Source organism: Amycolatopsis sp., assembly GCF_025464955.1.
In the GTDB taxonomy this organism is placed as follows: Bacteria; Actinomycetota; Actinomycetes; order Mycobacteriales; family Pseudonocardiaceae; genus Amycolatopsis.
Genome location: NZ_JAODNM010000072.1, coordinates 1 through 57180, shown reverse-complemented (window position 1 = coordinate 57180; position 57180 = coordinate 1). Strand labels below are relative to the sequence as shown.

The 57180-nt window shown below is 69.2% G+C and carries 53 protein-coding genes and 1 pseudogene; 34 read left to right on the top strand and 20 right to left on the bottom strand.

The genetic code is table 11. From position 1 onward, the window contains the following. Positions 1 to 245: 245 nt before the first annotated feature. The 4 genes from msrB to JWQ81_RS16220 all read right to left on the bottom strand — a co-directional run bounded on the left by msrB (position 246) and on the right by JWQ81_RS16220 (position 3643). The gene (gene msrB, locus JWQ81_RS16235) at positions 246 to 668 is read right to left on the bottom strand and encodes a peptide-methionine (R)-S-oxide reductase MsrB (protein WP_297542398.1); all 423 of its coding nucleotides are present in this window, start codon (positions 666 to 668) and stop codon (positions 246 to 248) included. A 90-nt stretch (positions 669 to 758) separates the two neighbouring features. Next, positions 759 to 1064, bottom strand: coding sequence for a hypothetical protein (locus JWQ81_RS16230; protein ID WP_297542266.1), 306 nt, complete (start codon positions 1062 to 1064; stop codon positions 759 to 761). Between the two features lie 63 nt (positions 1065 to 1127). Then, positions 1128 to 2903 carry a serine/threonine-protein kinase gene (locus JWQ81_RS16225; RefSeq protein WP_297542265.1) on the bottom strand — a complete coding sequence of 592 codons (1776 nt, stop codon included), beginning with the start codon at positions 2901 to 2903 and terminating at the stop codon, positions 1128 to 1130. A 65-nt stretch (positions 2904 to 2968) separates the two neighbouring features. Beyond that, positions 2969 to 3643 (bottom strand): TVP38/TMEM64 family protein, encoded by a 675-nt coding sequence (locus tag JWQ81_RS16220; RefSeq protein WP_297542264.1) that lies wholly within the window; start codon positions 3641 to 3643, stop codon positions 2969 to 2971. A gap of 78 nt (positions 3644 to 3721) precedes the next feature. Between JWQ81_RS16220 and ligD the strand changes: the two genes are divergently transcribed. The 4 genes from ligD (at position 3722) to JWQ81_RS16200 (ending at position 6982) form a co-directional block, all read left to right on the top strand. Continuing rightward, positions 3722 to 4741, top strand: coding sequence for a non-homologous end-joining DNA ligase (gene ligD, locus JWQ81_RS16215; protein ID WP_297542263.1), 1020 nt, complete (start codon positions 3722 to 3724; stop codon positions 4739 to 4741). Between the two features lie 150 nt (positions 4742 to 4891). Then, positions 4892 to 5284, top strand: coding sequence for a DUF6221 family protein (locus JWQ81_RS16210; RefSeq protein ID WP_297542262.1), 393 nt, complete (start codon positions 4892 to 4894; stop codon positions 5282 to 5284). A 51-nt stretch (positions 5285 to 5335) separates the two neighbouring features. Continuing rightward, positions 5336 to 6346: an MsnO8 family LLM class oxidoreductase gene (locus tag JWQ81_RS16205; protein ID WP_297542396.1), complete on the top strand. Its 1011-nt coding sequence runs from the start codon at positions 5336 to 5338 to the stop codon at positions 6344 to 6346. Positions 6347 to 6457: 111 nt separating this feature from the next. Continuing rightward, positions 6458 to 6982 (top strand): hypothetical protein, encoded by a 525-nt coding sequence (locus JWQ81_RS16200; RefSeq protein ID WP_297542261.1) that lies wholly within the window; start codon positions 6458 to 6460, stop codon positions 6980 to 6982. 91 nt (positions 6983 to 7073) lie between these two features. Here JWQ81_RS16200 and JWQ81_RS16195 read toward each other — a convergent pair whose 3' ends face one another. Together JWQ81_RS16195 and JWQ81_RS16190 are read right to left on the bottom strand one after the other, a co-directional pair. Continuing rightward, positions 7074 to 7646, bottom strand: coding sequence for a TetR/AcrR family transcriptional regulator (locus tag JWQ81_RS16195; protein WP_297542260.1), 573 nt, complete (start codon positions 7644 to 7646; stop codon positions 7074 to 7076). Positions 7647 to 7696: 50 nt separating this feature from the next. Continuing rightward, entirely contained in the window at positions 7697 to 9265 is a 1569-nt protein-coding gene (locus JWQ81_RS16190) for a helix-turn-helix domain-containing protein (RefSeq protein ID WP_297542259.1), read from the bottom strand. A gap of 121 nt (positions 9266 to 9386) precedes the next feature. Between JWQ81_RS16190 and pruA the strand changes: the two genes are divergently transcribed. Further along, positions 9387 to 11015: an L-glutamate gamma-semialdehyde dehydrogenase gene (pruA, locus tag JWQ81_RS16185; protein WP_297542258.1), complete on the top strand. Its 1629-nt coding sequence runs from the start codon at positions 9387 to 9389 to the stop codon at positions 11013 to 11015. 32 nt (positions 11016 to 11047) lie between these two features. Next, entirely contained in the window at positions 11048 to 11977 is a 930-nt protein-coding gene (locus JWQ81_RS16180) for a proline dehydrogenase family protein (protein WP_297542257.1), read from the top strand. Positions 11978 to 12370: 393 nt separating this feature from the next. Here JWQ81_RS16180 and JWQ81_RS16175 read toward each other — a convergent pair whose 3' ends face one another. Next, positions 12371 to 12736, bottom strand: coding sequence for a thioredoxin family protein (locus JWQ81_RS16175; RefSeq protein ID WP_297542256.1), 366 nt, complete (start codon positions 12734 to 12736; stop codon positions 12371 to 12373). Positions 12737 to 12825: 89 nt separating this feature from the next. Here JWQ81_RS16175 and JWQ81_RS16170 point away from each other — a divergent pair, with 89 nt between their 5' ends. Beyond that, complete coding sequence (locus JWQ81_RS16170) at positions 12826 to 13068, top strand: DUF2630 family protein (RefSeq protein ID WP_297542255.1); 243 nt, start codon at positions 12826 to 12828, stop codon at positions 13066 to 13068. Between the two features lie 79 nt (positions 13069 to 13147). Here JWQ81_RS16170 and JWQ81_RS16165 read toward each other — a convergent pair whose 3' ends face one another. The 10 genes from JWQ81_RS16165 to JWQ81_RS16120 all read right to left on the bottom strand — a co-directional run bounded on the left by JWQ81_RS16165 (position 13148) and on the right by JWQ81_RS16120 (position 20039). Next, positions 13148 to 14746, bottom strand: coding sequence for an alpha/beta fold hydrolase (locus JWQ81_RS16165; RefSeq protein WP_297542253.1), 1599 nt, complete (start codon positions 14744 to 14746; stop codon positions 13148 to 13150). Between the two features lie 67 nt (positions 14747 to 14813). Then, positions 14814 to 15893 (bottom strand): ATP-dependent DNA ligase, encoded by a 1080-nt coding sequence (locus tag JWQ81_RS16160; RefSeq protein ID WP_297542251.1) that lies wholly within the window; start codon positions 15891 to 15893, stop codon positions 14814 to 14816. Between the two features lie 11 nt (positions 15894 to 15904). Next, positions 15905 to 16507: an alkaline shock response membrane anchor protein AmaP gene (locus tag JWQ81_RS16155; protein ID WP_297542249.1), complete on the bottom strand. Its 603-nt coding sequence runs from the start codon at positions 16505 to 16507 to the stop codon at positions 15905 to 15907. Beyond that, positions 16504 to 17049 carry a DUF6286 domain-containing protein gene (locus JWQ81_RS16150; RefSeq protein WP_297542247.1) on the bottom strand — a complete coding sequence of 182 codons (546 nt, stop codon included), beginning with the start codon at positions 17047 to 17049 and terminating at the stop codon, positions 16504 to 16506. Before JWQ81_RS16150 ends, JWQ81_RS16155 begins: the two co-directional genes overlap by 4 nt. 9 nt (positions 17050 to 17058) lie before the next feature. After that, positions 17059 to 17421 carry an Asp23/Gls24 family envelope stress response protein gene (locus JWQ81_RS16145; RefSeq protein WP_297542245.1) on the bottom strand — a complete coding sequence of 121 codons (363 nt, stop codon included), beginning with the start codon at positions 17419 to 17421 and terminating at the stop codon, positions 17059 to 17061. Further along, positions 17418 to 17600, bottom strand: a complete 183-nt coding sequence (locus JWQ81_RS16140; RefSeq protein WP_297542243.1) for a hypothetical protein — start codon at positions 17598 to 17600, stop codon at positions 17418 to 17420. The genes JWQ81_RS16145 and JWQ81_RS16140 overlap by 4 nt, the downstream gene beginning before the upstream one ends. Positions 17601 to 17658: 58 nt before the next feature. Beyond that, positions 17659 to 18096, bottom strand: coding sequence for an Asp23/Gls24 family envelope stress response protein (locus JWQ81_RS16135; RefSeq protein WP_297542241.1), 438 nt, complete (start codon positions 18094 to 18096; stop codon positions 17659 to 17661). Positions 18097 to 18238: 142 nt separating this feature from the next. Next, positions 18239 to 18688: a hypothetical protein gene (locus tag JWQ81_RS16130; RefSeq protein WP_297542239.1), complete on the bottom strand. Its 450-nt coding sequence runs from the start codon at positions 18686 to 18688 to the stop codon at positions 18239 to 18241. Next, complete coding sequence (locus JWQ81_RS16125) at positions 18685 to 19275, bottom strand: sigma-70 family RNA polymerase sigma factor (protein WP_297542237.1); 591 nt, start codon at positions 19273 to 19275, stop codon at positions 18685 to 18687. The genes JWQ81_RS16130 and JWQ81_RS16125 overlap by 4 nt, the downstream gene beginning before the upstream one ends. Beyond that, positions 19275 to 20039 carry a pyrimidine reductase family protein gene (locus JWQ81_RS16120; RefSeq protein WP_297542394.1) on the bottom strand — a complete coding sequence of 255 codons (765 nt, stop codon included), beginning with the start codon at positions 20037 to 20039 and terminating at the stop codon, positions 19275 to 19277. The genes JWQ81_RS16125 and JWQ81_RS16120 overlap by 1 nt, the downstream gene beginning before the upstream one ends. Positions 20040 to 20137: 98 nt before the next feature. On the opposite strand from JWQ81_RS16120, the gene zapE reads away from it, so the two are divergent. Next, entirely contained in the window at positions 20138 to 21166 is a 1029-nt protein-coding gene (gene zapE / locus JWQ81_RS16115) for a cell division protein ZapE (RefSeq protein WP_297542235.1), read from the top strand. On the opposite strand, the gene JWQ81_RS16110 is transcribed toward zapE, so the two are convergent. Then, positions 21117 to 21713 (bottom strand): phosphatase PAP2 family protein, encoded by a 597-nt coding sequence (locus tag JWQ81_RS16110; RefSeq protein ID WP_297542233.1) that lies wholly within the window; start codon positions 21711 to 21713, stop codon positions 21117 to 21119. The two genes, zapE and JWQ81_RS16110, sit on opposite strands and share 50 nt — an antisense overlap. A gap of 92 nt (positions 21714 to 21805) precedes the next feature. Here JWQ81_RS16110 and JWQ81_RS16105 point away from each other — a divergent pair, with 92 nt between their 5' ends. Together JWQ81_RS16105 and JWQ81_RS16100 are read left to right on the top strand one after the other, a co-directional pair. Continuing rightward, positions 21806 to 23428, top strand: coding sequence for an ATP-binding cassette domain-containing protein (locus JWQ81_RS16105; protein WP_297542231.1), 1623 nt, complete (start codon positions 21806 to 21808; stop codon positions 23426 to 23428). Then, positions 23425 to 24303 carry an FAD-dependent oxidoreductase gene (locus JWQ81_RS16100; RefSeq protein ID WP_297542229.1) on the top strand — a complete coding sequence of 293 codons (879 nt, stop codon included), beginning with the start codon at positions 23425 to 23427 and terminating at the stop codon, positions 24301 to 24303. Before JWQ81_RS16105 ends, JWQ81_RS16100 begins: the two co-directional genes overlap by 4 nt. Positions 24304 to 24811: 508 nt before the next feature. Here JWQ81_RS16100 and rocD read toward each other — a convergent pair. Beyond that, positions 24812 to 26032: an ornithine--oxo-acid transaminase gene (gene rocD / locus JWQ81_RS16095; RefSeq protein ID WP_297542227.1), complete on the bottom strand. Its 1221-nt coding sequence runs from the start codon at positions 26030 to 26032 to the stop codon at positions 24812 to 24814. 153 nt (positions 26033 to 26185) lie between these two features. Here rocD and JWQ81_RS16090 point away from each other — a divergent pair, with 153 nt between their 5' ends. The 15 genes from JWQ81_RS16090 to JWQ81_RS16020 all read left to right on the top strand — a co-directional run bounded on the left by JWQ81_RS16090 (position 26186) and on the right by JWQ81_RS16020 (position 47370). Next, a complete protein-coding gene (locus tag JWQ81_RS16090) occupies positions 26186 to 26515 on the top strand; it encodes a metalloregulator ArsR/SmtB family transcription factor (RefSeq protein WP_297542225.1) in 330 nt (109 codons plus the stop codon). Then, positions 26512 to 26985, top strand: a complete 474-nt coding sequence (locus tag JWQ81_RS16085; RefSeq protein WP_297542222.1) for an SRPBCC family protein — start codon at positions 26512 to 26514, stop codon at positions 26983 to 26985. Before JWQ81_RS16090 ends, JWQ81_RS16085 begins: the two co-directional genes overlap by 4 nt. 39 nt (positions 26986 to 27024) lie before the next feature. Next, complete coding sequence (locus JWQ81_RS16080; RefSeq protein WP_297542220.1) at positions 27025 to 27894, top strand: PPK2 family polyphosphate kinase; 870 nt, start codon at positions 27025 to 27027, stop codon at positions 27892 to 27894. Positions 27895 to 27915: 21 nt separating this feature from the next. Continuing rightward, a complete protein-coding gene (locus JWQ81_RS16075; RefSeq protein WP_297542218.1) occupies positions 27916 to 30015 on the top strand; it encodes a S9 family peptidase in 2100 nt (699 codons plus the stop codon). Next, positions 30012 to 30965, top strand: coding sequence for an LLM class F420-dependent oxidoreductase (locus JWQ81_RS16070; protein ID WP_297542216.1), 954 nt, complete (start codon positions 30012 to 30014; stop codon positions 30963 to 30965). Before JWQ81_RS16075 ends, JWQ81_RS16070 begins: the two co-directional genes overlap by 4 nt. Before the next feature lie 537 nt (positions 30966 to 31502). Continuing rightward, entirely contained in the window at positions 31503 to 32939 is a 1437-nt protein-coding gene (locus tag JWQ81_RS16065; RefSeq protein ID WP_297542214.1) for a pyridoxal-dependent decarboxylase, read from the top strand. Then, positions 32936 to 34240, top strand: coding sequence for a SidA/IucD/PvdA family monooxygenase (locus JWQ81_RS16060; RefSeq protein ID WP_297542212.1), 1305 nt, complete (start codon positions 32936 to 32938; stop codon positions 34238 to 34240). The genes JWQ81_RS16065 and JWQ81_RS16060 overlap by 4 nt, the downstream gene beginning before the upstream one ends. A 71-nt stretch (positions 34241 to 34311) precedes the next feature. Beyond that, positions 34312 to 36036, top strand: a complete 1725-nt coding sequence (locus JWQ81_RS16055) for an IucA/IucC family protein (protein ID WP_297542392.1) — start codon at positions 34312 to 34314, stop codon at positions 36034 to 36036. A 56-nt stretch (positions 36037 to 36092) separates the two neighbouring features. Further along, a complete protein-coding gene (locus tag JWQ81_RS16050; RefSeq protein ID WP_297542390.1) occupies positions 36093 to 37391 on the top strand; it encodes a glutamine synthetase in 1299 nt (432 codons plus the stop codon). 55 nt (positions 37392 to 37446) lie between these two features. After that, positions 37447 to 38859, top strand: a complete 1413-nt coding sequence (gene sthA / locus JWQ81_RS16045; RefSeq protein WP_297542209.1) for a Si-specific NAD(P)(+) transhydrogenase — start codon at positions 37447 to 37449, stop codon at positions 38857 to 38859. Positions 38860 to 39062: 203 nt separating this feature from the next. Beyond that, positions 39063 to 41048, top strand: a complete 1986-nt coding sequence (locus tag JWQ81_RS16040; protein WP_297542207.1) for an intein-containing Rv2578c family radical SAM protein — start codon at positions 39063 to 39065, stop codon at positions 41046 to 41048. A 125-nt stretch (positions 41049 to 41173) separates the two neighbouring features. Further along, entirely contained in the window at positions 41174 to 42967 is a 1794-nt protein-coding gene (aspS, locus tag JWQ81_RS16035; RefSeq protein WP_297542205.1) for an aspartate--tRNA ligase, read from the top strand. Between the two features lie 317 nt (positions 42968 to 43284). Further along, on the top strand, positions 43285 to 44466 hold the full coding sequence (locus tag JWQ81_RS16030) for a phosphotransferase (RefSeq protein WP_297542203.1): 1182 nt from the start codon (positions 43285 to 43287) through the stop codon (positions 44464 to 44466). A 103-nt stretch (positions 44467 to 44569) separates the two neighbouring features. After that, a complete protein-coding gene (locus JWQ81_RS16025) occupies positions 44570 to 45424 on the top strand; it encodes an SGNH/GDSL hydrolase family protein (RefSeq protein WP_297542201.1) in 855 nt (284 codons plus the stop codon). 212 nt (positions 45425 to 45636) lie between these two features. Then, positions 45637 to 47370, top strand: a complete 1734-nt coding sequence (locus tag JWQ81_RS16020; RefSeq protein WP_297542199.1) for a hypothetical protein — start codon at positions 45637 to 45639, stop codon at positions 47368 to 47370. Positions 47371 to 47699: 329 nt separating this feature from the next. On the opposite strand, the gene JWQ81_RS16015 is transcribed toward JWQ81_RS16020, so the two are convergent. Then, entirely contained in the window at positions 47700 to 48455 is a 756-nt protein-coding gene (locus JWQ81_RS16015; protein WP_297542197.1) for a metallophosphoesterase family protein, read from the bottom strand. A gap of 74 nt (positions 48456 to 48529) precedes the next feature. Between JWQ81_RS16015 and JWQ81_RS16010 the strand changes: the two genes are divergently transcribed. The 9 genes and pseudogenes from JWQ81_RS16010 to JWQ81_RS15970 form a co-directional block, all read left to right on the top strand. Continuing rightward, complete coding sequence (locus tag JWQ81_RS16010; RefSeq protein ID WP_297542194.1) at positions 48530 to 49897, top strand: replication-associated recombination protein A; 1368 nt, start codon at positions 48530 to 48532, stop codon at positions 49895 to 49897. A gap of 16 nt (positions 49898 to 49913) precedes the next feature. Beyond that, a pseudogene (locus tag JWQ81_RS16005) lies at positions 49914 to 50798 on the top strand (NAD(P)-dependent oxidoreductase); the annotation flags it as partial. A 97-nt stretch (positions 50799 to 50895) separates the two neighbouring features. Continuing rightward, the gene (locus JWQ81_RS16000) at positions 50896 to 51306 is read left to right on the top strand and encodes a DUF948 domain-containing protein (protein ID WP_297542192.1); all 411 of its coding nucleotides are present in this window, start codon (positions 50896 to 50898) and stop codon (positions 51304 to 51306) included. After that, positions 51306 to 51608, top strand: a complete 303-nt coding sequence (locus JWQ81_RS15995) for a hypothetical protein (RefSeq protein ID WP_297542388.1) — start codon at positions 51306 to 51308, stop codon at positions 51606 to 51608. Before JWQ81_RS16000 ends, JWQ81_RS15995 begins: the two co-directional genes overlap by 1 nt. Positions 51609 to 51726: 118 nt before the next feature. Then, positions 51727 to 54438: an alanine--tRNA ligase gene (gene alaS, locus JWQ81_RS15990; protein ID WP_297542190.1), complete on the top strand. Its 2712-nt coding sequence runs from the start codon at positions 51727 to 51729 to the stop codon at positions 54436 to 54438. 5 nt (positions 54439 to 54443) lie between these two features. Further along, positions 54444 to 54950, top strand: a complete 507-nt coding sequence (gene ruvX / locus JWQ81_RS15985) for a Holliday junction resolvase RuvX (protein WP_297542188.1) — start codon at positions 54444 to 54446, stop codon at positions 54948 to 54950. Beyond that, positions 54943 to 56187 (top strand): endolytic transglycosylase MltG, encoded by a 1245-nt coding sequence (locus tag JWQ81_RS15980; RefSeq protein WP_297542386.1) that lies wholly within the window; start codon positions 54943 to 54945, stop codon positions 56185 to 56187. Before ruvX ends, JWQ81_RS15980 begins: the two co-directional genes overlap by 8 nt. After that, positions 56162 to 56980 carry a shikimate dehydrogenase gene (locus JWQ81_RS15975; RefSeq protein ID WP_297542186.1) on the top strand — a complete coding sequence of 273 codons (819 nt, stop codon included), beginning with the start codon at positions 56162 to 56164 and terminating at the stop codon, positions 56978 to 56980. The genes JWQ81_RS15980 and JWQ81_RS15975 overlap by 26 nt, the downstream gene beginning before the upstream one ends. A gap of 16 nt (positions 56981 to 56996) precedes the next feature. Further along, positions 56997 to 57180, top strand: a 184-nt coding sequence (locus JWQ81_RS15970; protein WP_297542184.1) for a prepilin peptidase, incomplete at its 3' end; no start/stop codon positions are given.

The window sequence follows — 57180 nt, the reverse complement described above, 5'->3', positions numbered from 1 at the left end:
AAGGTCGTGCTGCCGGTCGGGGCCATCGTAAACGCTGGGCAGTGCCCGAGCCGGGCTCTGTTTCGCCAGCATGCCCGGGCTGGTCATCACGCCAATCCAGAGCGGCACCCACCAGGCGTACTGCGCCCAGTGCACTAGCTGCCCGAATGGTCCCAGGGATCGCTCATTTGCCTCGCCCCTGCCCCCACGACGTGTGCTTTGTCGACGTTAACGCCGGGGAGCGGGGCCAGGTGGCTTTCGACAGGTTACGGCTTGGGCACCATCTTCAGTGAGATGGAGTTGATGCAGTAGCGCTGGTCGGTGGGGGTGTTGTAACCCTCGCCCTCGAAGACGTGGCCGAGGTGGCTGTGGCAGGACGCGCACAGGACCTCGACGCGCTTCATCCCCATCTCGCGGTCTTCGCGCAGGATGACGGCCTTGGTGTCTGCCGGGTCGAAGAAGGACGGCCAGCCGCAGTGACTTTCGAACTTCGTGTCGCTGCGGAACAGCTCCGCCCCGCATGCGCGGCACTCGTAGACGCCGGTCTCGGTGGTGTCGGTGTACTCACCGACGAACGGACGTTCGGTGCCGGCCTGACGGAGCACCGCGTACTCCTCGGGCCCCAATTGCTCCCGCCACTCCTGCTCGGATTTCACTACACGAGGGGTGGCGCCGACGACGGGTTTCATGCCTTTCACGCGTTTCACGGTACGCCTGCCGGAGCCCCCTCCGCCCGGTCTGCGGGCGTGAACGCGCCCACTGTCCGCAGTCGGTAAGAACTACCAGCCGAGCCAGGTGATGGCCTGCCCGACAATGTCCCAAGCGGCGACCAGGACGCCGAAGATGATCAGGATCACCAGCGCGACCGACGCCCACCAGCGCAGCCCGCCGAGGCGGTTGCTGGACTCGGCGAAATCGGCAACGCCGCTGATGGAGGCCTCGATGGTGAAGTTGGGACCGCAGCGTTCGATCCGGTCCAGGTGCTCGGCGAAGGCTCGTGCTTCGGGGTCGAACGGATCCAGCCCGACGAGGTCCTCGTGGAAGCGAGGATGTGGGCCCGACCCGGTTGGTCCGATATCGGCCATGCCCCACGGTAGGCCACGAACCCCGGTCCGCGCACCTGTCGCCACGTAACCGGCGTGTCAAAGTTACGACGTCGGGAGGCCGTCTACCTTCGTGTTCGCGTCGATCTTCAGGCCGTCGGCCGTACTGACCACGCGGAACGATCGACGACCGAGCGAACCCATGTCCACGTACATGTCAACCGAGCCGTCGGCGTTCAGTCCCTTGTCGGCGCGTGCGGTCTTGGCCGGGATGTCCTTCTGAAACTGGCTCCAGTACTGGGCGAACGCGGTCTGGTTGCCGAAGACTTCCTGTGCCGCGGGCGTCAGCATGGTCCACGCCAGGTCCGACCCCTTTTCGCCGAAGTACTTGAGCACGAAATTCCCGGCGGGTGTGTACCCGACAGAGCCACCGGTGTTCGGAGTCTGTCCGAGCGCTGAGGCGGCAGGGCTCGACGGCGTCTGTGCGCCGGAGCTGCTCTGCTGAGACGAGTTCGACTGCGAGCCGCTGGGCGACGAGCCGGTGGACGTCTTCTTGTTGTCAGTGCCGGAGCTGAGGATCAGGAACACCACGACGGCGACCACCACGACACCGGCGCCGATGGACGCGTACAGCGCCATCTTGCGCTTCGAGTCCGGCGGTCTGTTTCCCGAGTTCGGGGACCTTGGCGCCGCGGCGGGCCGGCGGGGCGCGGCGGGGCGCTGCTGGATGGGGATCGGTCCCGAGCGTGGCTGCTGCTGGGCAGGCGGACGTGCCTGGGTGGGCATGTACGCTGCGGTCGGCGGCGGGTTCACCGGGCGCGGCGGGGTCATCGGTGGAGCAGCGGGGGCCTGCTGGACGGCGGCAGGCTCGACGCGCTGCCATGGCGGCCTGGAGCCGCCGGGTGTCCGGATTCCCGCGGGCTCGGCGAGCGGGGTTACGGGCTGTCGGCCCGCGCCGTTGCCGGTGCTGAACAGCGCCGGTGAGACCTCCGTGCCGGGCGGAGTGGGCTCCTGCGCAGCCAGCGCGGCGAGCCTGTCGCGCGCCTCGGCCATGGTGGGCCGCTCTTCGGGGTTCGTGCGCAGCAGGTGCATCAACAGCGCCGTGGCCGCGCCGGACTGCTTCGGCGGGTTGATGTTGCCGTTCGCCGCCGCGTAGAGCAGGGCCAGCTGGTTGGAGCTGTTTCCATACGGGGTCTCGCCCTCCAGCGCCTGGTACAGCGTGGCGCCGAGCGCGAAGACGTCCGAGCTGGGCACCGGGTCCGAGCCCCTGGCCAGTTCGGGCGCCAGGTAGGCCGGGGTGCCGCCGATCAGGCCGGTCTGGGTGAGCGCCATGTCGCCTGCGGCGCGGGAGATGCCGAAGTCGGTGATCTTCACCGTGCCGTGGTCGTCGAGCAGGATGTTCCCGGGCTTGACGTCGCGGTGCACGATCCCGGCGCGGTGCGCGGCCACCAGCGCCGACGCGACCTGCTCGCCGATCCGGGCGACCTGCGACAGCGGCAGCGTCTGCTCTTCGCCCAGCAGGGCGGACAGACTGCGGCCGGGCAGGTATTCCATCACCAGGCAGGGGTCGCCGCCGTGCTCGGCGATGTCGAACACGACGATCGCGTTGGGATGCTGCAGGCGAGCTGCGTTCTTCGCCTCGCGCATGGCGCGCTGGCGCATGTTGTCGCGCTCGGCCTCGGACAATCCTGGCTGGGCGAGGATCTGTTTGACCGCGACAGAGCGTTCGAGACGCACATCGATGGCGCGCCAGACCACGCCCATGGCACCGCTGCCGATGTGTTCGACCAGGCGGTAGTGCCCTGCGATCAGCTGACCGGTGTCGATAGCGCCTGCTCCTGACGAAATATCCCGCGATGGTGGCTTTCGCGATGGTGGCATCAACTGTGCGCAACCTTGCCCGGCGCACCCGATCGAGTGTAGCGGGGCGGCGTTCCGCCGCAGCGTCAGCCAGCGGGTGTCGAGTCGGCCAATTCCGGTTCGGCCGGTGCGGGCACCCTGGTGCGTAGCACTTTGACCAGGCCGACCGCGCCAACGAGGGCAAAGACCCCATAACAGGCCAACAGCGCCGGTGGCGTGTCGCCGGTGAGGGCGTCGCCGAGGATGACCACCGCGACCGTCCCGGGCAGGCTGCCGAGGGCCGTCCCCAGGAGATACGGCCCCAGTCGGACCGAGGAGATCCCGCAGCAGTAGCTCAGCGGGGCGAACGGGACCACCGGGATCAGCCGCAGCGAGGTGATCGCCAGCACACCACCGCCGGACAGCCGGTCGTTGACCGCCCGGACCGACTTTCGGTGCAGATGCCGTGACACCAGGTCACGGCCGAGGAGCCGGGCGAGGCCGAACGCGAGGCCGGACGCGATCGTAGTGGCGACGATCGCGACCACGATGCCGACGAAGTTGCCCAGCAGCAGCCCGGCGGCGAGGTTGAACACCGTGCGTGGGATCGGGATCACGGTCAGCAGCGAGTACGCCACCAGGAGCAGCAGCGCCGTGCTCACGCCGTGACCGCCGGCCCAGGTGCGCAGTTCGGCCGGGCTGGGCACGGGCAGCACGAACGCAGCCGTGACGAGCACGGCGAGCAGCGCGAGCGCCACGATGAGTTTCAGTCGGCCGGACATGCTCCCCACGGTAGGGCAGGGCCCGAACCCGGTGAAATGGCCCGGCAGAATGTCGGTGTCCCCGGTTACCGTGTCGCCATGCCCAAGAACGGCGATCCGATCGAGTACCAAGTTGGCCGGCGGTCGGTCCGGGTGTCGAGCCCGGACAAGGTGTACTTCCCCGAGCGCGGCATCACCAAGCGCCAGGTCGTGGAGTACTACATCGCCGTCGGCGAGCCGCTGCTGCGCGCGATCGGGGAGCGCCCGACAACGTTGAAGCGCTTCGTCGACGGCGTCACCGGCGATCCGTTCTACGCGAAGCGGGTGCCCAAGGGCGCGCCCGAGTGGGTGGACAAGGTGGAGATCACCTTCCCGTCCGGCCGCAAGGCCGAGGAGGTCTGCCCGACCGAGCCCGCGGTGTTCGCCTGGGCGGCGAACCTGGGCACGCTCGATTTCCACCCGTGGCCGGTGCGCCGCCCGGACGTCGACCACCCCGACGAGCTCCGGATCGACGTCGACCCGCCGGACGCGGCCGGCTTCTCCGACGCGGTCGCCGTGGCGGACACCGTGCGCGAGGTGCTCGATACGGCTGGGCTGGTCGGCTACCCGAAGACCTCGGGCGGCCGCGGGGTGCACGTCCTCGTGCGGATCCGGCCGGAATGGGACTTCGTCGAAGTACGGCACGCGGTCATCGCGCTCGGCCGCGAGGTGGAGCGCCGCATCCCCGAGCGCGCGACCATCGCGTGGTGGAAGGAGGAGCGCGCCGGACGCGTCTTCCTCGACTACAACCAGGCCGCGCGGGATCGCACGGTCGCGTCGAGCTGGTCGGTCCGCGGCACCGCCCGCGCGACCGTGTCCACCCCGCTCACCTGGGCGCAGCTGGGCGAGGTTCACCCGGACGACTTCGACGTGCTGACCGTGCCGGACTGGCTGGCCGAGCACGGCGACCAGCACGCGGCCATCAACGAGCAGTCGTTCGGGCTCGAGACACTGCTGGAGTGGTACGCCCGAGATGAGCGTGACCACGGTCTCGGCGAGATGCCGTATCCGCCCGACTATCCCAAAATGCCCGGCGAGCCGAAGCGCGTCCAGCCGAGCAAGGCCCGCGCGGACACCTAGTAGCCGACCGGTCACGGGGTGGGCCGAACGGGCTAATCCGCAGGTCAGCCAGGTGGAGATCGTGATCGTCCCAGCGTAACGTCCGACGTTCTCCCGACGACATGGGAACGCGGAAGGCCAGGGGAGGCCAGCTGAGGAGGCACGTCGACAGTGGTAGACCTGGTGTCGTTCTTGACCGCGCGGGTCGCGGAACGCCAGGCCGTGATCATGAACGCGGTCCGGAAGAGCAGAACCGGCGAACGAGTCGATCGTGGCGAGGCCAAAGTCGCCATCGAGCAGCGGATTCGCGGGATGGCGGACGTCGAGCTCGATGTCGTCACCCAGATGATTTCCGAAGTCGAGTCGGTCCGCAGGATCATGGGCGCCCATCGCACCTCGGTGACCGATCGGGTGCCCGGGTTCCCGATGCACGGCGGCGAATACTGGTGTGAGACCTGCCACGTGCCCGGCGACGAAGCCGGTTCGAACTGGTGCCCGACAATGCGGCTGCTCGCGCTGCCGTATGCCGACCACCCGGCCTACGACCAGAAGTGGCGTCCCTAGCCGCGGGAATTGTGGGCCGTGGGTGGCGTTTAACCGAGTGTGAACTCCCCGTTGCGACTGTCCGTATTGGACCGTTCACCGGCCCGCCAGGGCGGCGACCACGCCACTGCGCTGCGCGACACCGTCCGTTTTGCCGCCGACGTCGAAGCGCTGGGGTATCACCGGTTCTGGGTTTCGGAGCACCACAGCGTGCCCGGGATCTCGGGGTCCGCGCCGACCGTCCTGGCTGCCGCTGTGGCGTCGGCGACGTCGACGATCCGGGTAGGCACCGGTGGTGTCATGCTGCCGAACCATCAGCCGCTGGTCGTCGCCGAGCAGTTCGGCGTGCTGGAGTCGCTGTTCCCCGGGCGGATCGATATGGGGCTCGGTCGATCGGTGGGCTTCACCGAGGGAGTCCGGCGAGCGTTGGGCCACGGCAAGGACGCGGCCGCCGGGTTCGGCGAGCAGGTGACCGAGCTGCTCGGCTACTTCACCGGCAAGCAGGAGTCGTTTCCCGGGGTCCACGCGATCCCCGCCGAGGGGCTGCGGGTGCCGGTTTTCCTGCTGGCCACCGGATCGGGCGCGGACCAGGCCGCCGAACTCGGCCTGCCGCTGGTGATCGCGGCCGTCCGAGGGGAGCAGACGATGCTCGACGCGATCGGCCGGTACCGGGACAGCTTCAGGCCGTCGGCGCTGTCCCCGTCGCCGTATGTGGTGGTGTCCAGCGCGGTTGCGGTCGCGGACAGCTCCGAACGAGCGTGGCGGATGTTGTTGTCCGAGGCGTGGTCCACGACGTATTCGCGCACGCATGGTGTGTTCCCGCCATTGTTGCCTCCCGCCGCCGTACTTGCCCAGCCGATGACAGACCGCGAGCGCAGGCTGCTCGACAGCTCGCTCGCCGGACAGATCTACGGCACGGAGGCGGAGGTGTCCGACGCGCTCCGCGGGCTCGTCGAGCGCACTTGCGCTGACGAGGTACTGGTGACAACCAGCGTTCACGATCCGGCTGAGCGGTTGGATTCTTACCAACGTCTCGCCCGGGTCGCGGACATCGGATTAACAACAAAAACCGTTACCGGGTAACGATTCGGCCCACCCGGTCGCCATGGGTGTGATCTACGAGAAAACACGGGTGCGAAATCGGCGTGAAGCCGCATACTTGCGTCTCCTTTCCGATTTCCTGATGGGGGACCGATGACCGACACCGCAGACGACAGACCGAGAAGCACCCAGCCTTCCAACGGTGGGCCTTCGACGTCGCAGCAACCGGAATGGCCGGCTGCGCCACAGCCGGTTGCTTATGTCGGCGAAGGCACGCCGTACAGCCCCGAGCCGACGACGGAGCAGTGGCCCGTTTCGGCGCCACCCGCCAAGTCGAAGAAGACCGGGCTCGTCGTCGTGTCGATTCTCGCGGTGCTCTTCCTGGGGGCGGCCGGTGCGTTCGGTGGGCTCTACCTTTCGGAGAAGTCCGACCACAACGCCGTGAGCGCTCAACTGGTCGACAAGGACAAAACGTTGGCGGACAAGGACAAAGCGCTGAGTGACGCCGCTCAGAAGGCGGACACGGCCGTGAAAGCCCAGCAGGCTGCCGAAAGCAAAGCCCTCGGCTACCAGGCGTGCCACGACACCGCCGTGGCTCTGCTCCATGCGGCTGTCGGCGGGGCCGGCGACGCCGCAGCCGGTTCCCTAGGAGTGCAGCTGTTCACAGCCTGCTCCTAGCGTCCCGACTCAAGGCGGTCGCACTTTTGCGCTTTGTGGGGTCATTGCGCGTGCAATAGCCAGCGTGCGCAACGAGGCTGCCGAGTTCATCTCAGCTGACCAGCAGGTCCACCAGCATGGCGAGGCGCTTCTCCTGGTCGCCCGGGCTGAGCCGGCCGTCGCGGTTGAGCGTGATCAGGCCGTGTAGCGCGCTCCAGCAGACTTCGGTGAAGGTCCCGGAGTTGCGGTTACCGGCATGTGGCGCGAGCGCGCTTTCGATTTCGCCGAAGCCCGCTTTCAGCGACTCGGGCGCGTCCGGCTGTGAGAACGGCAGTTCGGTGGAGAGGGTGAACATCGCGAGGTAGAGGGCCGGGTTGGCTTCGGCGAACGCGACGTACGCCCGGACGATGGCCGCGAAGGCGTCACGCGGTTTCTTCGCCTTGCCGCGGCTGGTGCCCATGGCCTCGGCGAGTTCGGTGAAACCCTCGATCGCGACCGCCGTGATGATGGCGTTCCGGTTCGCGAAATGGCCGTACAGCACGGGTTGGCTGTAGTCGATCAGCTCGGCCAGCCGCCGGGTCGTCACGGCGTCCCAGCCCTCGGCCTCGGCCAGTTCGCGCGCGGACTTCACGATCAGCTGATGGCGGTCGGCCCGCTCGCGCTCGCGGCGCTCCTGAATGGACACGCCGCCACGCTAGCACCGCTAGAACTCCGAGCAACATTCGCGCAGCACGGTCAAAGGCGGAGCTGGAGTTGGGTGAGGAGGCGTTGGGCGGGGTCGTCCAGGTCGATGCCGGAGACCTCGCCGGCGCGGCGGACGCGGTAGCGCAGGGTGTTGGGGTGGATGGTCAACTTCGCCGACGCGCGGCGGACGTCGCCGAAGGCATCGAGATACGCCTGGAGCGAGGGTACGAGGATGCCGCCGTGGGCAACGTCGTGCGCGACGAGCTCGGTGAGCCGGGGATCGCGGATCCGCGGCTCACCGGTGAGGAACGCGAGGATCTCCGACAGCAGGACCTCGGCGCGGACGTCGGCCAGCGAGGCGACGTCGGCGTGCCAATGCCCACGCGCCATCGTCTCGAGCACCCTGTCCGCGTCAGCGCGTGACGCCGCGCTCTCCGACAGCCGCGTCACGACCCCGCCGATCGCCGCGCGCACCCCGACGTCGAGATGCTGTCGTGCCGTACTCACGATTTCCTTCGCCAGCGCCAAAACCGTGGCTTCGGCGCGTTCGGGGAGGTCGGGCAACAGCGCGTACACCCGGCCGCCGATGACGCTCACCAGCGCGCTGCGGCGATACGCGGCCGTGTGCACCGAAATCAGGTTCACCAGCTCCGCCCGGTGCAGCTGACGCCCGGCGTCCGTGCCCTCGCGCTCCAGCGAGAACGCGACGACCAGTGCCCTTCGCGCCGGATCCGCACCGATCTCCCCGGCGACGGACTCGCTGTCCAGCCTCCCGTCAAGCAGGCTGATCAGTAGATCCTCGCGCAGTCGCAGTTCCGGGCTCGGCAATGTCCGATGCCGCACGAGCTGCGGCGCGAGCGCGCGGCTGGCCCCCAGCAGCGCGACTTCCGCCTGTTCGGTGAGCGGCTGTGAACCTTCCTGGACCCAGATGGTGCCCAAGGGCTGCGAGCCGGCGTGGATTCCGGCCGCGATCCGCCGCCGGATCCCGAGATCGGGCCGCTCGTCGATGCGGACGATCCCTTCGCCCGCGCGAAGCCGCTGGTAGACACCCCATTCGCGCAGCATCGCGAGATACCGCTCCGGCCCTTCACGGCCGAGGATCGACAGCCTCCGCAGCTCGTCGACCTCGTCCCCGGCCCGTGAATACGCCAGTACGCGGCTCGCGGTGTCCTCGATGCTGACGAGGCCGCCGGTGAGGGTCGCGATGGTCTGCGCGAACGAGAACAGGTCGCCCAGCACCTCACCGGTCTCCGCCTCGCCACCCAGCCTCGCCGCGTCCACGACGCCTCTGGCCAGTGCTTCGACCTGCTCCCATCGGGCTTCTTCGCCGACGGCGAGTAGCGCGATCCCGACGTCCGACGCGACGTCCGCGAGCCCCTTCGCGCCCTTGACCGCCACCACCGAGGCTCCGCCGCGTCCGGCTGCCCGGATCGCCGGGGCCGCCGCCCGGCCGCGCGCGCCGATGACCAGTACCAGGTCGCCCGGATGTGCCTCGGGCGGGTCTTCCGGATCGACGATGACCACGTCGTCGACCGTCACCCCGAGCCCGTTCGGCGCGGCCAGCACCTCGACCAGGGGATCGCCCAAGGTGCCGAGGATGTGCCTGAGCGTGGTCGCCATCGAGATTCATCCGATCGTACAAGTGTGAGGTCCCGATTCTAGCCGTTCGGACAAAATAAAGTCGCCCTCGCAGGCATACCGTTCGGCGCAGGAACGTCGGTGAGATCGTGGAGGAGCCGTAGTGGACGCAGTGACCCAGACCCCCGCCCCCCGGAACGAGACGGTGCTGACCTACGCACCCGGCAGCGCTGAGCGCGCTGAGCTCGAGGGCGCGCTCAAGCAGCTGGGCAATGCGGACCCGATCGACCTGACCGCGACCATCGGCGGTGAGCAGCGGATCGGCGGCGGCGAGAAGATCGACGTCGTCCAGCCGCACAACCACAGCGCGGTGCTCGGCACGATCCACAACGCCACGGCGCAGGACGCCACCGACGCCATCGCCGCGGCCCACGACGCCGCCCCGGCGTGGCGCGGGCTGTCCTACGACGACCGCGCGGCCGTGCTGCTGCGCGCCGCCGACCTGTTGACCGGCCCCTGGCGCGCGCGGATCAACGCCGCGACCATGCTTGGCCAGTCCAAGACGGCCACCCAGGCCGAGATCGACGCGGCCTGCGAGCTGGCCGACTTCTGGCGCTTCAATGTCGAGTTCGGCCACCGGCTGCTGGCCGAGCAGCCCGCCAGCTCCCCGGGCATCTGGAACCGCATGGAGCAGCGGCCGCTGGAAGGCTTCGTCTACGCGATCACGCCGTTCAACTTCACCGCGATCGCCGCGAACCTGCCGACCGCGCCCGCGCTGATGGGCAACGTCGTGCTGTGGAAGCCCTCGCCGACGCAGAGCTTCGCCGCGCACCTGACCATGCGCCTGCTCGAAGAGGCCGGCATGCCGCCGGGTGTGATCAACCTGCTGCCCGGCGACGGCAAGGCCGTGTCCGACGTCGCACTGGCGCACCGCGACCTCGCGGGTATCCACTTCACCGGGTCGACCGCCACGTTCCAGCACCTGTGGGGCACCGTCGGCGCGAACATCTCCGGCTACCGCAGCTACCCGCGGATCGTCGGCGAGACCGGCGGCAAGGACTTCGTGCTCGCCCACCCGTCGGCCGACATCGACATCCTGCGTACCGCGCTCGTCCGCGGTTCGTTCGAGTACCAGGGCCAGAAGTGCTCGGCCGCTTCCCGCGCGTACGTCCCGCGTTCGCTCTGGGGCAAGCTGAAGGACGACCTGATCGCCGAGACCGAGGCGCTGACTGTCGGCGACGTCACCGACCTCGGCAACTTCGCGGGCGCGGTCATCGACCGGCGCGCGTTCGACAAGCACGCCGACGTCCTCAAGCGCGCCGCGGCGGACCCCGAGCTCGACGTCATCGCCGGCGGAACCGCGGACGACTCGGTCGGGTACTTCGTGCGGCCGACCGTCATCGTCTCGGACAACCCGAAGCACGACGTGTTCCGCACCGAGTTCTTCGGCCCGATCCTCGCGCTGCACGTCTACGAGGACGCGGACTACGACAACGTCCTCAAGCTCGTCGACGAGACCGCGGACTACGCGCTCACCGGAGCGGTCATCGCGAACGACCGCACGGCCGTCGCGAAGACGATGGAAGCCCTGCGCTTCGCCGCCGGCAACTTCTACGTCAACGACAAGCCGACCGGCGCGGTCGTCGGCCAGCAGCCGTTCGGCGGGGCTCGCGCGTCGGGCACCAACGACAAGGCCGGCTCGATCTTCAACCTGCTCCGCTGGACGAGCCCGCGCTCGATCAAGGAGACGTTCGTGCCGCCGACCAGCGTCCGCTACCCCCACCAGGGCTGAGTCCCAGACCCTTCGGAACCGAGGAGTTCGCCATGCTGCGTTCGCCGTTGCTCGCCGCTGCCCGCTCGAAGCGGATGCGGTCGCTGATCGAGACCGTGCCCGCGACGAGGTCGGTGGTGGGCCGGTTCGTCGCCGGGTCGCAGCCCGAGGACGCGGTGCGGGTCGTCCGTGAGTTGACTTCGACCGGGCTGCGGATCAGCCTGGACCACCTGGGCGAGGACACCACCGACGCCGCGCAGGCGGCGAAGACCGTCGATGCCTACAAGGTGATGCTGGCCGCGTTGGCGGCGGACGGCGTCGCCGAGGGCGCGGACGTTTCGGTGAAGCTCTCGGCCGTGGGGCAGTCGCTCCCGGTCGACGGCCAGAAGATCGCGCTCGAGAACGCCCGGAAGATCTGCGTGGCGGCGGCCGCGGTCGGGGCCACGGTCACGCTCGACATGGAGGATCACACCACCACCGACTCGACCCTCGGGATCCTGCGCGAGCTGCGTGTCGACTTCCCCTGGGTGGGCGCGGTGCTGCAGGCCTACCTGCGACGTACCGAACAGGACTGCCGGGACCTCTCGGGCGAGGGTTCCCGGGTGCGTCTGTGCAAGGGCGCCTACTCCGAACCGGCTTCCGTCGCGTTCGGAGAGAAGGCGGACGTGGACAAGTCGTACGTCCGTTGCTTGACGATCCTCATGCGCGGCAAGGGCTACCCGATGGTCGCCACGCATGACCCGCGGATGATCGCGATCGCCGAGAAGCTGGTGCTGGACACCGAGCGCGCGCCGGGCGACCACGAGTTCCAGATGCTGTACGGCATCAGGCCCGACGAGCAGAGCCGCATCGCCCGCGGCGGCGAGTCGATGCGGGTCTACGTCCCCTACGGCGACGAGTGGTACGGGTACTTCATGCGCCGCCTCGCCGAGCGCCCGGCCAACCTGACGTTCTTCCTCCGCGGCCTGGTGACCAAGAGCTAGCGCCGCCAGGTTCCGTAGCGCAGCTGCCGTGGGGCTGATGGGGCAGCGGGTGCTGCTGTGGCGTTGCGGCCCGCGCGCGAGCGACCTCGGGGGACGTTGAGTACAAATCATTTGTATCGGGGGACGTTTCGTACACAACGGCACCCGACCCGCCAACCCCAGCAGTCACACCGACACCACCAGCCCCACCAGCCATACGGACCTGGGCCTCCGATCCAGTCCACGTGGACAGGCCGCGCCCCAGTCCCCGCTGCCGTCGACCGCAGCCCGACACGACGTCCCGGCCTCGCGCCGCCGTACGCCGAAGACCCCTCGGGGCCACCCTTGTGGCGTTCAACGCCAACTCGCCGGCCGCCATCAGGATGGCTCCGACGGGTCCGTAACGCTGCCGGGTCAGGACTCGGCGGGCGGGACGGACTTGGCGCGGACCTCGTCCATGTCGAGGTCGCGAGCCTGCTGGAGCAGGTCTTCCAGCGTCGACTCGGGGATGGCGCCGGGGTTCGCGTAGACCAGCACCTTCTCGCGGATGACCGCGAGCGTCGGGATCGACCGGACCTCGAACGCGGCCGCGAGCTGCTGCTGGGCCTCGGTGTCCACCGTCGCGAACACGATGTCCTCGTGCTTGTTCGCCGCGCGCTCGTAGACCGGGGCGAACTGGCGGCACGGGCCGCACCAGCTCGCCCAGAAGTCGATCACGACGAAGTCGTTCGCGGAGACGACCTCGTCGAAGTTTTCCACGGTCAGCTCAACAGTGCTCATACTCCGGGACAACAAACCGGGGGCTCGCGCACATTCCCGCCGCAGCGCGTAGCGTCGTGCGCGGAGCGGGGACGACCAGGAGGAAGAAGATGGCCGACGGCGAGATTCTCAGCCGCATCGACGAGCTGATTGCCCAGGAGCACGAACTGCGTTCCAAGGTGACCGGTGTAGGACTGACCGTGGACGAGCAAGGCCGTCTCGGCGAGCTCGAACAGCGCCTCGACCAGTGCTGGGACCTGCTGCGTCAGCGCCGCGCCCGCACCGAGTTCCACGAGGACCCGAACGCGGCCGAGGCCCGGACCGTCAACCAGGTCGAGTCTTACCGCCAGTAGCGCGCCACAGCAAGTGGCTCAGGGGACCCCTGGCACGAACCATTCGTACCAGGGGTCCCCTGAGTCGAATGAAGCCGGCTCAAGCCGGGCAGAGGGTGCCGTCTCGGGGGACGGTGCCGTCGACGAGGAACGAGCTGATGGCGTCGGTCGCGCAGGTCGAGTTGCCGAAAGCCCCGTGACCGGCGCCCTGCCAGCTGATCTGCACCGCGCTCGGCATCTGGTCGGCGGCCTTCGACGTGCCGTCGCCGGGGGTCACCGGGTCGACGACCGTGCTCGCGACGAGGATCGGCGGCGCGCCGGGCGCACCGGCCGCCGGCAACGGCTCCGAGCGTCCCTGCCACGGCAGGCACCACGCGAGCTGACGCGCGGTGAAGTCGCCGAACAGCGGGTACTTCTGCCGCAGCGTCTGGATGACCTTGGTGATCTGGTCGGCGGGCATGCGCGTCGCGGAGTCGTTGCACTTGGTGGCAATCGTCGCGTCGAGCCGGGACGGGTTGAGCCGCGTCTCCTGGCTCAGCGGGTCGGAGAACACCTCGAGCTTGGTGAAGTCACCGGCCACCGCGGCGCTGATCGCGTCCGCCAGTTCCGGCCAGCGGGCGCGTTGCGCGAGCCCGGCGCTGATCGCGGACAGCGTCAGTCCGGGACCGGCCGAACTACCGTCCTGCGTGATCAACGGGGTCGCGCGGACCTTCGTGACCAGCGCGCCGATCGCGGTGCCCGCGTCCGCGCCGAGTGCGCACCCGCGCTGCGCGCAGTCCTGGCCGAACGCCGTCACCGTCGCCTGCAGACCGGCCGCGACGCTGTCGAGGACCGCAGCGGCGTCCGTGCTCGGGTCGGGCACGCCGTCGAGCGCGAACCGGCCGACCTGGCCCGGGTACCGGACGGCGTATTCGCTGAGCACTTTCGAGCCGTCACCGTGCCCGAACGCGTTGAGCTTGGTCATCCCCAGCTGCTGGCGCACCTGGTCGAGGTCGGCAGCGGTCCGCCAGCTGTCGAGCGCGGTGGTGGCGGTGTCGAGGTCGATCGCGCACTGCTGGCCGGCACGGCGCGCGGCCTGCAGGATGCCGTCGAGGTCGCCGGACGCCGGGTCCTGGTCCAGCAGGTCCTGGCGGACGCCGGCGGGCACACACATCATGGGCATCGACTGCCCGGTGCCGCGGCGGTCGACGCCGATCAGCGAGAACTTCTGCAGCAGCGCCGGCGGCGCGACCGCGGCGAGGCGGGCGGCGTACAGCGTGCCGGGGTCGCCGGCGATGTCGTTGACCACCACCAGCGGGATCGGGCCGGTCCCGACCTTGAGCACGGCGATCCGGGCCAGGCCGCGGTTCGGCAGGTCCGGGGAGTCCAGCGTGCTGTTGACCTTGCCGCACGAGAACGCCAGGTTGTCCGGCACACCCGGCTGGCCGAGCCTGTCGCGCGTGTCCTGCGTGCAGTCGCTCCACCTGATGCTCGGCGACTGCGGCGGGGTCAGCGCGGGGAGCGGGACAGCCGGCGGCGGGGGCGGCGCCTGACTCGACTGGTGGGCTCCAGTGCCGTCGTTGACGATCACCTCGGGCCGCGTCGACGGTCCGGCCGTGCAGCCCGCGAGAGCGGCCGCCGCGAGGGTGGTGGCCAGCGCGAGCCGCGTGCTCCGGCTGAGATGCGCTCTGGGGCTGCTGGCGAAACCACGGCGGCGCACGGGCGGGTCCTCACTCACTTCCTGGGGCAGTCCGAGTGAGCCTCGCACGTCTGGTGTGGGGGTCGCGTTAGCGGGTACGCCGGACTTCGCCGCGGAACACGGCATCGAGGTCGTACCGGGCCGGCTCCTCCAATTGACCGTAGTCGCAGGAGGACGGTTCACGGTCCGGGCGCCACCGGCTGAACTGCGCGGTGTGCCTGAACCTCGATGGCTGACCGCCTTCGGTGTGCTCATAGCCGACCTCGACGACGCGCTCGGGCCGCAGCGGGACCCAAGGATGCTCGCCCGCCCGCCACCTCGTGATCCCGCCGGGCAGACGCTGGCCTTCGATGGTCGCGTCGCCGAGCCATGGGTGCTCCCCGTCGGTGATCAGCGGCGCGAGTTCCTCGGCGAGTTCACGCCGCCGGGCGACGGAGAACGAGCCGACCACGCCGACGTGGTGCAGGATCCCGGCGTCGTCGTACAGCCCGAGCAGGAACGACCCGACCGCTTCGCCGGGCTCGCCGTCGACGTGCCAGCGCAGTCCGGCGAGCACGCAGTCCGCGGTCCGGGAGTGCTTGTATTTGAACATCGTGCGCTTGCCGGGGGAGTACGCGGCGTCGAGCGGTTTGCCGATGACGCCGTCGAGCCCAGCACCTTCGAAGAGTTCGAACCACTTCCTGGCCAGTTGAGGATCCGTGGTCGCCGGGGTCAGGTGCACGCCCTCGACGGCGAGTTTCTCCAAGCGGCCGCGGCGTTCCGAGGTCGGTTCATCCACAAAGGACTCATCGCCGAGTGCCAGCAGGTCGAACGCGACATAGGCCGCGGGTGTCTGCTCGGCGAGCAGCTTCACGCGGCTTTCGGCCGGATGAATGCGCTCGGTCAGCGCGTCGAAGTCCAGCCGTCCGTCGCGGGCGACGACGAGTTCGCCGTCGAGCACGACCTTGTCCGGCAACGTCGCCCCGAGCCGCTCGAGCACCTCCGGGAAGTACCGGTTGAGCGGTTTGCCGGAACGGGACTGCAACGTCAGCTCGTCGCTGTCGCGGAAGACCAGGCAGCGGAAGCCGTCCCACTTCGGCTCGAACAGCAACCCGCCCGAGTCGGGGATCGCCTTCGCGGGACGCGCGAGCATCGGCTTGATCGGCGGCTTCAGCGGCATGGCCGACATTCTGCCTCAGATCAGACGACGCGGCTGCGGGTTCCGGTGTCCAGTTCGAGGTGCACGGCGGTCGGCAGGACGTCGATGCCGAGTGACTCGCGCGCCCTGGCCAGGACCCGCGTGTCGAGCTCCTCCCACACCTTCTTGACGTCCGTGCCGGCGAACAGCCACAGCGTGAGCCGAAGCGCCGGGTTGTCGACGTCGCCGACCGCGCGGGCGCGTGCCCGGCTGACCCCCTCGACGGTCTCCGCGTCGACCTGCACGGCGCCCGCGATCGCCGCGGCGGTGACCGTCAGCGCGGTATCGGGCGTCCGGTCGAGCTCCAGGTCGGGGCGTCCCTCCGGCCGCAGTGACCGGAAGAACCACCACAGCCCGCCGACCAGCAGCACGACTCCGACGGCGAGGCCGAGGCACTGGGTCAGCGTGGGATGCCGCCAGAGCCAGGTGAGCGCCATCGGGTCAAGCACGGATCGCTGCGCCCGGTACCGGCCGAACAGGCCGAAGCTGACACCGAACACCACCGCGCAGACGAGCACCGCGAGCAGGCCGACCGAGAACGTCAACGCCCGCTCGGTGCCATAGGACCGGCCGAGTGCCTTGGCAGAGGTGGAGCGGCGGCTCATCCGCGGTCCTTCGGGGAGTCGACGACGACGGAGACTTTCGGCTGCCTGACCAGCGGTACTTCGCTGAGCAACTCCGTGACCACGGCGCTGAGACGCGGACGTAACTCGCCTTCGCTCTCCAGACGGCTTGTCGCGCGTACTCGGACCCGCTTCGCGCTGGCTGTGACCGACGCGCTCGTGACGTTGTCCTGCGAGCGGACGGCCTGCCCGACCATCCTGGCCAGCGAACGCGGCGACGTCGTGACGCTGACTTCGTCCGCCGGGTCCGTCAGCCGCACGGCCCGGCTGCCCGCGACGGCGGCGAGGACCACCAGGACCAGCCCGGCGGCGGCGGCGATCCCCGCGATCAGGCGGACCGCGAACGAGTCCCAGCCGACCGCGCCGAGCTGATCGCGCCACGCCGGCCACGGCACCACCAGCCCGGACTCCCTGGCTTGGGCCGGCCGCGCCCAGTACCAGCCGACTTCGAGCACGAGCAGGGCACCGGCGGCCGCCGCGGCCAAGGCGAGCAGCGTCGAAAGCAGACGGACGAACAAGCGCACTGTGTTCCCCTATCGCACGCGTGGTGGCACATCGGGCACGAGCGCGGACACCGTCACCGCGAGCGAGCGGACGGTGTACGAAGTGATGTGCTCGACCTCTTCGGTGACCGCCGCGCGCACCGTCCCGACGACCTCGCGCACCGGCGCCGGGTAGTGCAGCGCGACGTCGAGACGCAGGTCGACATCGTTGTCGCGGCCAGAAACCCGCGCGCTGGCGCCCTGGCTGCCGACCGCGACCCCGGCGACGCGGCGCTCGACCTTCGCGGTGCCCGCGATCTGGTCCGCGGCTCGCTGGGCCACCTTGCGCACGACGGCATGGTCGATACTGAGCGTGCCGCGCTCCTCGGGCTCGGGCAGTGCCGGCGTGCTCACCGGTCGCTGTCCTTGCCGCGGCCGAACAAGTCGCTCAGGTCGAGCTGCCCGTCGACCACCCGGCCGACTACCAGCCCGATCACCCCGACCGCGAGGGTGACCAGGAAAGCGGTGAAGCCCTGTGTCGCGGCCAAGCCGAGAATGAGCCCGCCGAGTACGCCGGTCTGCGTTGCGTTCATCGTCTCTCCTCGGATAAGTCCAGTGCCTGCCGGGTTTTCTCCACGACTGCCACGGTGATCACTCGACGCGGGAGTTTTCGAGCTCGCCGTCGTCGTCGGGCAGATGGACATCGTTGACCGCGATGTTCACCTCGATCACCTCGAGCCCGGTGATCTGCTCGACGATCGCGATCACGTTGCGCCGCACGGCCCGCGCGACATCCACGATGCGCGCGCCGTACTCGACCACCAGATCGAGATCCACCGCGGCCTGCTTTTCGCCGACCTCCACCGAGACCCCGGAGGTGGTGACCGTGCCGGAGCCGGGGATGCGTTCCTTGATCGCGCCGAACGCGCGCGACACCCCGCCGCCGAGGGTGTAGACGCCAGAGACCTCCCGCGCGGCCAGCCCGGCGACCTTCTGCACCACCATCGAGGAGATGGTCGTCCTGCCGGCCGTCGTCTCCTCGTTCAGCGCCGCGATCGAATCGGGCCGGCTCGTGCTCGGCTGCGTCATGGGGCGTACTCCTCCGTAGCGCTGGGCGGACTCTGGGTGGCGACGCTGGTTGGCCACGCTGTCCGGCAACTCTGCCAGGGTCTCACTGGTCACGATGCCGCCCCTCGGTCCGGCGTTGCGCACTATCGCCCGATCGGGTGTATCAGCCGGGGTGGACATCGACGACGTGCACGTGGACCGGCGGGGCCGGCTCGCCGAGTTGCTTGGTCAGCGCGGCCCGAAGGCGCGTGCTCAGCAGGGCGGCCGCCTTGTCGGCGACGACGCCGTAGCCGACCGTGATCAGCACCTGCAGGCCGATGTCCTCGAGCGCGACGGCGGACAGATGTACGCCGCCGATTTCCCGGCCGAGGTCCGCGCCGAGGCGGCGTGCCAGCAGCACCACGACCCGCTCGTCGACGCGCACCCGGTCGCCGTCCACCTCGAATTCAAGGGGTTTCGCTGACGTCGTCCCGCGGACGCCGCCGATCGACCGCAGCACGCGCGCGATGAGACCGGGCGGGGTGGGCACGGTGGCGCGGGCCGCGGCGCGGACCAAGTCCCATTGCGGGTCCTGCCGCGGATCGCCGGCGGGCCCGTCGTCCCTCGTGCTCATCGCTGCTCCCTGAGTTTCGCGAGCAACGCCACCCTGGCCCGGTGCAGTCGCGAGCGCAAGGCGGGCACGCTGACCTCGAGCACCTCGGCGACCTCCTCGTAGCTGAGGCCTTCCAGCTCCCGCAGCACCAGCGGGACCCGCTGGGGGAGGTCGAGTTCGGCGATGGCGGCGAGTACGGCGTCGATCTGCTCAGCCCGCACCACCTGGCCTTCGGGGTTCGAGCGCGAGTCGGCGAGGACCCCGGAGCCGAGGAGTGGGCCGTCGCCGCGTTGCTCGGCGTGCAAGGCCGCGTCCAGTGACACGGTGGGACGGCGGCGCCGGACACTGGCGAGCGCGCTGTTGGTGACGACGCGGTACAGCCAGGTGGACACCGCGGACTCATGGCGGAACAACGGCAGGGCACGCCACGCCGAGATCCACGCTTCCTGTACGACGTCCTCCGCTTCCGCCGCGGACCCGGTGATCCGCAGCGCGACCCGGTACATCCTGGGCGTGTGCGCCCGGACCAGCGTGTCGAACGCGCCGTGATCGCCCTGGACCGCGCTGGCGACGAGTTTCTCGTCAGCTTTCTCGTCGGCCGCGTCCATCAGCCTGTGCTCCGGCGGTACCGCAGCATCGAGAAACCCTCCTCGTGCAGCATCGAAGCGAGTTCCAGCTTTCGCGCGGCACTCGGCAGCTCGCCGCCGGCGATCCGGCCGGCGCCGGCGCCGGCAAGCAGCGGCGCGATGGTCAGGCACAGCTGGTCGACGAGGTCCTCGGCGATCAACTGGCCGAACAGGCTGGGGCCGCCCTCGCAGTCGATCCGGTGCAGCCCGCGGCGTGCCAGCTCAGCCAGCGCGGCCCGCAGGTCCACCTTCTCATCGCCGACGATGAGCACTTCGGCGCCGGCGTCGGCGAGCTTCGCGCGGCGTTCGGCGGGTGCGGCCTCGGTGGTGATGATGATCGGCGGGACGGCGGTGTCGGTCAGCAGGCTCGAATCCGGCGCGATCGACGCGCTGCCGGTCACCACCGCGATCGGCGAGACGGGCGCGAGGTTGTGGCGCGCGCGCCGCTCGGCCCGTTCGCCACTGGAGCGGGCGCCGCGGTAGTCCTCGGCGATGGCGGTGCCCGCGCCGACCAGGACGACGTCGGCGAGGTCGCGGCCCATCAGGAAAATGCGCTTGTCGGCCGGGTGGGACAGGCCGTCGGACACCCCGTCGATGGCGACCGCGCCGTCGACGGAACAGGTGAAGTTGACCTGGACCCAAGAACCGGTGAGGGTCTCTGGATAGCCGTAGATCCGTTCGAGGTCGGCGTCGCTCACGGTTTCGGCGCTGCCGCCTGCTGGTGGTGTTGGCCACAGACTCTGCACACGCACTATCCCAGCACGCAGCCAAACCGCCCCCGACCGGGGGATAGGCGTTGCCCGGTGGTGGTCGTCGCAGGTGACTCCCCGTCTACGCTCGGCCCATGCCCGCACAGCTCATCGATCGGTTCCCCGAAATCGGCGCCGAGGAACTGATCGCGGCCCTCGTGCCGCCGCCGCGGTTCGACGCCGTGCGGTTCTCGACCTACGTTCCGGACCCGGACGAGCCGAGCCAGGCCGCCGCCGTCACGGACTGCTCGGCGTTCGTCGAACGGGTCGCGGTCAAGCCCGCGAAGAAGTCGAAGCTGCGCTCGCTGTTCGGCGGCGAGCAGGTCCAAACCGGACCGATGGGGCTGTACCTCGACGGCGGATTCGGTGTCGGCAAGACCCACCTGCTCGCGTCGACGTGGCACGGCGTGCCGTCGCCCAAGGCGTATGGGACGTTCGTTGAACTGACCAACCTCGTTGGTGCGCTGGGATTCCGCGAAGCGGTCGCGCGGCTTTCGGAGCACCGGTTCGTGGCGATCGACGAGTTCGAGCTGGACGACCCCGGCGACACGACACTGGTGGCCCGGCTGCTGGGCGAGCTGATGGCCGCCGGTGTTTTCGTCGCCGCGACGTCGAACACCTTGCCGGACAAGCTGGGCGAGGGCCGGTTCGCCGCCGACGACTTCCTGCGGGAGATCCAGACGCTGTCGAGCCGATTCTCGGTCGTCCGGGTGGACGGTCCCGACTTCCGGCACCGCGGCCTGCCGGACGCGCCCGAGCCGGTCGGCGACGACGAGCTAGAGGCATCCGCCGAAGCCCATCCCGGTTCGACGCTCGACGACTTCGACGCGCTGTGCGAGCATCTCGCGAAGCTGCATCCTTCGCGGTACGGCCGGATGATCGAGGGCGTGTCGATGGTGCACCTGCGCCACGTGCGGCCGGCCGGCGACCAGAACGTCGGGCTGCGGCTCGTCGCGCTGGCCGACCGGCTCTACGACAGCGCCATCCCGGTCGTCGTTTCGGGGTCGCCGCTGCCGGAGCTGTTCACCGAGGAGATGGTGAACGGCGGCTACCGGAAGAAGTACCTGCGCGCTGTCAGCCGGTTGACCGCGCTGGCCCGAGACGCGGCCACAACGACGCCATAGCCAGCACGACCGTCACGCCGAAGAGCGTGCCGCCGACGATGTCGGTGAAGTAGTGGTAGCTCAGCCCGATCATGCCGACACAGGCGCAGACGAGCCCCAGCGTGCCGACACCGAGAACGGTCCTGGTCGCCGTTCCCGCCGGAACGAGCAGTGCCAGCATCGTCAGCGTCGATACCAGGCTCACCGTGTGGCCGCTCGGGTAGACCAGAACACCTTGGTAGTGGCGGTCGAACAGCGGTTTGAGCACCCAGGAGTTGAGCCCGATCGCGACCGGCGGGCCGAGTAGGGCAAAGGCGGCGTCACGGCATCGACGGAGACGTAGGCAGATCGCGGCCGTGACCAGGATCACCGGGATCCACAAATACGGCTGGGTGGCCAGGACGAGCCAATAGAGGACCGTGGAGTGGCTGCCGAGGCGGCTGTCGATCGCCGACTTTACGGCCGCGTCGACTCGGCCGGGTGTGCTTTCACCGGCGTAGACGAGCCCCAACGCGAGCGTCAGCAGCGCGCAGACCGCCGATCCGACCGCGAGCCTCCGCTCGACCAAAACCCCTCCTGAAGCCTCGTCCGCGCAGCCTACGGCAGGCGTTCGGGGAAACCCGGTCGCCGTCGCGGGTGGGGATCGGACACTATGACCGGGTGGGATTCCTCGAAGCCAGCGCACTGGCATACCGCCTCAACGACGGCAGAGACCTGTTCTCGGACGTCTCGTTCCGGGTTTCGGCGGGCGACGTCGTGGCGCTCGTCGGCGACAACGGCGCGGGGAAGACAACGCTGCTGCGCATCCTCTCCGGTGAGCTCCCGGCGCTTGCGGGTTCGTTCCAGATCCAGGGCGGGCTCGCGGTGATGCCGCAGTTCGTCGGTTCGGTGCGGGACGGCCGGAGCGTGCGCGACCTGCTGCTCGACGTCGCGCCCGCCGCGTTGCGTGCCGCCGCCGTGGAACTGGACGCGGCCGAACTCTCGCTGATGGACGTCGACGACGAGCCCACGCAGTTCCGCTACGCCGACGCGCTCACCGCGTGGGGTGAGGCAGGCGGGTACGACGCCGAAGTGCTCTGGGACACCGTGACCGTCGCGGCTCTCGGCGTCCCGTACGACCGGGCGAGGTTCCGCGATGTCGGCACGCTGTCCGGCGGTGAGCAGAAGCGGCTCGTGCTCGAAGTACTCCTGCGGGGGACCGAGCAGGTACTCGTGCTCGATGAGCCGGACAACTACCTCGACGTGCCGGGCAAGCGCTGGCTCGAGGACAAGCTCGCTGAGACCGGTAAGGCCGTGCTGCTGGTCAGTCACGATCGCGAGCTGCTTGCCGCCGCGGCGACGCACATCGTGTCGCTCGAAGGCAAGACGTGCTGGGTGCACGGCGGCGGGTTCGGCAACTGGCATGAAGCCCGCCTCGCACGGGCGGACCGGATGGCCGAGCTGCGTCGGCGCTGGGACGAGAAGCACGAGCAGCTCAAGGAGCTTGTCGCGTCGCTGCAACGCGCGGCGAGCATGAGCCACGAACTGGCGTCGAGGTATCGGGCCTCGCAGACCCGGTTGCGGAAGTTCGAGGAGGAAGGCGCGCCACCGACCCCCGCGAGGGAGCAGAAGGTCGACCCGCGACTGCGCGGCGGCCGGACCGCGATCCGGGCCGTGACGTGCGAGTCCCTTGAGCTGACCGGGCTGATGAAGCCGTTCGGCCTGGAGCTGTTCTTCGGCGACCGCGTGTGCGTGCTCGGTGCCAACGGGTCGGGCAAGAGCCACTTCCTGCGGCTGCTCGGCGGAGACGTAAGCGTGGCGCACACCGGCGTCTGCCGGCTGGGCTCGCGGGTCGTGCCTGGGCTGTTCGCGCAGACGCACCAACATCCTGAGTGGGTCGGCCGCACACTCATCGACATTCTCGGTAGCGGTGAAGGGGGCAGGGCCGGGCGCGAACGCGGGTCGGCGACCGGTGTGCTGAGCCGTTACGGGCTCGCGGCGTCGGCCGAGCAGCGGTTCGAAAGCCTGTCCGGCGGCCAGCAGGCGCGGTTCCAGGTGCTGCTGCTCGAGCTGTCCGGGGCGACGCTGCTGCTACTCGACGAGCCGACCGACAACCTCGACCTCGTTTCGGCCGAGGCGTTGCAGGACGCGTTGGCCGAGTTCACCGGCACGGTTGTCGCGGTGACGCACGACCGCTGGTTCGCGCGCTCGTTCGACCGGTACGTGCTGTTCGATTCGGACGGTCAAGTGTCCGAGGTGGACGAACCGGTTTGGTCGCACCGAAGGGTTGTCCGCGCGCGATGAGGGTGGCGGTGGTCGGCGGCGGGGTCATCGGGCTGAGCTGCGCTTCGCGGCTCGTTCACGCCGGGCACGCCGTCACGGTGATCAGCGAGGGCAAGCCTTCGGAGACGACCTCCGCGATCGCGGGCGGGTTGATCTACCCGCCCGGGACTCGGCCGTTCGACCGGTGTGCGGCTTGGACCTCGACGAGTGTGGCCGAATTCCGCGGGATGGGCGGTCCGGGTATTCGGATGATGCCGGGGCGGCTGATCCACGCCGAGCGCGTCCCCGATCCTGAGTGGACGGTCGCGATGGACGACGTGGCTTGGGAAGGCGCCACGCTGACCTTCACCACGGCCGTCGTCGACACCCCCGTGTACCTGGACCGGCTCGCCGCCGGCGTCGCGTCCGCCGGAGTGCGCTTCGAGTACCGGCGCGTGCACGATCTGGACGACGTCGACGCGGACCTGGTCGTGAACGCGGCGGGTCTCGGCGGTGGTGACCTGGCCGGGGACGACTCGGTGCGGGCGGTCGGGGGACAGGTCGTGCACCTGGCCGACCCGGGCTTGACGGAATGGGCTTGCAACCAAGGACTCGACCCGGTCGCCTACGTGATCCCCCACGGCACGCACGTCGTCTGCGGCGGCACCGAGGAACCCGGACGGCCGGACGTCGACCCGGACCCGGACGTCGCCGCCGCCATCGTCCGGCGCTGCCGGGAACTCGTCCCTGCCCTCGCGGACGCTCCCATACTGGGCACGAAAGTCGGCCTTCGCCCGTACCGTCCCGAAGTCCGCCTGGAGCGCGTCGGCGACGTCATCCACTGCTACGGCCACGGCGGCGCCGGGATCACCCTCTCCTGGGGCTGTGCCGACGATGTCTTGGCTCTGGTCGGGTGAAGTACGTCGTCGCGAGGACGCCGGACAACTACAGTTCCCCGGTCGAGTACCAGGAACGACTCGCCGGCTTCGCTGAAGACCTGCCCCCGGGTGCGAAGGCTTTCGCGACAGACTCTGGCCACTACGACTACTACGGCAAACGATGCGTGAAGGACCTGGCTCTCGAACAGATCGAGTTCGGTGGCGCTGGCGGCGAGGTCGATCTGATCCTCAGATTTCGGCACAACTGCTGGAAACACGAAGAGAACCTGACGATTCGCTATACCGGCGTCAGTGGCTTCGACTTGGACACCGGCAGCTCTCCGCGGGACTGGAACCGGGTCGGCACGGTCATCCTCGACGAGATTCTCCCCGGCCCGCGTGGATGTAGTCAGGAGATCGCCTTCTTGTCGGGGTCCCTGACGATCTTGTGCCGTGATCTCGTGGCCGGCTGGGAATATGCCGATTGCGCGCTCAACGCAAGAAACGTCCCTTTCACCTCACCGCCGGCGGCCGTGGCCCACCTGGGCTACCGGGTGACGGCGCGGGTGATGGCGTCGATGCCGCGGTCGAGTTCCTCGCGGGTGATCACCAGCGGGGGTGCGATACGCAAGGTGTGGTCGTGGGTTTCCTTGCACAGCACGCCTTCGGCCATCAGTGCCTGCGATGCCTCGCGGCCGCTCGGGCCGCCGGGGGCGATGTCGATGCCGGCCCACAGGCCGCGGCCGCGGACCGCGGACAGGCCGTGGCCGACCAGTGCGCCCAGCCGCGAGTGCAGGTGCGCGCCCAGTTCCGTCGAGCGCTGCTGGAACTCGCCGGTGGCCAGTAGCCGGATGACCGCGCGGCCGACGGCGCAGGCCAGCGGGTTGCCGCCGAACGTCGAGCCGTGTTCGCCCGGCTTCAGCACACCGAGCACGGCGCGGCTGCCCACTACTGCGGACACCGGCAGGATGCCGCCGCCGAGCGCCTTGCCGAGGGTGTAGAGATCGGCGCGGACGCCTTCGTGGTCGAGTGCCAGGAGTTCGCCAGTGCGGGCGAGGCCGGACTGGATCTCATCGGCGATGAGCAGGACGTTGTGCTCGTCGCACAGGCGGCGGGCCTCAGCCAGGTAGCCGGCGGGCGGGACGATGACGCCGGCCTCGCCTTGGATCGGCTCCAGCAGCACCGCGGCTGTGCGCTCGTTGATGGCGTCACGCAGCGCCGCGGCATCGCCGTAGGCGACCGTGACGAACCCGGGCGTGAACGGGCCGAAGTCGGCTCGCGCCGTCTCGTCGGTGGAGAACGAGACGATCGTCGTGGTGCGGCCGTGGAAGTTCGACCCCGCGACGACGATCTCAGCTTGGCCGTCCGGGACGCCCTTGACCTGGTACGCCCATTTGCGCGCGACCTTCACCGCGGACTCGACGGCTTCGGCACCGGAGTTCATCGGCAGCACCATCTCGGTCCCGGTCAGCTCGGCCAGCTCCTGGCAGAACAGGCCCAGCTGGTCATGGTGGAAGGCGCGCGAGGTCAGTGTCACCCGGCCGAGCTGCTCCGTCGCGGCGGCGATCAGCGCGGGGTGGCGATGCCCGAAGTTCATCGCCGAATACCCGGACAGGAAGTCCAGGTAGCTCTTGCCGTCGACGTCGGTCACGGAGGCGCCTTCGGCCTCGGCGATCACGACCGGCAGCGGGTGGTAGTTGTGCGTGCTCCACTGCTCGTCGAGCGCGATGAAGCCGGCCGTGGCGTGCTGCGAGGCAAACGTCGTCATACGTTCAGGTTAGGTGGCTTGAGCGAGGAGTTCAGCCGGGAAACGTTGCTCGTCTGGGTTGTTCGTTGCGGAGATCCGCTATTCGGCGGCGGAACGTTGCGTTGGGGGTCCGATTGGTTGACCCACTGCTCAGTAAGCCGTAACTTACCGTTCGTGACGACTTACGGAGTCGACGCGCTGGCCTCGTTGGCCGACCCGTCGCGACGCGCCATCTTCGAGGCGCTCCGCGACGGGCCGCGTGCTGTCGGAGAGCTCGCCGACGGGCTGCCGATCAGTCGTCCCGCGGTGTCCCAGCACCTCAAGGTGCTCAAGGACGCGGGCCTGGTCGCCGACCAGGCCGCCGGCACGAAACGCCTCTACCGGCTCAGGCCGGAGGGCATCGCCGGGTTGCGGGCGTACCTCGACCGGATGTGGTCCGAGGCGATGACGTCCTTCGCGCAGGCAGCGGAGGCGGCGGAACGGGAAAGTGGAGAACAGCCATGACGCAGACGATCGAATCCGTGCGCAAGACCATCACCGTGGCCTGCGGGCAGGCGCGGGCGTTCCAGGTTTACACCGAGGGCTTCGGCACCTGGTGGCCGCGTCAGCACAGCATCGGCGAGGCCGCCCAGTCCGACGTCGTCCTGGAGCCGAAGGTCGGCGGGCGCTGGTACGAGATCGGGGTCGACGGCAGCGAGTGCGACTGGGGCACCGTGCTCGCCTACGAGCCACCCTCCAGAGTGGTTCTGACGTGGCAGCTCAACGGCGACTGGGCGTACGACCCGGACGTCTCGCACGCCAGTGAGATCGAGGTCAGGTTCATCGCCGAAGGCCCCGCCGCCACCCGCGTGGAGCTGGAGCATCGCGGGTTCGAACGCCACGGCGAGGGTGCCGAGTCGGTGCGGAGCGGCGTCGACAGCCCGGACGGTCACGAAGGCCTTCTGCGGCTGTTCGCGACCGCCGCCGCGGCCTGACGAACGGCCTGTTCAGGCGTGGGTGGCTAAGGTCGACCGATGACCAAGGATCAGACGAAGGCTTCGGTGCGGGACGTGTTGCGGGTCGGGGTTGGGGTCGCGGATCTCAGCGTGCTTCCCGAGCCGGGCTCGTTCCCCGCCGGACCCGACACCAGGATCAAGGCCCAGAAGAAGCTGCTCGGCGCCGGCGAACGGCTCGAGAACATGCAGGAGGCCCTGTACGCCGAGGGCGCGGCCGGAGGCGACCGCAGCGTCCTCCTCGTCCTGCAGGGGATGGACACCTCGGGCAAGGGCGGCACCGTCCGGCACGTGCTGGGCCTGGTCAACCCGATGGGCGTGCAGTACGAGGCGTTCAAGAAGCCGACCCCGGCCGAACGCCGCCACCACTACCTGTGGCGGGTGCGCAAGAAGCTGCCCACGCCCGGTCACATCGGCGTGTTCGACCGCTCGCACTACGAAGACGTGCTGGTCCCGCGGGTGCAGGGGCTGCTGACCGACGACGAGCAGGCCAGGCGCTTCGCCGAGATCAACGAGTTCGAACATGAGCTCGTCGACGGCGGTATGACGATCGTGAAGGCGTTCCTGCACATCTCGCCCGAGGCCCAGCGCAAGCGGCTCAAGGCGCGGCTGCTCGACCCGACGAAGTGGTGGAAGTACGACCCGTCCGACCTCGAAGCCCGCTCCCAATGGGCGGACTACGACGCCGCCTACCTCGACGTCCTGCGTGAGACGTCGACCGACGCCGCGCCCTGGTACGTCGTGCCGTCAGACCACAAGTGGTACCGCAACTGGGCGGTCGCCCAGCTGCTCACGGAGACGTTGAAGGACCTCGCACCGGCCTTCCCGGAATCCCACTTCGACGTCAAGGCCGAACTGAAGAAACTGAAGGGTGTTGGCGTCCCCGCGTGATCGTCTGAAAGAGTGCCTGGTGTGACCGATCCCGCGAACTCGTTCCTCCGCCTGCAAGCCCGCACCCGGCGATTCACCTTGGGCGCGCCCAAGGGCTTCCGGGTTTCCCCGGACCACACGCGGGTCCTGTTCCTGCGCTCCGAGACCGGCACCGACCCGCGCAACAGCCTCTGGTCGCTCGACGTCGCGTCCGGTACGGAGTCGAAGCTGGTGGACGCCGTGGAGCTGCTGCCCGGCGAGGAGGAGTTGCCGCCGGAAGAGCGCGCGCGGCGTGAGCGCAGCCGGGAGACTTCCGGCGGGGTCGTCGGCTACACGGTCGACGACGAGTTCAGCGTCGCCGCGTTTTCGTTGTCGGGCAAGCTCTACACGCTCGACCTGGCCACGGGCGAGGTCACCAAGCGCGTCGACGGCGCGGTGATCGATCCTCGGCCCAACCCCACCGGCACGCATGTCGCGTATGTCCGCGATCGACGACTTCGCGTGGTCGACCTGGCCACGGGCGAGGACAGCGAGATCGTCGGCGAGGACGGCGACGAGATCGCCTGGGGCCTCGCGGAATTCATCGCCGGCGAGGAGATGGACCGGTCGAACGGCTACTGGTGGTCGCCGGACGGCCTGAGCCTGCTGGTCGAGCGGTACGACCGGACGCCGGTGCCCCGCTGGACCATCGCGGACCCGGTGAACCCGGACCAGCCCGCCAACGTCGTCGCCTACCCGGCGGCCGGCGTGCCGAACGTCGAGGTGTCACTGGCGATCCTCGGGCTGGACGGCGCCCACGTCGACGTCCAGCGCGGCGACTGGGAGTACCTGGCGAGCGTGCACTGGTCGGCCGGCGGCCCGCCGCTGCTCGCCGTGCAGTCGCGTGACCAGCGCCGGAAGCAGATCCTGGCGGTCGATCCCGCGGACGGCTCGGTGACCACGTTGCACACCGAGACCGACCCGGTCTGGATCGACCTCGTGCCGGGGGTGCCCGCGTGGACGGCCGGTGGCCGGCTCGTGGACGTCCGGGCGTCGGAAGGCAGCCACCGGCTCACGATCGACGGCACCGCGGTCACCGAACCAGGGCTGCAGGTGCGCTCGGTGGTCGCTGTCGGCAACGAGGTGCTGTTCAGCGCGTCCGAACAGGATCCGACGCAGATCCACGTCTACCGCACCGAAGGCGACGCCGTCCGGCGCCTGTCCGGGACGGACGGGGTCCACGCCGGCGCGGGTAGCGCCGAGCTGACCGTGCTGTCGTCGTGGAGCCTGACACACAACGGCCCCGAGGTCACGGTCCTCGACGACGGCAAGCCGGTCGCCGGGATCTCGTCGTCCACAGTGGACCCTGGGCTCGTGCTGAACCTGAAGTGGCTGACGCTGGGTGAGCGCGGGCTGCGCGCGGCGCTGCTGTTGCCGACGGGCTACGACCCGGCCGACGGGAAGCTTCCGGTCCTACTCGATCCGTACGGCGGCCCGCACGCCCAGCGGGTCCTGCAGAGCCGCAACGCCTTCCTCGTGCCGCAGTGGCTTGCCGACCAGGGCTTCGCGGTACTCGTCGCGGACGGTCGCGGTACGCCGGGTCGCGGTCCGGCCTGGGAACAGGAGATCGCCGGCAAGCTCGCAGAGGTCACTCTCGCCGACCAGGTCGACGCCCTGCACGCGGTCGCGGCGACCCGGCCGGAGCTCGATCTGGAGCGGGTCGCGATCCGCGGCTGGTCCTACGGCGGCTATCTCTCGGCGTTGGCCGTGCTCCGGCGCCCGGACGTCTTTCACGCGGGGATCGCGGGCGCGCCGGTCACGGACTGGTCGTTGTACGACACGCACTACACCGAGCGCTATCTCGGTACCCCGCAGGACGAGCCGGAGTCCTACCGGCACAACTCGCTGATCGCCGACGCCGGGGAACTCAGCCGCGCGCTGCTCATCGTGCACGGCCTCGCGGACGACAACGTGTTCGTCGCGCATTCGCTGCGGCTGTCGTCGGCCCTACTGGCGGCCGGCAAGGCGCACACGTTCCTGCCGCTGGCCGGCGCGACGCACATGACCCCGCAGGCTGAGGAAGTCGCGGAGAACCTCATGCGCGTCCAGGTCGAGTGGATCAAAACCGAACTTGCCGCCCACGCCCAGAAAGGCCGTTCATGAACCGTTGGGGAATCACGATCCCGCTCACCGGCGTCCCGCTTGCCGAGCACCGGGAGCTCGTCGAGCAGCTGCCGGACCTCGGGTACACCGACGCGTGGTCGGCCGAAACTGCCGGCGTCGACGCGTTCACGCCGCTCGTGCTGGCGTCGCAGTGGGCGCCGCAGCTGCGGCTCGGGACGGCGATCGTGCCGGTGTACACCCGCGGGCCCGGGCTGCTCGCGATGAGCGCGGCGGCGGTGGCCGAGCTGGCACCGGGGCGGTTCGTCCTGGGTATCGGCACGTCGTCGCCGGTGATCGTGTCGGGCTGGAACGCGCAGCCGTTCGAGAAGCCGTTCGCGCGCTCGCGCGACACGCTGCGGTTCCTGCGTTCGGCACTGGCCGGGGAGAAGGTGACCGAGGAGTACGAGACGTTCTCGATCAGCAAGTTCCGGCTCGAGCGGCCGCCCGTGCCGCCGCCGTCGATCATGCTCGCGGCGCTGCGTCCAGGCATGCTGAAGCTGGCCGCGGCAGAGGCCGACGGCGCGATCACCAACTGGCTCGCGCCGACGGACGTGCCAAAGGTGCGGGCCGAGGTCGGCCCCGACCTGGAGCTTGCGGCGCGGGTCTTCGTGTGCCCCACCGAAGACGCCGACGCCGCCCGTGGCCTCGGTCGCATGCTGATCAGCAGCTACCTCACGGTGCCCGTCTACCGAGCCTTCCACGAGTGGCTCGGCCGCGGTGAGGCGCTGGCGCCGATGCACGAGGCGTGGGCCGCCGGTGACCGCAAGAAGGCGAACGCCGTCATCCCGGACGAGGTCGTCGACGACCTTATCGTGCATGGCAGCGTCGACGAGTGCCGGGAGAAGGTCCAGTCCTATGTGGACAACGGGCTGACCACCCCGGTGATCGCGCTGCTGCCCACCGGCGGCGACCAGTTCGACCTCGTCCGCGGCCTGGCTCCTCGCCGGTAGGCCGCCGTCCCGTCGGACCCCTCGGGGCCATGGGCGTCCAACGCCCATACCTGGAATTTCAGGGCCGGGGTGGGCTGTTCTGTCCAGCGCAGCAGGACTGGGGCGAGTGGGTGCTGGTAGCGGGGTTGAGGGCCAGTCGCGTCATGCAGGTGGTGCTGGCGATGGCGATGGCGATGTGACCGTTGGGACCCTTGACGGCAGTTTCGGCAGGGCAGAGACGGCGTCAAGGCCTAGTTGAGTACGCCTTACGCCGTGAAGGTGGCCTTCACAGCACGTCACAACGCCACACCTGCCACCTCGACCCCGCCAGTCACCCCGACATGACGCGACAGGCCCTCGGACCACCGTGCGCGTGCACAAACTCGCCCCGGTCCTTGCTGCAGTAGAGCCGAACGCCGCCCGCCTAAGCCGGATGGCCGACGCCGGGGGCCGCGATTCCACCATGATGGGCAGTGGTCGTTACCCGGATCGGGCAACTCGGCGGGTATCCGTATTGTGGCTGAGGGTAGGCAAGCCTAAGAGCGGAGTGGTGAGTCGATGCCAGAGGAAACGGCGGTGGTGACCTCGCTGGCCGGCGGGGTGCCGGGGGCGGACCGGCTTGCCGAGCTGATCCCGCTGGCACTCAAGGGGTTTGCCGCGGGCGCGGTCGAACGCGGGGGCCCGGCGCCCGCAGGGGGGCCGGCCGCCGTCGCGGCAGGCCTCGCATCGACGCTCGAACCCGGCTTCCCCGCGACAGGGGTCGGCGCGGAAGCCGCGCTGACCGAGTTGAGCCGGCTCCTCGCGGCGGGTTCGGCCGATCCCGCGGACCCCTGGTGCGCAGCGCATCTGCACTGCCCGCCGCTCGCTGTCGCTGTCGCGGCCGACGTCGTCGCCAGCGCGCTCAACCCGTCGATGGACTCGTGGGACCAGGCGCCGGTCGCGAGCGAGTTGGAGCGCGAGTTCACCACTGGCATCGCCCGCCTGTGCTACCCGTCCGACCCCGGGCCGGACGCCGTGGTCACCACGGGCGGAACCGAATCGAACCTGCTCGGCCTCCTGCTGGCCAGGGAAAACGGGATCACGACAGTCGTCTGCGGCCGCAACGCGCACCACAGTGTCACCCGCGCGGCTTGGCTGCTGGGTTTGCCCGCGCCGGTCCTCGTCGACTGCGAGGGCGACCGGATGACACCTGGCGCACTGGCCGAAGTCCTGCGCTCGCTGGGTTCTCCGGCGTTGGTCGTCGCGACGGCCGGCACCACGAACACCGGAGAGATCGACCCGCTCCCCGCGCTCGCCGCGACCTGCCGCGAGTTCGGCGCACGGTTCCACGTCGACGCCGCGTACGGCGGCATGCTCCTGTTCAGCTCCGCGCTCAAGCCGCTCCTGCGTGGGTTGGCCGAAGCGGATTCGGTCGCCTTGGACATGCACAAGTTCGGCTGGCAGCCGATTTCCGCCGGGTTGTTCGCCTGTCGCGACGGTCGCGGGCTGGACGCGCTCACCGTGCGCGCCGAGTACCTGAACGCCGACGACGACACCGAAGCCGGGCTGCCCGACCTGCTCGGCCGGTCGATCCGGACCTCCCGCCGCCCGGACGCGTTCCGGATGGCCGTGACCGTTCGGGCGCTGGGTACCGTCGGGGTCGGCGCGCTCATCGAACGCTGCTGTGAAACCGCGTCCGAAGTCGCGCGCCTGATCGACGCGCATCCGTCAGTGGAACTCTGGGGCGAACCCACCCTGTCCACAGTGCTCTTCCGGCCGGTGGCCGGTGGAGACGCGTTGATCGCCAGGGTTCGGCGCGCACTGCTGGAGGCGGGAACGGCTGTCGTCGGCCGTGCCCTGATGCCCACCGGCGACGGCGGCTTCCGCCTGTGGCTGAAACTGACCCTGCTGCAGCCGCACGCCGAGGCAGCGGACTACCGCGGTCTGCTCGACGTGGTCGTGGCCACGGCCGCGGCGGAAGCCTTGGTACCCCAGCAGAGCACGGTCGTTTCGTGAGCCCTCTTGATCTGGCCGGGGTCGGCATCGGCCCGTTCAATCTTTCCCTGGCCGCGCTGGCGGACCCGATCGTCGGCCTGGACGTGGTGCTGTTCGACCGCCGCGACGAGTTCCGCTGGCACCCGGGCTTGCTCATCGAGGGCGCGACGCTGCAGGTCCCGTTCCTGGCCGACCTCGTCACGTTGGTCGACCCGACGAGCGCACTGTCCTTTTTGAACTACCTGCGGATCCGCGGCCGGCTCTTTCCTTTCTATTTCTCGGAACGATTCCACGTCCAACGCGCCGAGTACGACGACTACGGACGCTGGGCGAGTGCGCGCCTGGAAAGCTGCCGGTTTTCGAGCGCGGTCACCGCAGTGCGCTGGAATGCGCCCGCGGAGGCGTTCGAAGTCAACGTCGACGGGCGCGATCCGGTGCTGGCTCGCAATGTCGTGCTCGGCGTCGGTACGTCGCCGTCGGTTCCGGACGCGCTGGCCGACGTTGTCGCCGATCCGGATGTCCTTGCGCTGCACTCCGCCGACTACCTTGCCCACCGCGACGCGCTGATCGCCGCGAAAACCGTAACAGTGGTCGGTTCCGGGCAGTCCGGGGCCGAGGTCTTTCTTGATCTGTTGCGACGGCGGCCGAGCGCCGACGGGTTGCGCTGGCTGGCCCGCACGCCGTCGTTCGCGCCGATGGAGTATTCGAAACTTGGCCTGGAGCAGTTCACCCCGGATTACACGGCGTATTTCCGCGGCCTCGCCGAGCCCGTGCGCGAGCAGTTGTTTCCCGCGCAATGGCAGCTGTACAAGGGAATCGACGCGGAAACCATCGCGGCCATCCACGAGGAGCTCTATCAGCTCAGCGTCCGGGACTCCTGGCCGGACGTCGTGCTGACACCGGGTGTCGAGATCCTCGCCGCACGCCGGACAGGCGACGCCGTGTTGCTCGATGTGCGCCATGCGCAGCAGGACGCGCAAGCCGTCGTGCGAACGGACGCCGTCGTGGCCGCGACAGGGTACGCCGAGACGCCGGTGGAGCACCTGCTCGGCGAGCTGGGGGAGAAGGCCGAACGTGACACCCGCGGGCGGTTCGCCGTCGACGCCGAATACCGCCTGCGGCTACCGGACGGTATCACCGGGTCGATCTTCGTGCAGAACGCCGAGCGCCACCGCAACGGCGTCGGCGCGCCGGATCTCGGCCTCGGCGCGTGGCGGGCCGCGTCCATCCTCAACACGGTGTGCGGGCGGGCCGTCTACGACCTGCCGCAGCGCACGGCCTATACCTCGTTCGGGCTCGATCGGATAGCGGAGGCACGGTGAGTTTCATTCCGGGGGAACGGATCGACGCGGCAGGCGCCTGGTGTGAGGCCGGTGCGCTCATCGTCCACAAGATGCTGGGCGAGCTGTCGTACGAGGGCTTGTTGAAGCCTGAGCCTGCCGACGATGAAGGCGTCAACGGGTATTCCGGCTGGCGGTTGCCGCTTGCCGATGTGACCTACACCTTCCGGGCGCGGAGGGGTGCGTTCGACTCGTGGACGGTCGAATCCGGCAGCGCGCTGAGGAACGAGTTTCCTGCGGACGATCCCCGTGTACTGGTCACCGATGCGCGAACCGTGCTCGGCCTCACCGGGCTTCGGCTGGCGGACGTCCTCGCGGAGCTGACGGCCACGGTCGCCAACGAGGCCGCGCGACTGCGGCGAGCGCCGAGCGCGGCCGAACTGTCCACGATGGACTACAACCTCGCGGACGGTCATCTCACCGGGCATCCGAGGCTGGTCCTCAACAAGGGGCGCGTCGGGTTTTCCGCGTCCGATCGCGCGAAGTACGCACCTGAGGCGGGAGCCGACATCTTCCTGCGCTGGTTCGCCGTCCACCGCGACCACGCCGAGTTCCGTTGTGTCGACGAACTCAGCGAAGACGGGCTCAGGGCCCAGGAACTCGACGACGGGCAACGCGCCGAGTTCACCGCACGCCTGGCCGAAGTCGGAGACCCGGCTGACTACGTTTGGGTGCCCGTGCACCCGTGGCAGGCCGACGAGACCATCGGCACGTTGTACGCGGCGGAGATCGCGAACGGCACGCTCGTCGAGCTCGGCGAGAGCCGCGACCGCTACCGTCCACATCAGACGATCCGGACGCTGGCGAACCTGAGCGATCCCGGCCGCCGCGATGTCAAGACCGCGGTGTCCGTTCGCAACACCCTGGTCTACCGCGGGCTGGCGTCGGCGGCGACGCTCGCCGGCCCGGCCGTCACCAGTTGGCTGCGTGCTCTCAGCGCGGCCGATCCGCTGCTGTCCAAGGATTATCGTTTCGAGCTGCTCGGCGAGGTTGCGAGCGTGTCCGTCCGGCACCCGCTGTTCGGCTCGATCGAGGAGCTGCCGTACCGCTTCCACGAAACGCTCGGTGCGCTCTGGCGCGAGCCGCTGGTCGGTCGGCTCGTGGAGGGGGAGCGGGCGGTGTCTTTCGCTGCCTTGCCGTATCGCGATCCGGCCGGTGACACCGTGCTGGTCGACCTGATCCGGCAGTCCAGTTTGGACACTCAACAGTGGTGTGCTCGGGTTTTCGACCTGCTGCTGACCCCGCTGCTGCAGTGGTTGCTGCGTTACGGGGTCGGCTTCTGCCCGCACGGGCAGAACCTGATTCTCGTGCTCGACGCCGAAAGCCAGCCGTCCCGGGTGGCGATCAAGGACTTCGCCCAGGGCGTCGACCTGCTCGACGAGGACCTCGACTGCTATGGCTCGCTCCCTTCCGAGGTGGCCGAAGAGATGCTCCGCTGGCCGGCACATCTGCTCGCACAGTCGCTGTTCAGCTCGGTTTTCGCGGGCCAGCTGCGGTTCTGGGCCGAGATCCTCTTCGATGATCTCGGCTTCGAACGTTCCCTTTTCTGGGCGCCCGTTCGCGAGGTGGTGTCGAGGTTCCGCGACCGGAACCCGGAGCTGTCCGTCCGGTTCGACGCCTGCCGCCTGTTCGCCGAAGACGTCGAGCGCGTCACGTTGAACAGGGAACATCTGGCTGGGCAAGGGTTCGACAAGGTCGAGCGGGACGACGAGTTCGACGTCCGCTGGGGCCGCGCGACCAATCCGCTGCGGGCAGCGGATCCGGCGGGCGCGTGGTGAAGCGGCGTCCGGTCGGCCCGCGGTCGCTGGCGGCGAGGGCGGCCGTGGCCAGGGCGATGGACGTGGATTTGCGTCGCTCGCTGTCGGCCGGCGCCATCGAGACCGTCCTGCTCGTGGTGCCGGACGCCCACTCGCGGTTTGCGGCCGTCGAGCTGGATCACCGGTTCGTCGAGGAGGAAGTGCTAGGCGGCGGGTACGGGCTGTGCGGTTACGTGTTCGCTTGGGACGTCCACCGCGACACGTTGTCCACTGTGGATCCGTCAGGTCCGTTGGGCAGGTATGTGACAAAGTTCGGCGATGTGCGGATGCATCCCGATGCCGCCACTGCTGTGCCGTTGTCGGCGGACGGGCGCACCTGGGCGCTCGTGTGCGACGTCGAGTGGCCCGACGGCGAGCCGGTCGAGGCGTCACCGCGCCAGGCGCTGACAGCCCAGCTGAGTCAATTGGAACTGGCCGGGTTGATTCCGTCGATCGGGATCGAGCACGAGTTCGTCCTGCTCGACGGCGACGGAAAGCCGTTGACTTCCCATGGTGGCGACTACGCCCTCGGTGGCACCGAACGTCTTCAGCCCGTGCTGCGAGACGTGCGCGCGGCGCTCGCCAATGCGGAGTTGGGCGCCGAGTCCGCTCGCGCGGAGTGTCACCCGGGGCAGTACGAGATCGTGCTGAGACACCGTGACGCGCTCGCGGCCTGCGACGACGTCCTGCTGCAGCAATGGATCGTTCGCACCGCCGTCGCCGAGCACGGTGTCACGGCGAGCTACCTCGCCGCGCCCGCGGCGGGACAGGGCAGTTCCGGACATGTGCACCTTTCGTTGTCGAGGTTGGACGGCAAGCAGGCGTCCGCGGCGTGCGGCACGGTGCTTTCGCCGCTTTTCGGACAGTTCCTCGCCGGGGTGCTGCGCGACGCGCGAGCGCTGACGCCCATCTGGGCGCCGACTTGGAACAGCTACGTGAGGCTGCGCACCGCGCCGTTTTCGCCGCGCGTGCTGCGCTGGGGCATCGACGACCGTACGGCGTCGGTCCGGGTGGCCGGTTCCGGCGCGTCGCTGCGGCTCGAGTTCCGCTTCCCTGGTGCCGACGCGCAGCCGCACCTGGTTGTCGCCGCCCTCCTCGCTGCCGGACGCGCCGGGATCGAGGAGAAGCTGCCGCTGCCCGCCGCCGATCAGGTTCTCGGCAGCCTGGCCGCGACGCCGTGGGAGGCGTTGCAGGCGTTCACCGGGAACGGCCGCGGCGCGGAGCTGCTCGGCGAGGAGGTCGCCGCCCAGCAGGTCGCCCTCCTGGAGGCGGAAATCGACGCCGGGTGCTCGGCGGTCACCGACTGGCAACGGACACGAGGAGCGCTTCGCTCGTAACATTCACGCGGTCCCCACTTGCGCCGACCGGTCCGAGTTCAGCACGCTTACGACTGTGAGCGAGCGCGATTATGACCTGATAGTGATCGGTTCCGGCCCGGGCGGGCAGAAGGCGGCCATCGCGGCGTCCAAGCTCGGCAAGCGGGTGGCGATCATCGACAAGAACGACATGCTCGGTGGCGTCTGTGTCAACACGGGGACAATACCGTCGAAAACCCTGCGTGAGGCCGTGCTCTACCTGACCGGGATGAACCAGCGCGAGCTGTACGGCGCGAGCTACCGGGTCAAGCAGGACATCACCATCGCGGATCTGATGGCGCGGACCCGGCACGTCGTCGACCGAGAGGTCCAGGTCGTGCGCGCGCAGCTGATGCGCAACCACATCGACCTGATCGTCGGCATGGGGACGTTCGTCGACGAGCACACCGTCTCCGTCGAGGGTGTCCACCGCGGCGACCGGACGACGATGAGCAGCGACTACATCGTCATCGCGACCGGGACAAAACCGGCACGACCGGCCGAAGTGGACTTCGACGCCGAACGGGTCCTCGATTCCGACGAGATCCTGCAGATGGAGTCCGTCCCGTCCTCGCTCGTGGTCGTCGGAGCCGGGGTGATCGGCATCGAGTACGCGTCGATGTTCGCCGCGCTCGGGACCCGCGTGACCGTCGTCGAACAGCGCGACAACATGTTGGACTTCTGCGATCCCGAGATCGTCGAGTCCCTCAAGTTCCACCTGCGCGACCAGGCGGTCACCTTCCGCTTCGGGGAAAAGGTGGCGAGTGTCGTCGTTTCGGACAAGGCGACCGTGACGACGCTGGTCAGCGGCAAGCGGATCCCGGCTGACGCGGTGATGTACTCCGCCGGGCGGCAGGGGCTCACCGAGGTGCTGAACTTGGGGGCCGCCGGCCTCCAAGCGGACAAACGCGGCCGGCTGAGCGTCGACAACCACTACCGCACGCCGGTCGAGCACATCTACGCCGTCGGCGACGTGATCGGCTTCCCCGCGCTCGCCGCGACGTCGATGGACCAGGGACGGCTGGCCGCCTACCACGCGTTCGGCGAGCCGGCGAACGAGCTGGCGGCGCTGCAGCCGATCGGCATCTACAGCATCCCGGAGATCTCGTACTGCGGTGCGACAGAGGCAGCGCTGACGTCGTCCTCGGTGCCCTACGAGGTCGGCACGGCCCGCTATCGCGAGCTCGCCAGGGGACAGATCACCGGCGACTCCTACGGCATGCTGAAACTGCTCGTGTCGACAGTCGATCGGACGCTTCTCGGCGTCCACGTCTTCGGCACCGGCGCGACCGACCTCGTCCACATCGGACAGGCCGTGATGGGCTGCGGCGGCACCGTCGACTACCTCGTCGACGCCGTCTTCAACTACCCGACCCTCTCCGAGGCCTACAAGGTCGCCGCCCTGGACGCGACGAACAAAATCCGCGCCCTGGACCGGTTCACCTCGTAGGGCGGGCACCAAAGTTCCCTCCGGGTCACCCTGGTGGCGTTCAACGCCAACGCGGCGGCCGCCATCAGGATGGCCCCGAGGGGTCCGCGCCACCCACCCGCGTCGCCACAACAGCACCACCCGCCACAGCAGTTACACAAGCTGGAAGCCGCTGGTGGGGGCCTGCGTTGACACGCCGTTAGAACATGTGTTCGACTGGCTGGGTGCGATGGGACAGGCAGCGGACTGACGACCGGTCCGAACAGGCGTTGGTGCAGCTCGACGGGCTGGTGCGCTCGGTGCGCTCGCCCGAGTTCGACGACGTGACCTTTCACGAGGTGCACGCCAAGTCGGTACTCAACAAAGTGACGGGCTCGCCCATGCCGTTCGGCTGGACGGTGAACCCATATCGCGGGTGTTCCCATGCCTGCACCTACTGCCTCGACGGCAGCACCGAGATCCTGATGGCCGACGGGCGCACCAAGCCGCTTGCCGACGTCGTGGTCGGCGACGAGGTCTACGGCACCGAGCAGGAGGGTTCCCGCCGCCGGTACACCCGCACGCGGGTGCTCGCGCACTGGTCGTCGGTCAAGCACGCTTACCGCGTGGTGCTCGAGGACGGCACCGAGCTGATCGGGAGCGGTGAGCACCGGTTCCTCACCGACCGCGGCTGGAAGCACGTCACCGGCGGGCATGGCGCCGGCTCGCCGCAGCGGCCGCATCTGTTGCCCGGCACGAAGATCGTCGGTACCGGGCGGTTCGCCCGCCCGCCGCACCGCGACCCCGAGTACCGCGCGGGGTACGTCAGTGGCATGGTCAAAGGCGAAGGGTCCGCCGAGCCGGAGGCGTCCGACCGTTCGCGCGAGTTCCTCGCGGGTTTCCGCACGCTCAGCGACGCCTCCGAGCCGCCGATCTCGCCGTCCAGGTCGTGGCAGAAGGGCTTCCTGGCTGGAGTCTTCGACGCTTCAGGCTCGTACACGCGGGAGGTCCTCCGCGTGGCCAGTGTGGACGACGCCGCTTCCGAGGTGGTCGCCGATGCCTTGCGAGGCTTCGGTTTCCGGCACACGATCGGCGACTACGAGCGGGCCACCGGCGCGCGCACGGTCCGGTTGCTCGGCGGGCTGGGCGAGCAGCTGCGCTTCCTGCACACGGTCGATCCCGCGATCACCAGGAAGCGGGTGATCGACGGCACGGCACTGCGCGCGACCTCCCGGGTCGGCGTCGTGTCGGTCGAGCCGCTCGGGATCGAGCTCCCGCTCTTCGACATCACTACCGGCACCGGCGACTTCATCGCGAACGGCATGGTTTCGCACAACTGCTTCGCCCGGAACACCCACACCTACCTGGACTTCGACGCGGGCAAGGACTTCGACACCCAGGTGGTGGTCAAGGTCAACGCGCCAGAGGTGCTCGCCGCGCAGTTGCGCAAGCCGTCCTGGAAGCGCGAACACGTCGCGATGGGCACCAACACCGACCCGTACCAGCGTGCCGAGGGCCGGTACAAACTGATGCCGCGGATCATCCGTGCGCTCGCGGATTCGGGCACGCCGTTCTCGATCCTCACGAAGGGCACCGTGCTCACCCGGGACCTGCCGCTGCTGTCGTCGGTCGCGAAGGACGTGCCGGTCGGGCTCGGGGTGTCGATCGCCTTGCTGGACAGGGAGTTGCAGCATCGGCTCGAGCCGGGGACACCGAGCCCCCAAGCCCGCCTCGATCTCGTCCGCCGGGCCAGGGACGCGGGCCTGCCCTGCGGCGTGTTCGTCGCGCCGATCCTGCCGGGCCTGACCGACTCGACAAACTCCCTCGACGAACTGCTCACCGCGATCGCCGACGCCGGAGCCACCGGCGTCACGGTCGTGCCGCTGCATCTGCGTCCCGGCACGCGGGAGTGGTTCGCGCAGTGGCTCGCCGAGGACTACCCGGGTCTGGTGCCGCTTTATCGGGAGATCTACGGCAAGGGCGCCTACGCGAGCAAGGAGTACCGCGCCGAGCTCTCCGGACGTGTCGGCAGGCTGTTGCGCAAGCACGGGCTGGACCGTGGCTCGCGCGAAACCCCGCGCGGTATCCCAGGTGACAACTCTGGTGGCAATCCTGGTGGCAGGCTTGATGACGATGCCTCCGGCTGGCCCGCGGGCAGCTTCCCGCTACCGCGCACTCCCGCGGAGAGCACCCGGAACGCTACCGAGGGTGACCAGCTCCGCCTGCTCTGAACCCGCGCCGAACCGATGGCTACCCAAACCTGGTGGCGCCGCCCCCGGGGGTGTTCGTTAGCCTTTGGCATCGGCGAATTCCCTGCTGACACGTCTCCACTGACTTCGCGAGAGGATCCTGCGCAGTGCTTCGCACCCACAACGCCGGCACATTGCGTGCCGAGCACGCCGGCCACACCGTCACCCTTACCGGCTGGGTGGCCCGGCGGCGCGATCACGGCGGAGTGATCTTCATCGATCTGCGCGACGCGAGCGGCGTCGCCCAGGTCGTGTTCCGCGAGGGCGAGATGGCCGAGCGTGCCCACCTGCTGCGCTCGGAGTTCTGCGTCCGCGTCACCGGCGAGGTCGGCACCCGGCCCGAGGGCAACGCGAACGCCGACATCCCGACCGGCGCGATCGAGGTGCTCGCCACCGAGCTCGTGGTGCTGTCGGAGTCGGCCGCGCTGCCGTTCCCGATCGACGAGCGCGTCGACGTCGGCGAGGACGTGCGGCTCAAACACCGCTACCTCGACCTCCGCCGCAGCGGCCCCGCGAAGGCGTTGCGGCTGCGCAGCGACATCAGCCGCGCGGCGCGGGAAGTGCTGCACGCACAGGACTTCATCGAGGTCGAGACACCGACGCTGACCCGCTCGACCCCAGAAGGCGCCCGCGACTTCCTGGTGCCGGCGCGGTTGCGTCCCGGTTCCTGGTACGCGCTTCCTCAGTCGCCCCAGCTGTTCAAGCAGCTGCTGATGGTCGGCGGTCTGGAGCGGTACTACCAGATTGCAAGGTGCTATCGGGATGAGGACTTCCGCGCGGACAGGCAGCCGGAGTTCACCCAGCTCGACATCGAGATGAGTTTCGTCGAGCAGGACGACATCATCAAGATCGGCGAGGACGTAGTCGAGTCGCTGTGGAAGGTCATCGGCCACGAGATCCCGCGCCCGTTCGCGCGGATCACCTACGCCGACGCCATGGCGCGGTACGGCTCGGACAAGCCGGACCTCCGCTTCGACCTCGAAATCACCGACATGACGGAGTTCTTCTCCGACACGCCGTTCCGCGTCTTCCAGTCGCCGTACGTCGGCGCCGTGGTCATGGCAGGCGGAGCGGACCAGCCGCGCCGCCAGCTCGACGCCTGGCAGGACTGGGCGAAGCAGCGCGGTGCGCGTGGCCTCGCCTACATCCTGGTCAACGAAGACGGCACGCTCGGTGGCCCGGTCGCCAAGAACCTGTCCGAGGCAGAGCGGGAGAACGTCGCCGCCGCGGCCGGCGCGAAGCCCGGCGACTGCGTGTTCTTCGCCGCCGGCAAGCTCAGCGAAACCCGTCAGCTGCTCGGTTTCGCTCGCGTCGAGATCGGCAAGCGGCTCGGCCTGATCGACGAGAACGCGTGGTCGTTCGTCTGGGTCGTCGACTTCCCGATGTTCGAGTCCGTCGCGGACCTTGACGACAACGACGTCGCGGTCGGCGGTGGCAAATGGACGGCGCTGCACCACGCGTTCACCTCGCCGACGCCCGAGTGGATCGACAAGCTCGAGCAGGACCCGGGCAGCGCGCTCGCCTACGCCTACGACATCGTCTGCAACGGCAACGAGATCGGCGGCGGGTCGATCCGTATCCACCAGGCCGACCTGCAGAAGCGCGTGTTCGAAATCATGGGACTCACCGAAGCCGACGCGCAGGAGAAGTTCGGTTTCCTGCTCGACGCCTTCCAGTTCGGCCCGCCCCCGCACGGCGGCATCGCGTTCGGCTGGGACCGCATCGCGATGTTGCTCGCCGGCGCCGACTCGCTGCGTGACGTCATCGCGTTCCCGAAAACCGGCGGCGGTTTCGACCCGCTGACCGCCGCGCCCGCGCCGATCACCCCGGCGCAGCGCAAGGAGGCCGGCGTCGACGCGAAACCGGCCGCTCCCAAGGAACCGGCCGCCCCCAAGGAGTAGCCGCTGCCCCCAAGCAGTAGCAAAACGCCCACGCGGGTGCGCTCGGTAGTGGCCGGAACCAGCCGGGCCGACCGAGGCACCCGCGCGGCGTGTCCGCACGCTGTCGGCAGCTACTCATTGTGCGGGTTTTCCGCGGAAACCGTGCCGGTTACGGCCATTGAGCTGATTTTCCGCTGTCTCTGCAACGTTTCACCCTGATGCAACGTCCGTTGTCAGGCGGTGGTAAAAACCGGGCGGTCGTTTCAGAACCGTTTCAGTAGGTGGTTATCCGGATGAAAGTGGTCATGGTTACTCACTCACTAGTAGGGTCGGTGGCAATGACAGTCGACACCTCCTCTACCGACGATTCGACAGTCGGAGCGGAACTCGCGCATATCGAGGCGGCGGTCGAGGCCGGTGAATCGGTTCTCGCGCGCCGGTTCGGCAGCGCGATCAAGCTGGTCGATCCCGAGGAACTCCCCGGTAGCGGTCCGGCCACGGTGGTCCGCGCCCGCGTCGCGTCCTCGCCGTTCTCCCTGCCGAGAACCTTGGTCATCAAGCACTATCCGGCGCCGCCGCCGGCGGGTGAAGTCGACCCGTTCGCCCAGGAAGCGGTCAGCTACCAGCTGTTCACCTCGCTGGCACCGGAAGACCGGATGTGCCCGGAACTGCACGCGCACGACCACCGGCTCCGCGTCCTGGTCATCGACGACCTCGGTGACGCGCCGACCTTGCACGACAGGCTGAAGTCCCGCGACGCGCGCGGAGCCGAACGAGCTCTGTTGTCGTGGGCGCGTTCGCTCGGCAAGCTGCACGCCAGCACGGCCAACCGCGAAGCCGATTTCGACGCGCTGCTGCGGCGTCTGGGTGTCCGGTTCCAGGGCGAGGACGCCACTCCGGTCGTCGCCTGCGCGCAGTTGCCCGCGATCCTGGAGCGCAAGCTCAACGTCGTGACCCCTGACTCGGTCCGCCAACGTGCCGAACGCTCCGCCGAGCACGCCCGGTCGGCGTCGTACCGCGCGTTCAGCCCGGTCGACCTCACCCCGGACAACAACCTGGTGACCAGTTCCGGGGTCCGGTTCCTCGACTTCGAACGCGGCCGGGTGCGCAACGCGATGGTGGACGCCGCGTATCTGCGGCTGCCGTTCGCGGCCTGCCCCGACGCGCTGGCCCTGCCCGCCGGAATGAGCGAGGCGATGGTCGCCGCATGGCGGGCCGAGGTCGTCGTGGCCTGGCCGGGGCTCGCTGACGACGTCGCGCTCGCCGCCTACCTGATGGACAGCCTCCTGCTGCTGGTGTGGCACGTGACCTGGGAGATCCTGCCGACGCTGGGCTGCGTACGCGGCGCGGGACCGTTGAGCAGGCAAGCCGCGTTGGTCAGCTGGTGGCGTGATCTGGCCCAGCAGGCGGGCCGCGCCGGGCTGACCGACGTCAAGGAGCACGCCACCGAGGTCGCGACGATGCTGGACATCCACTTCGGCCCCGGTTTGGAACTGGCGCTCTACCCCGCGTTCAGGTAACCGGCTACCACTGGTTACCTGGCACCGAGGGTTCGCCGAGGCGTCCTCACCGCGTTACCCCAGCATCACCGCCAGTGAGTGTCCATGCCCGATTGTTCTCAGTGTGTCCGTGGTGAGCGTTGAAATCACTCAGGCCCCTGAACCCCGCGATCAGACCCGCGCCGAGAAGCCGGCGGAGCTCCAGCCGCCGGTTCCGGTGCTGCGCCAGGCTCGGCGCCTGGTCGTCCTCGGCGACTCCACCGCGGTGGGGCTCGGCGATCCGCTGCCCGGTGGCGGCTGGCGTGGGGTCGGCCCGCTGGTCGCCGACGCCCTCGGAGTCGAGCCCGGCGGCTACCTCAACCTGGCGTTCCCCGGTGCCCGCATGCGCTGCGTGCGCACCGACCAGCTCGCCGACGCCAGAGCGCACCACGGGGACGTCGCGCTGATCGTCGTCGGCATGAATGACACCCTGCGCTCGGACTTCGACGCCACCGCGATGGCCGAGGACCTCGCCGAGGTGATCTCCGTGCTGTCGGCCGAAGGCACGCTGGTGATCCCCGTCCGGTTCCACGACCACGGCCGCGTCTTCCGGCTGCCCGGTTCGCTGCGCCGGGCGCTGACCTCGCGAATCGCGGAGCTCAACGAAGTCATCGACGGGGTCGTCACGCGCCTCGACGCCCCTTGTGTCGATCTCGACGCGCTCCCCGGGGCGTACGAATTGACGGCCTGGAGCGTCGACCGGCTGCATCCGTCGGAGCTGGGGCACCGGCTGCTCGCGACCGGGTTCACCGAACTCACCGCCGCGGCCGGGATCGAGGTGCCGAATCCAGTGAGCCTGACCTGCTCCGGCGGAGCCCAGCACGGAGCGGCCGCGCATCTCGCCTGGCTCGTGGTGAAGGGAATCCCGTGGCTGTGGCGGCGGGGCCGCGACCTGGTGCCTTACGCCGCTTCCATCATGTGGCGGTCCCTGAAGGGCTGAGCGGTTCGGCTCGGGTGGTATCGACAAGTATTGACGGTCGCAGCTGGGCTGTATCGGGGTCGTGACTCAGTAACGATCCGGATCTCGTAGATTGAAGTGGCCGGTCCCCGTCTCCCTGGCGCGGCCCGGCCTTGTTCTTACCGGCCGTCCCCCGCCTGCGTGCGGGGGACTTTCGGGTCACGAGCACAGCCGAACAGCACTGCGATGGGACCATGACAGCAAGCACGATCACGAAGTCGCCCGAGGTCACCGAGATTGTCGAGGGCGAAAGCACCCGGAGGTCCCGCTGGCTCCCGAGGGTGCTTCCGATCGCGTCGATCCTCGGCGGCACGGCCGTGATCGGTTGGCAGGCCTCGCGGTACGGGTCGTGGATCGTGGACGACGCGGGCATCACCTTCGCGTACTCCCGCAGCGTCGCCGAAGGCCTCGGTCCGGTTCTGCAGGCCGGTGCGCCGCCGGTCGAGGGCTTCTCGGACCCGACCTGGATGGTGCTGCTGGCGCTCGGCCGGATCGTCGGCCTGTTCGAGCGCGGGACCATCTTCGGCATCCCGGACTATGTGCTGTTCCCCAAGGCGCTCGCGCTCGTCTTCTGCGGCGGGATCCTGACCTGGTGTTACTTCGCCGCGAAGCGGGTCACACGCCGGCCCTGGCTGGCGACGCTGGTCATCGGGATCGTGCTGTCGGCGATTCCGTCGTTCGTGATCTGGTGCTTCTCCGGCCTGGAGAACTCGCTGCTCGGGTTCACCGTCGTCGGGCTCGCGGTCACCGTGTTCCTCGCCGTGCTGGACGATCGGCTGCTGAGCCGGAAGGTCGCCATCGCGGCCGGTGCCATCGCGGCGTTCGCGGCGCTGACCCGGCCCGAAGGCGTCATCTACGCGGGCGCGTACCCGCTGGTCGTGCTGATCCACGTGCGCCGGACGACGTTGGCGCACAGTGTCCGTTCCGTGCTGTGGTCGGTCGGCGCGTTTGCAGTGCCGTTCGGCGCGTACCTCACCTGGCGATGGTTCGAGTTCGGGCGGCTGCTGTCCAACCCCGCGGTGGCCAAGTCCCAGCAGTTCCCGAGTGTGCAAGACCTGGGCCGGGCCAGCGAGCTCGTGACGTACGCGGGTGCGCTGGGAGTGCTGGTGCTCGTGGTCACCGTCGGCATGGCGCTGGGTCGGCCGGTGTGGTGGCGCAGCGGGCTGGTGGCGCTGCTCGTGCCACTCGTGCTCGCCATCATCGCGTACGCCGTCCTGATGCCGGACTGGATGGTGCAGTACCGTTTCGCCACTCCGGTCTGGGTGCTGGCGTCGCTGACCGGCACCTTGGCGACGGCTGCGCTGCTTGGGCACGCCAAGGTCCGAGGCCGGATCATGGTCGTCGTCGGGCTGGTCGTCGCGCTCGCCCCGTCGGTGACCGGGTTCGCCACCGCCGCCACGACGTTCGCTGCCAACCCGACCGTGCCGATGTGCCTGATCGCGGACCGGTTCGGGCGGGTGTTCAACGACTACGCCGACATCCTCGGCCTGCAGCACGGCTCGCTGCTGCTGCCGGACCTCGGCGGTTCGTCGCTGACCAGCAGGTTGGACCTGGTCGACATGGCGGGCCTGGTGGACAAGAAGATCGCCGACATCACCAAGACCGGCGACCTCGTCACCCTGCGGAACTACGTCTTCGACGACGTCAAGCCCACGTTCATCCACTCCTGGGGCCCGTGGAGCGCCGGCAACGGCATCCCGTCCGACCCCCGCCTCGCGCGCGACTACGACACGATCCTGCTGTACTCCGCGGAGGGCCCGCCCAACGGCGACTGGGTCCGCAAGGACGCCGTGTCCAACCCAGCGCAGCTCAAGGCCCTGCAGACCTACGGCCAGACGACCGCCCTCGACATGGAGCGGCTGACGTTCGGATCCCCGCTGCGCAGCTGCGGCAACACCGTGAGCCCCGGCCAGGTCCCGGGCTCGTGAGCGTTCCGGCCTGGGGTGTGGGGGCGTTCCCTCAAGGCCATCCTGGCGACTCTCGCAGGGCGTGCAACGCCAAATGCCTGGAACTTAGGGGTGTCCGGTGGTTGGCCGGTTGAGGTGGCGGGTCCAGCTTTACCGCAGCAAGGACCGGGGCGAAAGCGCACCAACTAGGCCTTCACAACGTCTCTGCCCTGCCGAAAGTGCCTTCGGGGGCCCAACAGTCACATCGCCATCACCAGCACCACCTGGTCGACGTGACTGGCCCTCAACTCCGCTACCAGCACCCACTCGCCCCGGGTCCTTGCTGCTCTGGACAGAGCCGGCCACCTGCCTCAGCCGCGGGTGCGTGGGGTGAAGACGGCCAGGGCTTCGACGTCGGAAGCCTGGCTGCGGACGAAGTCGTCGGCCCAGGTCTCGATGCCGGGGTAGCTCGACGTCGCTACGAGGGCTCGGCATGCCGATTCGGCGTCGTACAGCGTGCGCCTGAGCTGCACGGCAGGCCCGTTCGCACCGCCGAGGAGCGCCCAGTGCGCGCCTGAGGTGCCGTACGGCATGCCGACGCTGCCCGGGTTCACCACGGTCCGCCGGTCCACGAGCCGCACGAACGGCATGTGCGTATGGCCGCAGACCACGGTCGGCGCCGTGACCCCGGCCAGCACCGCTGCCCAGCGGTCCAGCGGGCTGTCCACCAGTACGACCTCCTCGTCGTCACGGGGAGTCGCATGGCAGAAGAGGACCTCGCCGAGGCACTCGACCTCAAGGGTCACCGTGAGCGGCAGGCCGTCGATCAGCGCGAGGTGCCGCTCCTCGAGCTGGGCGGCCGCCCAGGGCGCGATCGGGTCCGGTATGGACGTCTCGCCGCCGCGAGCCAGCTGGAGCAACTCCCGTTCGGCGTTGCCGTGGACCCAGCTGGCGCGGTCGCCGAGCGCGAGCAGTCGATCGAGCGTCTGCGCCGGTAGGGGGCCTGCCGCGAGGTCGCCGCTGAGCACGATCCGGTCCGCGGCAGCCACGTCGGGCTCCGCGAGCACCGCCTCGAGCGCCGGAAGCACACCGTGGATGTCCGAAAGCACCGCGACTCGTCTGTTCACACCCTTACCCTGCCGGTTGCGCCGGCGCCCGGCCAGCGGTGTTCGCACTCGGCGTTGCGGCTAACGTCAACGCTGTGGCACAGGACGAACTCTTCACCGTGAACCCCGATGTGGGGCCACCGCCGGAGCGGACCGAGGGATCCTCGGTGCAGGCGGCTCCCGCGGAGTCGCCGCTCGCCGTGCGGATGCGGCCCACCTCCCTGGACGAGGTCGTCGGCCAGCAGCACCTGCTCCGCGAGGGCGCTCCGCTGCGCCGGCTCGTCGAGGGCGCAGCGCCGGCTTCGGTGCTGCTGTACGGGCCGCCCGGGACCGGGAAGACCACGCTGGCAAACCTGGTCTCGGCCGCGACCGGACGTCGTTTCGTCGCCATGTCCGCGCTGTCGGCCGGGGTCAAGGAGGTGCGCGGGGTTATCGAGGAAGCGCGCCGCCGCCGCAACTACAACGCCGAGAACACCGTCCTGTTCATCGACGAGGTTCACCGCTTCTCCAAGACCCAGCAGGACGCCCTGCTTGGCGCTGTCGAAGACCGGACCGTTCTGCTCGTCGCGGCGACGACGGAGAACCCGTCGTTCTCGGTCGTTTCGCCGCTGCTGTCGCGTTCGCTGGTGCTTCAGCTGCGTCCGCTGGGCGACGAAGACATCCGCGCGCTCATCAAACGGGCGCTGACCGACGAGCGCGGGCTCGGCGGCGAGCTGCAGCTGACGGAGGACGCGGAGGCTCACCTCGTCCGGCTGGCTTCGGGTGACGCGCGGCGCGCGCTGACCGCGCTGGAGGCGGCCGCCGACGCGGCGAGCGCCACCGAGCACAAGACCATCGACCTCGCCATCGTCGAGTCCACTGTGGACAAGGCAGCGGTGCGCTACGACCGCGACGGCGACCAGCACTACGACGTCATCAGCGCGTTCATCAAGTCGATCCGCGGCTCCGATGTGGACGCCGCGCTGCACTACCTCGCGCGGATGATCGAGGCGGGGGAGGACCCGCGCTTCCTCGCGCGCCGGCTCGTCGTCCACGCCAGCGAGGACATCGGCATGGCCGACCCGACGGCGTTGCAGGCCGCCGTCGCCGCGTCGCACGCCGTGCAGTTCATCGGCATGCCCGAAGGCAGGCTCGCGCTCGCGCAGGCCACCATCCACCTCGCGACCGCGCCCAAGTCGAACGCGGTGGTCGCCGGGATCGACGCGGCACTGGCCGACGTGCGCGCCGGGCGCATCGGCACCGTCCCGCCGCACCTTCGCGACGGCCACTACGCCGGCGCCGCGAAGCTCGGCAACGCGCAGGGCTACCGATACCCGCACGACGTCGCCGAGGGTGTTCTGGCACAGCAGTACCCGCCGGACGAACTCGTCGGCGAGGACTACTACAACCCGACCACGCGCGGAGCCGAGCGAACACTCGCCGAGCGCGTTCCCAAGCTGCGTCGCACCATCCGCGGCAGCTGATACCCAAAACCCAAGGGAGAGACAGGGGAAGATGACCATGCAACCGACTGTCGCGGTGCTCGGCACCGGGATCATGGGGCTGCCGATGGCGGCCAACCTGGCCGGCGCCGGACTCACCGTAGGCGCCTGGAACCGGACGGCCGAGAAGGCGGAGTCCCTGGTCGAGCGCGGTGCGACCGTGCACGCGGACGTCGCCGAAGCCGTTCAGGGCGCCGACATCGTGGTGACGATGCTCGCCGACGGGCCGGCCGTCGCCGACGTCTTCGAGAAGATCTCCGGCTCGCTCGAGCCGGGCGCGCTGTGGATCCAGATGAGCACGGTCGGTGTCGAGTGGACCCAGAAGCTCATCGCGGCGGCGGAAAAGTCCGGGACGCCGTTCGTCGACGCCCCGGTCATGGGCAGTCGCCAGCCCGCCACCCAGGGCACGCTGGTCGTCCTCGCCGCTGCCCCCGAAGACCTCCATGACCGCTGCGCCCCGGTGTTCGACGTCGTCGGTTCGCGCACGGTCTGGTTGGACGAGCCCGGCGCCGCGTCGAAGCTCAAGCTCGTCATCAACTCGTGGACCCTGGCCACGACCACCGCGGCGGCGGAAAGCATCGGGCTCGCCCGCGCGCTCGGCGTCGATCCCGCGGCGTTCCTGCAAGCAGTGTCGGGCGGCGGAGTCGACATGCCGTACTTGCAGCTCAAGGGGAAGTCGATGATCGACGGAGAGTTCCCAGCGTCGTTCCCCGCGCACCTCGCGCTCAAGGACGTCGCGCTGGTGCTCGAAGCGGGCGGCGACAAGGTCGATCTCGCCGGTGCCCGTGCGACGCGCGACCATCTCGCGCACACGGTCGAAGCCGGTTACGGCGACGAAGACATGGCGGCCGTCTACCGAGCTGTCGTAAAAGGACTGCACTGAGTCACCGGACCGGCGGGCCGACACGGCCGAACGGGGCACAGCGCGGTAACCTGACCCGCACTCATCCCGTACATGTTGACGATCTCGAGGAGGGCCCGTGTCGGCAGGGCAGATAGCCGCGCTGATCGCCGCAGGAGCTTTTGTGCTGCTGGTCTTGCTGGTGGCGATCCCGTTGCTCAAGCTCGGTCGCACCCTCGACGAGGCCACGATCGCGATCCGCAAGGCGCACGAGAACACCGACCCGCTGCTGGCCGGCGCGAACGAGACGATCACCCACGTCAACACCCAGCTGGAGCGGGTCGACGGCATCACCGCGAACGCGCAGGCCGTGTCCGGGAACGTCTCCGCGCTGTCCTCGGTGTTCACCGCGACCCTCGGCGGACCGCTGGTGAAGACCGCGGCGCTGTCCTACGGCATCAGCAAGGCCATCCGGGTGCGCCGCAAGAAGAAGGCCGCGAAGCTCGCCGACGCGGGCTCGCGCCCGGCCCGCAAGAGGGGCAAGAAATGATGAAGCGCCTCTTCTGGCTGGGGATCGGGGTGGTCGCCGGGGTCGCGCTGTCCCGCAAGGCGACCGAAACCGCTCGCCAGGCCACCCCCGCCGGATTAGCCTCGAACCTGGGCGAGGCCGTGCGAGAGCTGGCCGGCGCCGTGGGTTCGTTCGGCGCCGAGGTGCGCGCCGGAATGAGTGAGCGGGAGCACGAGTTGCACGAGATGGTCGAGGATCGCTCCGGCGTGACAGCACGCCTGCGCGATGGTCGCCACGCCGCGGCCGAACGCCCCGCCCGGCGAGCTCGCCGGGCGGAGGGCTGATCCAGCCGGGTCCGAACACGCAACGCTGGTCCCTCCGCCGCCGCGGCCCCTCACCCGATCCCGGCTCGGTGCCGCACCGCTTGCCCGCGGCCGAGCCTGAAGTGCAAGGAATTCTCCAGTGGAAACACATGACATCAACGACCGCTTCCTGAACTACTTCGAGAAGGCCGGCCACACCAGGGTCGCCAGTGCGTCCCTGATCCTCGAAGACCCGAACCTGCTGTTCGTCAACGCGGGCATGGTCCAGTTCAAGCCGTACTTCCTCGGCGAGGTCCCGCCGCCGTTCCCGCGCGCGACCAGCATCCAGAAGTGCGTGCGCACCGGTGACATCGAAGAGGTCGGCAAGACCACCCGGCACAACACCTTCTTCCAGATGGCCGGGAACTTCTCCTTCGGCGATTACTTCAAGCGGGGCGCGATCGAACTGGCCTGGAGCCTGCTGACGAATTCGGTCGACGAGGGCGGCTATGGGTTCGATCCCGAAAGGCTTTGGGCGACGGTCTATCTGGACGATGACGAAGCAGCGCAGCTGTGGCAGGAGATCGCCGGGCTGCCGCCTGAGCGGATCCAGCGCCGCGGCATGGCCGACAACTACTGGTCGATGGGCATCCCCGGCCCTTGCGGTCCATCCTCGGAGATCTACTACGACCGCGGACCCGAATACGGGGAGGGCGGCGGCCCCGAGGCCAACGAGGACCGCTACATCGAGATCTGGAATCTCGTGTTCATGCAGAACGAGCGCGGCGCCGGTCCCGGCAAGGAGGGCTACGAGATCCTCGGGCCGCTGCCGCGCAAGAACATCGACACCGGCATGGGCGTCGAACGCGTCGCCTTTCTGCTGCAGGGTGTGGACAACGTCTACGAGACCGACCTGCTGCGCCCGGTGATCGACACCGTCGCCGCGGTCGCCCCGCGCGGGTACGGCGTCGGCAGTCACGAGGACGACGTGCGCTACCGGATCATCGCCGACCACAGCCGCACCGCGGCGATCCTCATCGGCGACGGGGTGAGCCCGGGCAACGACGGTCGGGGTTATGTGTTGCGCCGACTGCTGCGGCGGGTGATCCGGTCGGCCAAACTGCTCGGGATCGACCGGCCGATCGTCGGCGACCTCATGGCCACCGTGCGTGACGCGATGGGCCCGTCGTATCCGGAACTCGTCAATGATTTCGACCGGATCCAGCGCATCGCGGTCGCCGAGGAGACGGCGTTCAACCGCACGCTGGCGTCGGGCTCGCGACTGTTCGACGACGCCGCCAGGAGCACCCGGGAATCCGGGGCCACAGTGCTGTCGGGCAGCGACGCGTTCACCTTGCACGACACCTACGGCTTCCCACTGGAACTCACGCTGGAGATGGCCGCCGAGGCCGGTCTGACCGTGGACGAGGAAGGCTTCCGCGGTCTGATGACCGAGCAGCGGCAGCGGGCGAAGGCCGACGCCGCCGCCCGCAAGCAGGCCCACGCCGACCTGTCCGCCTACCGCGACCTCGTCGACGCCGGGCCCACCGAGTTCACCGGCTTCAATGAATTGACAACTGAAGCAAGGATTCTCGGGATCTTCGTGGACGGCAGGCGAGTGCCCATGGTGACGCGCGGAGGCTCGGGTGATCTCGGTGGCCCCGCTGCTCCCGAGCGCGTCGAACTGGTCCTGGACCGCACGCCGCTGTACGCCGAGTCCGGCGGTCAGATCGCCGACGAGGGCACGATCACCGGCACCGGCTCATCGCTGTCCGCGAGGGCGGCGGTCACCGACGTGCAGAAGATCGCCAAAACCCTTTGGGTGCATCGGGTCAACATGGAGTCCGGTGAGTTCGTCGAGGGCGACACGGTGGTTGCCGCAGTCGAGCCACGCTGGCGTCACGGCGCGACCCAGGGCCACTCCGGCACCCACATGGTCCATGCCGCGCTGCGACAAGTACTCGGCCCCAACGCCGTTCAGGCCGGCTCACTGAACCGGCCGGGTTATCTGCGCTTCGACTTCAACTGGCAGGGTCCGTTGTCCGACGATCAGCGGACCCAGATTGAAGAGGTCACCAACGAGGCCGTCGAAGCCGACTACCAGGTGCACAGCTTCACCACTGAACTCGACAAGGCCAAGTCGATGGGCGCGATGGCGCTCTTCGGCGAGAACTACCCCGACGAGGTGCGGGTGGTCGAGATCGGTGGGCCGTTCTCCCTGGAACTGTGCGGCGGTACCCACGTGCGCAGTTCTGCCCAGATCGGCCCCGTCACCATCCTCGGTGAATCATCGGTCGGCTCCGGGGTGCGGCGCGTCGAGGCCTACGTCGGTCTGGACTCGTTCCGACACCTCGCCAAGGAGCGTGCGCTGATGGCGGGCTTGTCCTCCTCCCTCAAGGTGCCGTCGGAGGAGGTGCCCGCCCGGGTGGCCAACCTGGTGGAGCGCCTGCGCGCAGCGGAGAAGGAACTCGACCGGGTGCGGCTGGCGAACGCCCGCGCCGCCGCGGCGAACGCCGCCGCGGGCGCGGAGACCATCGGTAAGGTGCGCGTCGTGGCGCAGCGGATGGCCGGCGGGATCTCGTCGAACGACCTGCGCAGCCTCGTCGGCGACATCCGCGGCAAGCTGGGCTCGGACCCGGCCGTGATAACGCTGATCGCCGAAGGCGAGAACGACGCCGTGCCCTATGTGGTGGCGGTCAATCCGGCGGCCCAGGACCTCGGTCTGCGCGCGAACGATCTGGTGAAGCAATTGGGCGCGGCGGTGAACGGCCGTGGGGGCGGCAAAGCTGATCTGGCACAGGGTTCCGGTAAGGGGGCGGCGGGTATCGACGCGGCATTGGCCGCGCTACGCGCTGAGATAGGTCGGAGCTAACTTCCGTGACCAATCCTGACGACCGCCGGCCGGACCGGCCCGGTGGCGATGACCCTGGTCGCGGACGACGGATCGGCATCGACGTCGGCAGCGTCCGCATCGGGGTCGCGAGCAGTGACCCGGACGGCATCCTGGCGACCCCGGTGGAGACCGTACGCCGGGACCGGTCGCCACGGCATGTAATACGGCTGGCGCAGCTGATCGGCGAACTCGAGGCGGTGGAGGTGGTTGTCGGGCTGCCGCGTACCCTCGCCGATCGGATCGGGCCGTCGGCCCGCGACGCGATCGAGCTGGCCGATAGCTTGGCCCGGCGGGTCGCTCCAGTACCGGTACGGTTGGCCGATGAACGACTGACCACCGTGACCGCACAGCGGTCCTTGCGGGAGGCCGGTATCCGGGCCAAAGGGCAGCGGGCAGTGATCGACCAGGCCGCAGCGGTGGGAATTCTGCAGGGCTGGCTGGATCAGCGGCGAGCGGCACTGGCCGCACACGGAGAGGTCGGTGATGGTTGACAACTGGCGCGGCGAACGCGCGCAGCCCGTGGCGGTGGGACCGCCGCGGCGCGGAATGACCCGCTCGGATCGCATCCGCGAGGCGCGTAGCCGTCGCAAGCGACGTATTGTCACCGGCCTGTCGCTGACTTTGCTGATCGTCGTCGTCATCGGCGTCGTTTTCCTCGGCTCGAGGTTGTGGCACACCATGTTCGGAGGTGGCGACGACTACGCCGGTGAGGGTGTGAACGACGTGGTGATCGAGATCCACAACGGCGATTCGACGACCGCGATCGGCGAGACGTTGCAGCACCACGACGTGGTGGCGACGGTGAAGTCGTTCGTCAACGCCGCCGCGCGCAATTCGACCATCTCGTCGATCCAGCCCGGGTTCTACAAGGTGCGCACCGAGATACCCGCATCCAATGCTGTTGACCGGCTTTCTGATCCGCAGAACAGGGTGGGCAAGCTGGTGATCCCTGAGGGACGCCAACTCGACGACCTCCAGGACGTCAAGACCAACGCCGTCACCGACGGCATCTTCAGCCTGATCTCGCGCGCCACGTGTGTGAACTTCGACGGCGACCAGCGCTGCGTGTCGGTGGACGATCTGCGTCGGGTCGCCGGCTCGACCGATCCCGTTGCACTGTCCGTCCCTGACTGGGCGAACAGCGCCGTCATCGCGATGGGCAACGATCACCGCCGGTTGGAGGGGCTGATCACGCCGGGCACCTGGAACATCAACCCGTCGTCGTCGCCCCGGGAAATCCTGTCCACGCTCGTCGGAGCAAGCGCCACCCAGTACGCACAGGGCGGGATACTCGACACCGCGAAGGCGATGAACATGTCGCCGTACCAGATTCTGACCGTCGCGTCGCTGGTGCAGCGTGAAGCGAAGCCGCAGGACTTCGCGAAGGTCGCCCGGGTAATCTACAACCGGCTGGCCGAACACCGCACGCTGGAGTTCGACTCCACCGTCAACTATTCACTGGACCGGCAGGAGGTGGCCACCACCGACGCGGACCGTGCGCAGATGACGTCGTGGAACACCTATGTGCGCCAAGGACTTCCGGCTACGCCGATCTGCTCGCCCGGGGAGCAGGCCCTGGCCGCCGCCGAGCATCCCGCGGCGGGGGACTGGCTGTACTTCGTCACCGTCGACATGCAGGGCACGACGCTGTTCACGCGCGACTACCAGCAGCACCTCGCGAACATCGAGTTGGCGAAGCACAATGGCGTCCTCGATTCCGCACGATGAGCGTAAAGCCGCGGTATTAGGCTCGCCGATCGGGCATTCCCGCTCACCACAGTTGCACCTGGCGGCCTACCGGGCGCTGGGATTGCACGGCTGGACGTACGACCGCATCGAATGCACCGCCGAGCAATTGCCGACGGTGATAAGCGGTTTCGGCCCTCACTGGGTCGGGGTTTCCGTCACCATGCCCGGCAAGTTCGCGGCGCTGCGATTCGCCGACGAACGCACCCCCCGAGCTGAGCTGGTCGGCTCGGCCAACACATTGGTGCGCACACCCTCCGGTTGGCGGGCCGACAACACCGACATTGACGGGGTGACGGGTGCACTGGGCGGCGCGACGCGACCGGGCAGCGCAGTTGTCGTCGGCTCCGGCGGTACCGCACCGGCGGCGGTCGTCGGGTTGGCTCAGCTGGGGGTGCAACGGATCACGATCGCCGCGCGTAACGCCGGCAAGTCGGCACCGCTGGTGGAACTCGCCGGCAGGGCCGGCGTCGACGCCCGCTGGTGTGATCTCGACAGCGACGGGTTGGCCCGCATCGTCGCCGAGACGGACGTGGTGGTCAGCACCATCCCGGCTGCGGCCGCCGCGGCGTATGCGCCGGCATTGGCGACTACTCCGGTGCTGCTCGACGCGATCTACGAACCGTGGCCGACCCCGCTGGCCTCGGCTGTCGAGGCGGCCGGCGGCCGGGTGATCAGCGGGCTGCAGATGCTGTTGCACCAGGCATTCACTCAGGTCGAGCTGTTCACCGGGCACCCGGCACCCAAAGAAGCGATGAGAGCCGCGCTGAACTGACCTTAGCCTCGTGAACATGGGGGCGGTTGTGGTTGCGGTCGTGGTGGTCTGGCTTGCGGCGCTCACCGGGTATGACATCCGGGAACGCCGGCTACCGAACTGGCTGACGCTGCCCGGCGCCGCAGTGATCCTCGCCGCCGCCGTGCTGGCGGGACGGGGCGCCCCGGCCGTTGTCGGGGCGGTCGCGCTGTCCGCGGTTT

Excerpts from the sequence above, each read along its gene's own strand:
- JWQ81_RS16230 (WP_297542266.1), bottom strand. The coding sequence starts at position 1,064 with ATGGCCGATATCGGACCAACCGGGTCGGGCCCACATCCTCGCTTCCAC.
- JWQ81_RS16100 (WP_297542229.1), top strand. The coding sequence starts at position 23,425 with ATGAGGGTGGCGGTGGTCGGCGGCGGGGTCATCGGGCTGAGCTGCGCT.
- msrB (WP_297542398.1), bottom strand. The coding sequence starts at position 668 with ATGAAACCCGTCGTCGGCGCCACCCCTCGTGTAGTGAAATCCGAGCAG.
- JWQ81_RS15980 (WP_297542386.1), top strand. The coding sequence starts at position 54,943 with ATGGTTGACAACTGGCGCGGCGAACGCGCGCAGCCCGTGGCGGTGGGA.
- JWQ81_RS16020 (WP_297542199.1), top strand. The coding sequence starts at position 45,637 with ATGACAGCAAGCACGATCACGAAGTCGCCCGAGGTCACCGAGATTGTC.
- JWQ81_RS16220 (WP_297542264.1), bottom strand. The coding sequence starts at position 3,643 with ATGTCCGGCCGACTGAAACTCATCGTGGCGCTCGCGCTGCTCGCCGTG.
- JWQ81_RS16030 (WP_297542203.1), top strand. The coding sequence starts at position 43,285 with ATGACAGTCGACACCTCCTCTACCGACGATTCGACAGTCGGAGCGGAA.
- JWQ81_RS16125 (WP_297542237.1), bottom strand. The coding sequence starts at position 19,275 with ATGGACGCGGCCGACGAGAAAGCTGACGAGAAACTCGTCGCCAGCGCG.
- JWQ81_RS16225 (WP_297542265.1), bottom strand. The coding sequence starts at position 2,903 with ATGCCACCATCGCGAAAGCCACCATCGCGGGATATTTCGTCAGGAGCA.
- JWQ81_RS15995 (WP_297542388.1), top strand. The coding sequence starts at position 51,306 with ATGAAGCGCCTCTTCTGGCTGGGGATCGGGGTGGTCGCCGGGGTCGCG.
- JWQ81_RS16065 (WP_297542214.1), top strand. The coding sequence starts at position 31,503 with ATGCCAGAGGAAACGGCGGTGGTGACCTCGCTGGCCGGCGGGGTGCCG.
- JWQ81_RS16200 (WP_297542261.1), top strand. The coding sequence starts at position 6,458 with ATGACCGACACCGCAGACGACAGACCGAGAAGCACCCAGCCTTCCAAC.
- JWQ81_RS16070 (WP_297542216.1), top strand. The coding sequence starts at position 30,012 with ATGAACCGTTGGGGAATCACGATCCCGCTCACCGGCGTCCCGCTTGCC.
- JWQ81_RS16080 (WP_297542220.1), top strand. The coding sequence starts at position 27,025 with ATGACCAAGGATCAGACGAAGGCTTCGGTGCGGGACGTGTTGCGGGTC.
- JWQ81_RS15975 (WP_297542186.1), top strand. The coding sequence starts at position 56,162 with ATGGCGTCCTCGATTCCGCACGATGAGCGTAAAGCCGCGGTATTAGGC.
- JWQ81_RS16170 (WP_297542255.1), top strand. The coding sequence starts at position 12,826 with ATGGCCGACGGCGAGATTCTCAGCCGCATCGACGAGCTGATTGCCCAG.
- JWQ81_RS16155 (WP_297542249.1), bottom strand. The coding sequence starts at position 16,507 with ATGAGCCGCCGCTCCACCTCTGCCAAGGCACTCGGCCGGTCCTATGGC.
- JWQ81_RS16175 (WP_297542256.1), bottom strand. The coding sequence starts at position 12,736 with ATGAGCACTGTTGAGCTGACCGTGGAAAACTTCGACGAGGTCGTCTCC.
- JWQ81_RS16085 (WP_297542222.1), top strand. The coding sequence starts at position 26,512 with ATGACGCAGACGATCGAATCCGTGCGCAAGACCATCACCGTGGCCTGC.
- JWQ81_RS16180 (WP_297542257.1), top strand. The coding sequence starts at position 11,048 with ATGCTGCGTTCGCCGTTGCTCGCCGCTGCCCGCTCGAAGCGGATGCGG.
- ligD (WP_297542263.1), top strand. The coding sequence starts at position 3,722 with ATGCCCAAGAACGGCGATCCGATCGAGTACCAAGTTGGCCGGCGGTCG.
- JWQ81_RS16140 (WP_297542243.1), bottom strand. The coding sequence starts at position 17,600 with ATGAACGCAACGCAGACCGGCGTACTCGGCGGGCTCATTCTCGGCTTG.
- zapE (WP_297542235.1), top strand. The coding sequence starts at position 20,138 with ATGCCCGCACAGCTCATCGATCGGTTCCCCGAAATCGGCGCCGAGGAA.
- JWQ81_RS16190 (WP_297542259.1), bottom strand. The coding sequence starts at position 9,265 with ATGGCGACCACGCTCAGGCACATCCTCGGCACCTTGGGCGATCCCCTG.
- JWQ81_RS16055 (WP_297542392.1), top strand. The coding sequence starts at position 34,312 with ATGCTGGGCGAGCTGTCGTACGAGGGCTTGTTGAAGCCTGAGCCTGCC.
- rocD (WP_297542227.1), bottom strand. The coding sequence starts at position 26,032 with ATGACGACGTTTGCCTCGCAGCACGCCACGGCCGGCTTCATCGCGCTC.
- JWQ81_RS16130 (WP_297542239.1), bottom strand. The coding sequence starts at position 18,688 with ATGAGCACGAGGGACGACGGGCCCGCCGGCGATCCGCGGCAGGACCCG.
- JWQ81_RS16050 (WP_297542390.1), top strand. The coding sequence starts at position 36,093 with ATGGACGTGGATTTGCGTCGCTCGCTGTCGGCCGGCGCCATCGAGACC.
- JWQ81_RS16160 (WP_297542251.1), bottom strand. The coding sequence starts at position 15,893 with ATGTCGGCCATGCCGCTGAAGCCGCCGATCAAGCCGATGCTCGCGCGT.
- JWQ81_RS16135 (WP_297542241.1), bottom strand. The coding sequence starts at position 18,096 with ATGACGCAGCCGAGCACGAGCCGGCCCGATTCGATCGCGGCGCTGAAC.